Here is a 57,671-nt window from a genome sequence, read left to right as displayed (position 1 = left end):
GGATGACGACTTCGCCCGAAGCCATCAGGTTGACGCTCTCGTCGAAGGACTTCCAGAAGGCACGGAACTGGCCGTCCTGCTTGGCCTTGATCAGGAAGTCGATCGTCTTGTCGATCTCGTCCGTGGTCATGTTGCCCTTGTCGGCATATTTGATGTTGCCGAGCGCCTCCATGATCATCGCGGCGTCCATGATGCCGATCGAAGGAATGTTGAGGATCGCGGTCTTACCCTTGAACGCCGGGTCCATGATGTCGGCCCAGGTCGAGATCTCGCGCCCGACGAGATCGGGGCGAATGCCGAGCGTGTCGGCGTTGTAGATCGTCGGGATCAGCGTCATCCAGTCGGTCGGCGACTTGGCGAAGGTCTTGGAATCTTGCGCCTCGACGAAGCCGACGGTGTGCGGTGCGGTCCCCTGGGCGACCACGCTTTCGGGTTTCAGCTTGCCGTCGATGAACAGCGGCACGATCTTGTCGAAGTACTTGATCTTTTTCACGTCCATCGGCTGCATCACGCCGGCTGGGAAGACCTTCTTGGCAATCCAGTATTCGATGTCGGCGATGTCGTAGGAATCGGGCTGGGTCACCGCACGCTGGGCGGCGGCGTCGGAATCGGTCGCCGTCATTTCCAAGGTGATGCCGAGGTCCTGTTTGCACTTCTCTGCAATCGCATTGATGTTGGAAACGCCGGTGCCGAACTGGCGAAGCGTGATCGGGTTCTGGGCCCAAATGGTCGGGAAGCCGGTAATGGCACCCGATCCGGCGATGGCGCCGACGGCGGCAGCGCCGGTCTTCAACAACGATCGGCGTGTCAGGCCGGCGCCAGGCTTTTCGGTTTTAGTTTCAGTCGTCATGTGCAGTTCCCCTTCTTGTGATGGTTGATTAGCTCATGCGGAAAGGCGGCCGAGGGGGACGACGTCCTCCAGGGTCCAGCTCAGGGACACCGCGTCACCGACCGCGACAGGCTTCCTGAAATAGTCAGCGTCGCTGACGATCAGCGTGAAGTCGTCGCTGCCGGCACCGATGGCGGTGAGCTTCACCGAGGCGCCGCGGTACTCGATGTTGGAAACCACCGCCTGGAAACCGAGGCCCTTCTCGCCCGGCGGGTCGAGCCGCACGCGATCGGTGCGGATGCCGATGTCGATGGGCCGGCCGACCTCCTGGGCGATGTCGCGCACCGCGAAGGTCTGGCCTTCGGCGGTCTCCATTTCGACGACATCGCCGCTGATCGCGCGGACTTTTCCGGAGAGAACGTTGTGGTCGCCCATGAACCGCGCGACGAAGGCAGTGGCCGGGTGCTCGAACACCGTACGAGGTGCGGCCGCCTGCTCGATCCGGCCGCTGTTCATGACGACAATAAGATCGGCGAGCGCCATCGCCTCTTCCTGGCTATGGGTGACATGCACGAAGGTGATGCCGAGCGTCTTCTGCAGCTTCTTCAATTCCGCCCGCATGCGGATCTTCAGGAACGGGTCGAGCGCCGACAGCGGTTCGTCGAGCAGCAGCGCTTCCGGCTCGGTGATGAGCGCACGGGCGAGTGCCACGCGCTGCTGCTGGCCGCCGGAAAGCTGGGCCGGGCGCCTGGAAGCATAGGCCTCCATCTGCATCAACTTCAGCATCTCGAGTGCCTTGGCGCGGCGCGCGTCGCGTTCTACGCCCTTCATCTTCAGGCTGAAGGCAACGTTGTCGACGAGGTCGAGGTGCGGGAACAACGCATAGGACTGGAACATCATCGCTGTGCTGCGCCTGGCCGGCGGAAAATCGGTGACGACGACGTTGCCGAGCCGCAGGTCGCCTGAGGAGATGCTCTCGTGGCCGGCGATCATGCGCAGCGTCGAGGTCTTGCCGCAGCCCGAAGGGCCGAGGAAGCAGCAATAGCTTCCGGCGGGGATTTTCAGGCTGATGGAATGTACGGCGGTGGTCGAGCCGTAAATCTTGGAAACGGATACGATATCGATCTCTGCGGCTTTCGACATGAGCGTTCTCCTTGCACCAGAGAAGAAGCATCAATCGTGCCAATTTCGTTCGCCGAGCCTAAGGCTATGTTTTCGCGCGAGAATGGCCGTTTCGGTTGCCGGCTGCAGTCGTTATCGGTTTAGGGCGACTGCTCACGAATTGAGCTTTTCGTCGTCAATATGCGCAATTATTGTATACAATAGTATGAAATTTTGAGCACACCCACCGCAACGCTTCCATCGGGACGCGCAAGGGTGAACTTCGCGACCGGTTGGCTTTCCTGAAGGTGACGCTTTCATGGAGAAACTGAAAATCAGCTGAGAACGACTGTTACCAAACTGACATGGCAAGCCCCTAAAGACTGCGGCCAACCGCATCGGAGGGGAGAGAAATCCATCCGATGAGGCACGCCTTGAAGCCATCGTCGGAGGCCCGTTCCCATGAAGATCGTCCAGATCAGCGACACCCATCTCAGCCCCTCCAAGAGCCATTTCAACAACAATTGGGAGCCGGTTCGCGCCTGGATCGAGGAAATGGCGCCTGATCTCGTCATCCACACCGGCGACCTCACGATCGACGGCGCCGACCGTGAAGACGACATCACCTTTTCGCTGGGCCTGATCAACCGGCTCTCGATGCCGGTGCTCGTCGTTCCCGGCAATCATGACGTCGGCCATCTGCCGGGCTCGCACCAACCGGTCGACCCGGAGCGTCTTGCCCGCTGGCGCGGACTCGCCGGCCCGGACTACTGGGTCTCCGATCACGGTGATTGGCGACTGGTCGGCTTCAACAGCCTTCTTGTGGGCTTCGAGGACGAGGAAGAGGAGAAGCAATTCGCCTGGCTGGAAGAGCAGTTGCGAGACCGCGACGGGCGCAAGGTGGCGGTCTTTGCCCACAAGCCGCTCTTCGTCGATGGACCGCAGGAAGGCGACACCGGCTACTGGGGCATCCGCCCCCGCCAGCGCCGGCGTCTGTTTGATCTCTTCGCCGCGTCCGGCGTGGCGTTGCATGCAAGCGGCCATCTGCATTGGGCCTGGACGGGGGAACACGCCGGAATGTCGCTCGTCTGGGCGCCGCCGACCTCCTTCATCATCGACACCCTGGAGCGGCCGATGCCGGGCGAACGGCTGGTCGGTGCCGTCGTGCACACGTTCAGCGAAGCCGGCGTCGTGAGCGAGATCGTTGCCGTTCCGGGGCTTGTCAGCCACGTGCTCGATCCGATCGTCGAGGAGGTCTATCCGCTCGCCGCCAAGAAGAAGCTTAAGGTGGAGGCGGCGCAATGAGCGTGCTTTCGCTTGATGGCATCACCAAATCCTATGGCGGCAACGCCATCCTGAAAGGCGTCAGCCTGGAGGCCGAAGTGGGCGAATTCATCGCGCTTGTCGGTCCTTCCGGCTGCGGCAAGAGCACGCTTCTTCGAATCGTGGCCGGGCTTGATCACGGCGATACCGGCGAGATCGTCATCGGTGGCCGCAGCGTCGTGCGCAAGGCTGCGGCCGATCGCAATGTCGCGATGGTGTTTCAGTCCTATGCCCTCTATCCGCACCTGACCGCCGGAGAAAATATCGCTGTGCCGCTCGCCATGCGGCGCTTGACGGCGGCGCAGCGTCTGCCGTTCGTTGGCAATGTCCTGCCGGGGCAGAAACAGATCCGCACCGATATCCAGCGTCAGGTCAAGGAAATGGCTCTGGCGTTGAAGATCGACCACCTGCTTGACCGCAAACCGGGCCAGATGTCGGGCGGCCAGCGCCAGCGCGTGGCGCTCGCCCGCGCCATGGTGCGGCGTCCGGCCGTCTTCCTGATGGACGAGCCGCTCTCCAATCTCGATGCCAACCTGCGCGTCCATGCCCGCGGCGAGATCGTCGATCTCCACCGCCGCGCCGGCGTGCCGACGCTCTATGTCACCCACGACCAGTCGGAAGCGCTGTCGATGGCCGATCGGGTCGCCGTCATGATCGGCGGCAATCTGCTGCAATTGGCGAACCCGAAGGAGATCTACGACAACCCCTCCCATGTCGAAGTCGCGCGCTTCCTCGGCCAGCCGAAGATCAACGTGGTGGAAACCCGCACTGATGCCGCCGGCATCGTCCGCTTCGGTGATCTGGTGCTGATGGCGAACCGGGGGCAGGCACCTGACGCGCCGGTGAAGCTTGCAGTCCGCCCGGAATTCGTTCGCTTTAGTCCGCAAGGTGCCGGCCGGCTGAGCGCGCGGGTCGAGCGGATGGAATTCCTCGGCTCGGAAGTGATCGTCCATGCCCGCCTCGATGCGATCGGCGAGGTGATGACCTCCAAGTCGGCGCCTGCCGAGGCCGCATCGCTTGCGATCGGCCAGCCTGTCGACGTCGAGATCATGCCCGAACGCGCAATGCTCTTCGATCACGAAGGTGCGCGGCTTCCGGCCGAACCGCTTGCTGTTGCGGCGACGCGGGAGAAGATTCATGGCTAGCGTCGCGGCCTTCGAAACCGCACTCGCCGAGCCCGCGACGCGCGAGGCTCGCATCGCCTGGCTGCTCGCGCTTCCGGCGATCCTCCTCCTCTTTCTCTTCATCCTGCTGCCGACGCTTGCGGTGATCGTGCTCGGTTTTACCGATTTCGAGCTCGGCTACGGCAGCTTTCGTTTTGTCGGCTTCGAGAATTACGCCGAACTCTTCGGCGACCGCACCTTCCGCCGGTCGCTCTGGAACACCGCGGTCTACACGGCGATCGTCACGCCGGTCTCGATCGTTCTGGCGCTTGCGATCGCCATGCTGATCGAAGCGGAAACCAAGGGCCGGGCTTTCTTCCGCACGGTCTATTTTCTGCCGGTCGCCTCGCTGCTCGTCGCCATGGCGACCGTTTGGCAGTTCCTCTTCCATCCGACCATCGGCCCGATCAACACCTTCCTTGCCCTCTTCGGCATTGCCGGCCCCAACTGGCTCGGCGCCTCCGGCACGGTGCTCTACGGCCTCTCGATCATCGGCGTCTGGCAGTCGGTCGGCTTCAACATGGTGCTGTTCCTCGCAGGTCTCACCGCCATCCCGCGGGAGCTCTATTCAGCGGCCGAAGTCGACGGTGCGAGATCCTGGTTCGACCGCTTTCGCCTGGTGACCTGGCCAATGCTTGGGCCGACGACGCTGTTTGTCACCACCATCAGTATCATCAATTCGGTGAAGGTCTTCGAGACGGTGAAGACGCTGACCGAGGGCGGGCCAAACAAGGCATCGGAAGTGCTGCTCTTCACCATCTACCAGGAGGGCTTCGTCTACCTGCGCGTCGGCTACGCCTCGGCGATGACCGTCGTCTTCCTCTTGATCCTCGTCGTCCTGATGTTCCTGCAGTACCGCGTGCTCGACCGGAAGGTGCACTACGCATGATCACGAACGCTCTTTCCGTCGCCCGTATCGTCCGCCTCGCGGTCCTGTCGCTTGGCGCGCTGCTCTTCCTCGCGCCCTACATCTTCATGGTCTCGACCGCGGGCAAGGCGCAAAGCGAGATCTTCTCCTCGTCGCTGTCGCTGATCCCGGAGCAGTGGTCCTACATCGAGAACTTCTCCAAGGCTCTGTCGCGCGTCTCGATGACGACCCTGCTTTTCAACGGCGTTGTCGTCTGCGCACTGATCTTCGTCATCCAGATCGTCGTCGCCATTCCGTGCGCCTATGCCATGGCGAAGCTGAAGTTTCGCGCGGCCCGCGCCATGATGGTGCTGGTCATGCTCGGACTGCTGGTACCGATCCATGCGACGGCGCTGCCGATCTATGTCGCTTTCGACAAGCTGTCGGTGCTGAACAGCTACGCAGCACTTGTGGCGCCGTTCTCGATCTCGGTCTTTGCGATCTTCCTGTTCCTGCAGTTCTTCCGCGCCATGCCCGACGACCTGATCCACGCAGCAAGGCTCGACGGCATGTCGGAGGCGGGCATCGTCGCACGGGTCATCGTGCCGAACGCCTGGCCAGCGATCACCGCCTTTGCGATCTTCTCGGTGGTCGCCCACTGGAACGACCTCTTCTGGCCGCTGATCGTCGTCACCAACCAGGACTACGCGACTCCGCCGCTCGGCCTTCTCTTTTTCCGCGCGGCTGAAGCCGGCGACGACTACGGCGCGCTGATGGCGGCGACCCTCATCATTACCCTTCCCCTCGTTTCTGCATTTCTGCTGGCGCAGAAGCGCTTCGTCGAGGGCATCACCATGACCGGTCTCAAAGGCTGAACGGTCCAACCTGGAGCGCACCCCATGAAACATCTGAGACAGCTTTTCACCGCGGCTGCCGCATCGCTGATGCTCGCAGCCCCTGCCTACGCCGAGACCCAGCTTACGGTCCACTATCCGATGCCCGGGTTCTTCAAGGACGTGATGGACACGATCTCGAAGAAGTTCATGGAAGAAAACCCCGACATCAAGATCACCTTCGCCAACCCGTCGGCCACCTATGAGGAAGGCATCCAGACGATCATGCGTCAGGCAGGCACGGCCGAGATGCCCGATCTGACCTTCATCGGCCTCAACCGCCTGCGCATGGTCAACGAGCGCGACATCCCCGTCGATCTCGGCCCGTTCATTGCCAAGGACGGCAATATGGCCGAGCAGGGCTTTTCAGAAAACATCCTGAAGCTCGCCCAGGTGGGCGGCAAGCAGGTGGGCCTTGCCTTCGCCACCTCCAACCCGATCATGTACTACAATGCCGATCTGGTGCGCAAAGCCGGCGGTGACCCGGACAGCCCGCCGAAGACCTGGGACGAGGTCATCGCGCTCGGGGCAAAGATCAAGGCGCTCGGCGACGGCAACGAGGGCATCGACTTCCGCTGGCAGGGCGACGACTGGATGTTCTCCGCACTGCTCTTCGGCGCCGGCGGCGACATGCTGAGTGCAGACGAGAGCAAGGTTGCCTTCAACGGGCCGGAGGGCCAGAAGGCCGTCGACGTGCTCGACCGCATGGTCAAGGAAGGTGGGCTGCCGGTTCTGACCAAGCAGGCTGGCGAGCAGGCCTTCGTTGCCGGCAAGACCGGCTTTGCGTTCCAGACGACCGGGGCGCTGCGCAACACGATCAAGAATGTTGGCGGCAAGTTCGACCTGCGCACCGCGCACATTCCGCTGATCGATCCGGTAAACGGCAAGCTGCCGACCGGCGGCAATGCCGTCGTCATCCTGACGCGCGATGCCGAAAAGCAGGAAGCGGCCTGGAAATTCGCGAAGTTCGCCGCCGGCCCCTATGGCGCCTCGGTCGTCGTTCCCGGTACCGGCTACGTGCCGAACAACGAGCTCGCCGCCAAGTCGCCGGAGTATCTCGCCAACTTCTACAAGGAAAACCCGTTGTTCCGCGCCGGTCTCGAGCAGATGCCGCTGATGCGCCCCTGGTATGCCTTCCCCGGCAGCAACGGCGTGAAGGTCACGCAGACGATCGTCGAGAACCTGTCGCGCATCGTTGAGCAGTCGACGACGCCGAAGGAAGCGCTGGACGAGGCTGCAGCCGAAGTCGAAAGCCTGCTGCCGCGTAGCTGATACTATTTCCTTGATGATTGTCGCCGCCCCGGAGGAAATTCCGCGGGCGGCGTTCCTGTGTCGCTCAGACGAGGTGGCGAACGGTCCCGCCCGCGTAGAGGCGGCAGTCGAGGTTGAGATGGCGGCAGCCGGAGGCGTTCTCGGCCATGTCGAGCAATAGCGCCGCCGCCGCAAGCCCCATGTCTCCGTCGGGCATCGCTATCGTGGTGAGTGTTGGGCTCATCAATCGCCCGAGGGCGATGCCGTCGAAGCCGGCGACCGAGACATCATCCGGTACGGAAAGGCCTTCGCGTCGGAGCGCCGCGATTACGCCGAGGGCGAGAAGGTCGTTGGAGGCGATGATCGCCGTCGGGCGGTGATGCGCGAGGACCGCCGCGAGGTCGAGGTTCTCGTAACCGTCGACGAAGGGGATCTCGACAGCCTCCATCGGCTGGACGCCCGCCTCCTGCATGGCGGCGGAATATCCGTCGTAACGCAGGCGCGCCCGGTCGGAGGAGTGGAAATGGCCGGTGACCACGACAATGCGATGATGCCCATGCGCAAGGATATGCCGGGTCAATTCGTAGCCTGCGCGGTAATTGTCGACCGTGACGGCGGCGGCGAAGCGGGCGACGGGCCGGTTGTTGAGAAGCACGGTCGGCGGCAGCGCCGCCGAAAGCGCCTCGCTGGTGCGGGCGTCGCAGAGCGTCAGGATCAGCCCGGTCGGGCGCTGCTCGAGCAGCGAGCGCACGGCGCGCGCCTCGAGTGCTGGATCATAATTCGATTGCGCGATCAGAACGCCATGGCTTGCTACCTGCATGCGGTGCTGGATGCCGGCAAGCGAGGCGGCGAAGACCGGGTTGGTGACGCTCGGCACCAGCACGCCGACGACCGGTTGGCTGCGGCTGGCGGTGCGCCCCGCGGCCGTCGCCGGCCGATAGCCGAGCTCGGCGGCGGCCCGACGCACGCGCCGTACCATCTCGTCGCTGACGGGGCCTTCGCCGTTGAGCACGCGCGAGACGGTCGCCAGCGAGCAGCCGGCATGAAAGGCGATCTGTTGCAGGGTGGCCATCGCTGCCCTCTAGCCGATCCCCGTGACAGCAGATTGAAGGCCACCCCTCGCTGTTTTTTCACATCGCGCATGAATTATTATTCATGCCATGAATTATATTGACAGACGGTGAGTCCGCGGCTTTAATCGCAATCGTCGGAAGTCGAGGAGGAGTTCCGGCGAACTCACATATTCAGCGGCCGCAAACAGGCGGTCCATCGGTTTTTGGGAGGGGCTTCGGCCCCGAGGAGGAACGCGTGCGCAAATTTTTCAGCACGACCGCTCTGGCGGTCATTGCAACGTCATTCTGGGCCGGTTCGGCAAGCGCCGAAACGACAAACCCGTTTCGCTGCCAGCCCGGCGAAAAATACGTCATGAACGTCATGGTATCCGGCGTCGAATACTGGTTCCCGGTCTATGAGATGTTCAAGCAGGCCGGCCAGCAGTTCGGCTGCGAGACCGAATATACCGGCACGCCGGAGTATGACGTCAACAAGCAGATCGCCACCTTCGACCAGGCGCTCGCCCAGAATCCGGCCGGGATACTGGTGCACCCGATGAACTCCGATCCGTTCATCGAGCCGATCAACCGGGCGATCGACCAGGGCACGGCCGTCGTCACCTTCGCCGCGGACTCGCCGCTGTCGAAGCGTGTTTCCTTCATCACCTCGGACAACAGCCGCGAAGGCACCTACGCCGCCGACGCGATCGCCGAGAAGATGGGCGGCAAGGGCGAGTACGCGGTTCTCGAAAACCCCGGCCAGGACAACCACGACAAGCGCATCACCGCCTTCGTCAATCGCATGGCCGAGAAGTGGCCTGACATGAAGCTCGTCGGCCGCGCCGCCTCGAACCAGGATCCGAACAAGGCCTATCAGGGCCTGATGAGCATCATCCAGGCCAATCCGAACCTCGGCGCAGTCTTCATGCCGGAAGCGAACTCTGCCATCGGTGCGGCCCAGGCCAGCAAGGAAAGCGGCGGCAAGGTGCTCGTCATGTGCGCCGACGTCAACGCCAACATCCTCGATATGATCAAGGCCGGCGAAGTCTTCGGCTCCATCAACCCGAACCAGGGCATGCAGGGCTATATGGGCTTCATGCTGCTGTGGATGGCCAAGCACCCGGAACTGATCGACCCGATGAACGACGCCAAGCGCGCCGGCTTCAACCCGATGAGCATCCCCTTCGTCGACAATGGTCTCTCGATCGTCACAGCCGAGAATGCCGACGACTTCTACTGGGACAAGTACCTGAAGCGTCGTGGTACCAAGGGTATCGACGAGTAAGGGCGAAAAATGGCTGCCCGGTCCGCTCCGGGCAGCCAATGATACGGGTGGAGGACGGCATGACAGCACAACCGGTTCTGGAGGTCCGGCGCGTCACCAAGCATTTCGGTGCGGTGAAGGCGTTGACCGAGGTGAATTTCCAGCTGGAGCGGGGAGAAATCCACGCGCTCTGCGGCGAAAACGGCGCCGGCAAATCCACGCTGATGAACATCATTGCCGGTGTGCTGCAGCCGAACGAGGGCGAGATCCTCGTTGACGGAGCACCTGTCAAAATAGGCTCTCCGGCGATCGCCCAGACGCTCGGGATCGGCCTCGTCCACCAGGAGATCGCGCTCTGCCCGGACGCGACGGTGGCAGAAAACATGTTCATGGCCGCCACCAATCGCCGCCGCTCGCCGCTGATGAATTACGGCGCGCTTGAGCGCGAGGCGCAAGGTGTGATGAACCGGCTGGCACCGATCGACGTCCGCCGGAAGGTCGCCGACCTCGGCATTTCCAGCCAGCAACTCGTCGAGATCGCCAAGGCGCTGACGCTCGACTGCCGCGTGCTGATCCTCGACGAACCGACGGCGGCGCTGACGGAAGCGGAAGCCCAGGCGCTGTTCGGCATCGTCCGCGATCTCAAGGCCGCGGGCATTTCGATCATCTATATCAGCCACCGCATGGCGGAGATCTTTTCGCTCTGCGATCGGGTCACCGTGTTTCGTGATGGTCGCCATGTGGTCACCGAGAAGATTGCGGACGTCACGCCTGATGACGTCGTGCGCCGCATGGTCGGCCGCGAGATCAGCCAGCTCTATCCGCCGAAACAGGCGCCGGAAGCGCGCTCGGGCGAACCCATCCTTTCGGTCCGCAACTTGAGCGACGGCGACCGCATCGACAGTGTTTCCTTCGATCTGAAGCGCGGCGAAATCCTCGGCATCGGCGGCCTGATCGGTTCGGGGCGCACCGAAATCGCCGAAGCGATCTGTGGTCTGCGGGCGAAATCGACGGGCGAGGTCGCTCTGCGCGGAAAGCCGCAGCGCATCGCCAATTACCGCGACGCGGTCAACGCCGGCATCGTCTACCTCTCCGAGGATCGCAAGGGCTCAGGCGTCTTCATCGACCTGTCGATCGCCCAGAATATCTCGGTCCTCGATCTGAAAACGCTGACTGGCCCGCTCGGATTGTTGAATTCCAGGGCCGAGGCCGATCTGGCGCGTGAGTTCGTCCGCCGCCTTGGCGTGCGCATGGGCGGCATCGACATGCCGGTCTCGTCGCTTTCGGGCGGTAACCAGCAGAAGGTGGCGATCGCCAAGCAGCTGGCCGTCCGCCCCCAGGTGATCCTGATGGACGAGCCGACGCGGGGCATCGACGTCGGCGCGAAATCCGAGATCCACCGGTTGCTGCGCGAGCTTGCGGAAACCGGCATCGGCATCGTCGTGATCTCGTCGGAACTGCCGGAGCTGCTCGGGCTCTGTGACCGGGTGCTGGTCATCCGCGAGGGCACGATTGCTGGCGCACTCGATGACACTGAAATGAGCGAGGAGGCGGTGATCCGCCTGGCGTCCGGCGTGACGCCGACGGATCGGATCGCGGCAGGCAGGGCAGCAAATGTCGCCTGAAAGAACGGAAAGAGCCGAGGAGGCGGAAATGGCAGTTGATACGATGGTTGCAACCGAGAGGGCGGTGCCGGCCTGGAAGCGCATTGGCACGATGCGCGAAGCCGGGCTGATCGCGATCATCCTGGCGCTTGGGCTCGTCATGAGCTTCGCATCGCCGCATTTTCTCACCTTCGGCAACATGCGCGCCATGCTGATGAGCTTCTCGGTCGAAGGCATCGTCGTCGTCGGCATGACGATCCTCTTGATCGTCGGCGGCATCGACCTTGCCGTCGGCTCGGTGGTCTGCTTCGCCATGGTGCTTGCCGGTTCGCTGTTTCTTGCCGGCGTCGATCCCTGGACGGCCTCGCTGGTCGGCATCCTCGCCAGCAGCATGATCGGCATGATCATGGGCTTCTTCGTCACCGTCGTCGGGCTCAACCACTTCATCACATCGCTGGCAGCGATGGTCATCGTGCGCGGCCTTTGCCTCGTCATCACCAAGGGCACGCCGCTGTCGCTCTTCACGCTGCCGGCCTCGTTCAAGGCGGTGGGGCAGGGCACCTTCCATGGTGTCCCCTATGTCATCCTGATCTTCGTCGCCGTCGTCATCCTCTTCGATTTCCTGCTCCGTCGGGCAACCGCCTTCCGCAAGGTGTTCTATACCGGTAGCAACGAGAAGGCGGCGCTCTACTCTGGCATCAAGACCAAGCAGGTGAAGTTCTGGGTGACGGTGCTCTGCTCGACGCTCGCCGGTGTCGCCGGCGTCGTCTACATGTCGCGCTTCGGAGCCGCGACGCCGACCTTCGGCGTCGGCATGGAGCTCAACATCATTGCGGCGGCCGTCATCGGCGGCGCCTCGCTCAACGGCGGCTCGGGCACGATCCTCGGCGCCATTCTCGGCATCGCGCTGCTTTCGGTCGTCACCAGTTCGTTGATCCTGCTCGACGTGTCCGTCTATTGGCAGGACATGATCAAAGGCTGCATTCTCTTAGCTGCCGTTTCCATCGACCACTTGCTGCACAAGCGGAAGGCCGTCTGAACATGCCGATTGCCAAATCCACGCTGTCCCCGGTTTCGAATGCGCGCGAAGAACTTGTCGTCGCAAGGCAGATGCACCAGGCGCTCGTCCTGCATTTCCTCGAAGGGCTGACCCAGTCGCAGATCGCCGACCGGCTCGGCATTTCGCAGCCGACCGTCAACCGGCTGATCAAGCGCGGCCGCCAGCTCGGCCTGGTCGAGATCAAGATCAAATCGCCGATCGAGCCGCTGGTCGACATGGAAGAGCAGCTGCTGGCGATCGGCGGCATCCGCCGTGCGATCGTCGTGCCCACTGTCTCCGACAACCAGCAGACCGCCCTTCAGGCGGTCGGCGAGGCGGCGGCGCGTCTGCTGCTCGAAGAGATCGGCGATGGTGACACCATCTGCATCACCGGCGGCAAGGGCGTCAGCGCCGTCGTTGCCGGGCTGCAGGCACCGCGCCGCTTCGATGTCGAGGTCATCCCGGCGACCGGCTGCGTCCAGGGCAAGCACTATACCGACGTCAACCACGTCTCGACGCTGATGGCCGACCGGCTCGGCGGCCGGTCCTTTCAGATCCATGCGCCGCTTTTTGCCGACAGCGCTGCCGAGCGGGCGATGCTGATCAATATGCGCGCGGTGGCCGACGTTTTCGGCAGGGCGCGAGAGGCGAAGGTCGCGGTGGTTGGCATCGGTTCGATCCTGTCAGACGATTCGAGCTACTACGACCTGCATCCGTCATCGAGCACCGACCGGGCGGCGATCGAGCGCTCCGGCGCGAGCTGCGAACTGCTCGCCCATCTGCTCGATGAACAGGGCCGCGTCTGCGACTACAGCCTCAACCGTTCGCTGGTGTCGCTGACGCTTGAGGAGTTTGCCTCGATCCCGACGAAGATCGGAGTGGCAAGCGGCCCGAACAAGGCCGGGCCGATCCTCAGCGTCATGCGCGGGCGGCATCTCGATACACTGGTGACGGACGAGGCGACCGGTGAGCGTGTGCTCGCCATGGCAAGCGAAAAGGGACTTCTGGCATGAGTGGGGAACAGTTGATGCGCGAGAGCGGCCGATCGGGCGTGAAGGCTTCGGCCGTCGGGCTCGGCACCTGGGCGATCGGCGGTTGGATGTGGGGCGGCACCGACGAGCGGGAATCGATCGCCGCGATCCAGGCCTCGCTCGACGCCGGCGTGACGCTGATCGACACGGCGCCCGCCTACGGCCTCGGGCGTTCGGAAGAAATCGTCGGCAAGGCGCTTGCCGGCCGGCGCGACAAGGCCATCATCGCCACCAAATGCGGTCTCGTCTGGCATACGGACAAGGGGCGGCACTTCTTCGACCAGGACGGCAAGCCGGTGCATCGCTACCTCGGCCGCGACGCCATCCGCCATGAGGTCGAGCAGAGCCTGAAGCGGCTCGGCACCGACTATATCGACCTCTACATCACCCACTGGCAGGACCCGACGACGCCGATTGAGGAAACCATGGCCGCCCTCGAAGAGCTGCGCCAGGCGGGCAAGATCAGGGCGATCGGCGCCAGCAATGTCGGCCGCGGCGAACTGGAACAATACATCGCAATCGGCGGGCTTGATGCGATCCAGGAACGCTTCAGCATGATCGATCGCGAGATCGAAGCCGATCTTTTGCCACTGACGAGGCGCAACGGCGTCGCGACGCTCAGCTATTCCTCGCTGGCGCTCGGTCTTCTTTCGGGCGGCATCGGGCCGGAGCGCGTCTTCTCGGGCGACGACCAGCGGCGCGATAATCCACGTTTCTCCGTCGGCAATCGCGAGAAGGTCGCAGCCTTTGCCAAGTCGATCCGGTCGATCGCCGAGAAACATGGCGCGACGATTGCCCAGATCGTGATTGCCTGGACGTTGGCACAGGAGGGCGTGACCTTCGCGCTCTGCGGTGCACGCAATCCGGGCCAGGCGCTCGACAATGCCCGAGCGGGTACGATCCGGCTCGACGAAGAAGACCTTAAGGGAATCGACGCGGCGATCGCGGCGAAGCTCGTCAACATGGACAGGTAACGGGCTGGCATCATGAACCGTGAAGAGATTTTCAACGGGCTCGTAGAGAGCCCGAAGGTGGACGTGTGCGTCCTCGGCGGCGGCATCAACGGCCTCAGCGTCTTTCGCGAGCTGGCGCTGCAAGGGATAAACGTGCTGCTCGTCGAGAAGCACGACTACTGTTCGGGCGCCAGTGCTGCGCTGTCGCGCATGGTGCATGGCGGCCTTCGCTATCTCGAAAACGGCGAGTTCAGCCTGGTGCGGGAATCGCTCGTCGAGCGTGACCGGTTGCTCAAGAACGCGCCGCATTACGTGGCGCCGCTTCCAACGACGGTGCCGATCTTCGATATTTTTTCCGGTCTCGCCAACGGGGCCGTGCGGTTTATGGGGCTGACCCGCCGTCCGAGCCGTCGCGGCGCCGTTGCGGTCAAGCTGGGCCTCGGCATCTATGATTTCCTGACGCGCAAGCGGGCCCTGATGCCGAAGCACGCCTTTCGAGGCCGGCGCGCGACGCTTGCCCGTTGGCCGGCGCTCAATCCCGACATCAAGAGTTCTGCCACCTACTACGACGCCTGGGTCAGCCAGCCGGAGCGTCTCGGTCTCGAGCTCCTGAAGGACGGACTTGCTGCCGGCCCACATGCCCATGCGCTCAACTATGCCGAACTGGTCCTTGCGGCGCCCGGGCGATACGAGCTGAAGGACGGTGTCAGCGGCGCGGTCGTTACGATCGAGCCCACGCTTATCATCAACGCCACTGGCGGCTGGATCGATATCGCCAACGGAGCGCTGTTTCCCTCGACGTCAAAGCCGGCGCCGCTGATGGGCGGCACCAAGGGATCGCATCTCATCATCGACAACCCGGCGCTGATGGAAGCGCTCGACGGCCATATGATCTATTATGAGAACGAGGATGGCCGCATCTGCATCCTCTTTCCCTATCTCGGCAAGGTGCTGGTGGGCTCGACCGATATCCGCGTCGACGACCCGGAAACGGTGCGCTGCGAACCGGACGAGCGTGACTACATCCTGCAGTCGCTCGCCTGGGTTCTGCCTGATATCAAGATCCGGCGGGAGGAGGTGGTCTTCCAGTTCTCGGGCGTGCGGCCGCTGCCGGCAAGCGAGGACAGTTTTACCGGACGCATCCCGCGCGACCATTTCTGCACCTTCGTCGAAGCAGTCGACGATGGCCCGCCGGTGCTGTGCATGATCGGCGGCAAGTGGACGACCTTCCGCTCCTTCGGCGAAATGGCGGCAGATCTCACATTGGAGCGTCTGGGCCGGGCGCGCCGTGTCAGTACCGGCGAACGCGCCATTGGCGGCGGGCGGCAGTATCCGTCCGATCGCGATACATGGATCGACGACGTCGCGGCATCCACCGGACTTTCGCGCGAGCGCATGCGCACGCTGTTTACGCGTTATGGAACGGGCTCGAGGCAGATCGCCGATTTCATCGCTGGCGGTGCCGATCACGCCTTGCCATATCCGGATTACTCCGCGCGGGAGCTGCAGTTCCTGGTCCGCAACGAGGCCGTCGAGCATCTCGACGATCTCCTGCTGCGCCGCACGACGCTGGCGATATCTGGCGAACTCTCGCTCGACATGGCCGACGCCGCACTCGCCTTGCTCGCGAGCGAAAAACACTGGTCGTTGCCCCTCGCCGATCACGAGCGCAAACGCTTTCTCACCCTCCTCGCCGAGCGCCATGGCGTCGACGAGGAAACCCTTTCCGCACGGAATGAACAAAGGAGTGCATTATGCGAAACAACAGCAAGGTCCGGATGAACCGTCTTTTCGGTGGTGGACGTTGCCTCGATGTCGCGATCGATCACGGCGTCTGCAATGAACCGTCCTTCCTCAATGGTCTCGAAGACATGTCCGCCGTGGTGAAGGCTCTGGTTGCGGCGGCACCGGACGCGATCCAGATGAACTATGGCCAGGCTGACCTCTTGCAGGACGTGCCCGGCAAGGACAAGCCGGCGCTCGTCATGCGTCTCGACATGGGCAACCCCTATAACCGCATCCGCCACCGGCACATGTGGGCGGTGCTGCAGAACGAGGCCGAGCCGCTGATCGGCGCGCTGGCGATGGACGCCGCCTGCGTCGTCGTCAACCTGTTCATGCTGCCGGACGAGCCCGATCTCTTCCGCCAATGCGTCGCCAATATCTCGCGGGTGCGGGCCGATTGCGACAAATACGGCATGCCGCTGATGATCGAGCCCCTGGTCATGCAGCCGGTGACCGAACAGGGCGGTTACATGGTCGATGGCGATGCCGAGAAGATCGTGACCCTGACCCGGCTTGCGCGCGAGATGGGAGCCGATATCGTCAAGGCGGACCCGACCACCAACGCGGAAGATTTCCACAGGGTCGTCGAGGCGGCGCGCTGCCCGGTCCTGGTGCGCGGCGGCGGCAAAGAAGATCTGCGCAACGTCTTTGCCAAATCGGCGGCCTTGATGCGCCAGGGCGCAATGGGCATGGTCTATGGCCGCAACATCTACCAGCACGCCAATCCGAGCGCCGTCGTGCGCGGGCTGATGGCGATCATCCATGAGGATGCGGGCGGCGAAGAAGCTTACGCGCTCTATCAGCGCGGCTGAGATTGGCTGGGACGGCATCGCGCCTCAGGGCGCGACGCCTCTTGTGACAGGGTGGAGCGCGTCGCCGTGGAGGACAGCGGCGACGTCTCGGTCGAACGGATTTAGAACCTTGGGAGGGGTTCGCGCATGGGAGAGTATCTGCTCGGGATCGACGCCGGGAACACCGTGATCAAGGCGGTGCTATTTGACCGAGAGGGCAACGAGATCGCGATGGCCGCTGAGGAAGGGCATAGCCAGGTTCCGACGCCCGGCCATGTCGAGCGAGGGCTCGGTGAGCTCTGGAGCCACGCAAAGGTGGTGATCCGCGCCTGTATCGAGCGTGCCGGTATCCGTGCTGATGAGATCGCTGCGATCGGCTGCGCTGGGCATGGCAACGGCCTCTATGCGCTCGATCGTAGCGGCGCGCCTTTGATCGGCATCCAGTCGCTCGATACCCGCGCAGCCGGCCTCGTGGAGGAATGGCAAGCCGAAGGCGTCGGCCAGCGCACCTATCCGATCGCCGGGCAGCGGCCCTGGCCATCGCAGACGCCGACGCTGCTTGCCTGGCTGAAACGCTTTCGCCCGGACCTCTTCGCTAAGATCGGCACGGTGTTTCTTTGCAAGGACTTCGTCGTCAATCGCCTGACCGGTGCCCGCGTCAGCGACGTCTCCGACATGAGTGGAGCGGGGCTGCTCGACGTCGCCGGGCGACGTTATGACGATGGGCTGATGAAGGCCTATGGCCTTCACGACTGCATGGATCTGTTGCCCGATCTCGCCGAAAGCGACGCGATCGTTGGAAGGGTGAGTGAAGAGGCAGCCGTGCAAACGGGACTGGCGGCCGGTACGCCTGTTGTCGGCGGCCTCTTCGACGTCGTCGCCTCGGCGATAGGATCCGGCGTGACAAAGACCGGAGCGGCCTCGATCATTGCCGGTACCTGGAGCATCAACCAGGTCATCATCGAAAAGCCGGACCTCAGCAATCCGATCTTCATGTTCTCGACCTTCGATCGAAACCGCTACATGGCGATCGAGGCGAGCGCGACGTCTGCCGCCAATCTCGAATGGCTGGTACGGGAACTGTTTCCACACGACGGCAAGGACGGCCGCTCACCCTTCGATCTGTGCTGCCAATTGGCGGCCGAGGTCGCGCCTGCGGCGAACGATCCGCTCTACCACCCGTTTCTCTATGGAGCGCAGCAGGATGGCAACGCGCGGGCGGGTTTCTACGGTGTCGCCGGCTGGCACACCAAGGGCCATCTGGTCCGTGCCGTGCTCGAAGGCGTCGCCTTCGGACATCGGCAGCACATCGCGACGATGCGAGCTGCAGGCGCGGGTTTCGACGAGGCGGTGCTCTCAGGCGGCGGATCGCGCAGCCTGATCTGGCCGCAGATCTTTGCGGATGTGCTTGATGTGCCGGTGACGGTCGCGCGTTCGCGCGAGACCGGCGCGCTTGGTGCTGCGATCACCGCGGGTGCCGGCATCGGTCTCTTTGCGGACATTTCCGCCGGAGCTGCGGCGATGGTGCAAACCGACCGCCACTACCGACCGAATGCCGCGCTCGGTGCACACTATGACCGGCGCTTCGCGATCTACGGTGAGATCGCCGCCGCCATGGCGCCGATCTGGCGCCGGCTGGCGACATCAGAGCCGTTGGCGAGGGAAGCGGCGGAGTGATCCGATTTCGGCGTGACGCCCTGCCGTTTGCCGGGCCTGCAACGGCAGGCCCCCTTTCGGGAAGGTCGTCGGCTTAGCAGGGCGCCGCTGCGAACCGGCGGCCCCGTCAGAAGCGCATGTTGATACCGGCCTTGATGACGTGGCTGTTGATGTCCTTTTCACTGGAGCCTGAAACGGTGCTGGTGCGGACATCGGGCGTCATGATGTAGTTGTACTCAAGCTTGGCCGACAGGCCGCCTGCGAAGGCTTGCTCGATGCCGGCGCCAACGAGATAACCGCCCTTGAAGCCGACGTCGTTGCGAACATCGCCGCCTTTCTTGTAGTTGGTCATCGCATAGCCGGCTGTGCCGTAGACGAGCGTCTGGTCGAAGGTGAGGCCGGCCTTCGCCTTGATCGCACCGCGCCATTTTTCCTTGAGCTTGCCACCATTGACCTTGTGCTCCGTGTCGCCGAGGTAGGAGCCCTCGATCTCGGCACCGACGATGCCCGGGCCCGCCTGCATGTTGTAGCCGGCCTGGACGCCGAGCGCGACGCCATTGCGATCGGCGAAGGGATTGGGGCTGCCGCTGAAGCCGAGGCCACCATGCGCACCGACATAGGCGCCGCTCCAGCTGAATGCTGGCGGATCCTGATAATCGGGCACGGAGAAGTCGGTCGCCTGGGACTGCTGGACGCCGAGGAAGGTTAGCAGGGTGAGACTGGACCAGATCGAAAACTTGCTGGATTGCCGCATGATATTGCTCCGTGGATTGGATTAGGGCGCCCTTCGCGGCGCTTTCGCTCTTCCAATTCGCGTCTCGTGCCGGGTAGCGTGGTCGCGAAGCTTGGAAGATGCGCATCCTTTGTCGGCTCCACGGATTGCGCCAACATTGCACAAATTACCTAAGCTGCTGATTTCGTTATTAATTGTCTATTAATCATGTTGGGAGCCGCGCGATCTGTATCATGCCGCGGGCAAGGTGATGCGGAAGCAGGCGCCGCCGGCGGGTTCATCGACAACGGAAATGTGGCCCTTATGCCGACCGACGATTTCGCTGACCAGATGCAGGCCGAGGCCGGCGCCGTGGTCGCGTGGCTGCAGGCGATGGAACGGCTCGAAGATGCGTTCACGCTCGCGTTCGGGAATGCCGGGGCCTTCATCGGTGACCTCGATCACGCCGCCGCGTTCGACGCGGATGGTGATGAGACCACCGGCATGCTCGATGGCATTGCGCACCAGATTGGTGACCGCCCGCTCAATGGCGCCGGCATCGCCGCGCGCAACGACACGCTCGACGTCCGAGGCGAAGGAGAGTTCGCAGCCGGCCGAAAGCGCGAGCGGCGCGAGGTCGGCGGCGACGTCACGGCACAGCGACACTAGGTCGAGCGTGGAAAAGTCCGCGCCATCGCGATCGATCCGCTCAAGGTCCAGCAACTGTTCCGCAAGCCCCGCGATGCGATTGGAATCGATCAACAGGTGGTTTCTGAGCGGCCCGGCGTCCATGCTTTCCAGCCGCGTCTGCAGGATGGCGACCGGAGTCCTCAGTTCATGCGCCGCATCCAGAATGAAGCGCTGTCGCCGTTCGTACCCCTCGTCGAGTCGCTGCAGCGCGCCATTGAATGCCTCGACCAGCGGACGCACTTCGCCGGGAACCCGATGATCGGACAAGCGGGCGCCGCGGCGATCGACGTCGATCTTCTTGGCCTGATCGACCATATCGGCGAGGCCGGCAAAGGCACGCCTGACGATGATCGGGATGGCAAGGGCCGGGATCAGCACGACGATGAGCACGATCGGCAGCAGCACCAGGTTTGCCAGCAGGAAAACCGCGAAGGACGCGCTCCACAACCGGCCGCCGCCGGCGAGCACCGTGTAGGTTCCGCTTTCCGTGGTCACCGAGCGCACGATCGACGAGAGCGTGTAGGGCTCGACGCTGTCTCGGATATCGCCAAAGGCGATCCGATCCAGATGTTCGCCAATGCCGCGATAGGCGTCCGGCACGGGGCCGCTGCGGATCATGTCGCCGCGTTCGTTTCTCGCGACGAACCAGAAATCCGGCGACTCGGCCCGCATGGCGAGCAATTGCGGTGTCTCGACCAGCGTCAGTCCACCCGCGGGCTGCGAGCGGATCGCTCCGGCGGCGACCGAAGCTGCGTCGGCATCGAGGAACTTTCCGCCAAGATCGGCGCGCGTCAGCAATGCCATGAGGCCGGCGATGACCGCCATCAACAGCAGCACCTGAAAGGTGAGGATCTGCCAGATCAGGCGCTTCTTCAACGAGTTGACGGATGACGTGCTCATGGCGAAGGCCTCAACAGATAACCAACGCCGCGGATGCTGTGGATCTCCACGCCGGCGCCGGTGTCGGCAAGCTTCCGGCGTAGTCGCGAGACATGCGCGTCGAGCGAGTTGGATTGGATCTCGTCATCGTAGCCGTAGACAGACTCCTCCAAGGTCGAGCGCTGCACCGTGCGGCCCTGCCGCCGCGCCAGCGTTTCCAGTACCAGCAGTTCGCGACGGGGCAGGTCAAGCAACTGGCCGTTCACCTGCGCCTGCCTGCCGTCGAAATCGAAGACGAGTTTGCCGATGCGCGCCGTCATGGGGGCGATATCCGGCGAACGCCGCATGAGGGCGCGGATCCGCGCCAACAGTTCTTCCACGGCAAAGGGCTTGGCGAGGTAGTCGTCGGCGCCCATGTCGAGGCCACGGACACGCTCGTCGACCGCGCCACGCGCGGTCAGAACGATCACGGGAATTCCGGATTTCAGCGCACGGACGCGCGGGATCAGTGACAGCCCGTCGCCATCGGGCAATTGGCGATCGAGGATGATGCCGTCATGCACGTGATTGGCGAGCGCCGCCAATGCATGGTCGAGCGTTGGCGCATGATCCAGGATCATGTCGTAGCGACCGAGCGCGGCGCTGAGCGCCGCCGCCATTTCCAGCTCGTCCTCGACAAGGAGCAGGCGCATTGAATTCTCCGAATACGATAGATGTTGCCTCACGTCTGGTCGACGAGGATTGCAGCAACGTTGCGGCGCATGGGTGCGCGGGCGTGTGCCGGTTCTAGCGGGACACGCAATGGCACGGCAATGCAGCCTCGTCAGGCTTTACCGTATTCGGTGGTGGGGCGTCGGATGGCCAAAATCGCCAGCGGCGGCTTGTCGCTTGCGGGGAACGCTCAAGGGGTCGGCTTTTGGGCGGCGGCACTGGATACCGTCGCCCTGTGAGGCTTTAGGCGATGGCCATCATCCGCTGAAACGCGTCGTAGGCGGCAAGCACCGTTTCCTTCTGGGCGTCGTGGCCAGCGATGAAGGCATCGCCATAGATGGTCTCGTCCGGATATTCGGTGATCAGCGTCAGCGGCGCCGTGTGGCGGTCGTCGACCGAGATCATGCAGGGAAAGCCGTTGATGATCCGGAAGCCGGTTTCGCCGGCGTGGGTCTCGTAGAGCGCGATCTGCGCGTCGTTATAGGCGCGCAGGCCAGGAACCTTGGCGAGCCGCTCGGTGACTGCCTCGACCAGCCGTTCGGCGCGGTCGGTCCAATCGGCATGATGGCGCATGATCAGGAAGAAGCCCTTGGGCAGCGTCCACATGGCGAAGCCCCGCGGCACGTAGCCCGAAAGCGGCCGGGTCCATTCGTGCGAGGGATAGCCGTGCAGGTTGACGTGCAATTGTGCGCCGGTCAGGCGTTCGGCTTCCTTGCGGATTTCGCGCTCGTTGAGCGCTGCGCCAGTGCGGTATTCGAGGTCATCGCCAAGTGCTGTGTAGCGGGCGGCGTGATGCATGTGCAGCGGATTGTCCACCCGCAGCCGCTGGTGCACGGCGTAGCCGTCGGGGTTTTCGAGCGGCGAGATGGTGAAATGGGTGCCTGAGCGGGCGGCAAGCGCCTGGGCTGCGCGCAGCACCCCGACGATGCCGGTCGTCTCGTTCGGATGCTGGCCGCCGCTGATCATGACCGGCGCATCAGTCCCCTTGTGGTAGCGGGCCTTCACCGGCCGGCCGGCGCGCGACTGTGCCTCGAAGGGCTGGCCATCGATCGCGGCGAGTTCCGTGTGGATCTGCGCCACCGTCAGCGGCGCTTCGGCGGTTTCGAGCGTCTGGGCTTCGCCCTCGGCATCCCCTGCCTGCAAGGGCCGCGCTTCGACGACGACGGTCGGCTTGCCGACGCCAAAGACGATCTCCGGTATGATCTGACCGGGTTTCAGCCCGCGGTCGCCGAGGGGACGACCGGACTTCTTCTGGAAGACTTCGAGCAGCGAGAAATAGAAGTCCTCGTGCAGCGCCTCACGAAGGCTCAAGACCTCTTCGCCGACGGGCAGGCGGAAGTCGGTGATCGGCAGGGTCACGCGGATGTTGAGCTCTTCGAAATAGGGCTCGCTATCGCCCCAGGCATAGTCGGCAATTGCCCGCATAGTGCCCGCGAAGAGCCGCTCATAGTCGGTTTCGAGATGGCATTCGCGACATTTGTCGCAGCCTTCGTCGAGACGAATCCACCCGGTCGGCGACAGCAGAGTTTCACCGACGAAGTCGGTATGGATACGGTTTGGCGCGAAGACGGCGTGGCTTTGCTGGCGCCCATCGCGGAAAGTCAGCGCGACGTCGTAGGTGAAGGCCGGCTTGCTGCCGGCCTCGAAGCGGATATCGGCATCGCCGACCAGAGCGGCAAGCGGATAGGCTTCGAGCAGGAAGCGGTTCTGCGCAGCACCCTCATGCTGGGGATAGCCGACGACGACGCTGGCGAGCGCATTGCGGTCGACCTCTTCGAGGAAGAAATGCAGCAGCGGCTTGTAGGCGCTCCTGAGTGTCGCCTTCACGCCAAAGCTGGCGAGCTTCTGTTCCGCCGCCTTGCGGCTAGCGGCATCGTCGAAGAGCCAGGCTTCGACTTTGGTGCCGCGGGCCGCTTCCTTGCCGTAGGTGGTGAGAAGGGTATCGAGCGTGCGCTCGAAGGCGCCTTCGAAAATCGTCGTCATCGTGAAGTTCTACCGGTTGGGTCGAGGCTGTCGCGCAGCCAGTCGCCGAGAAGATTGAGGCCGAGGACGGTGAGCAGGATCGCCAGGCCCGGGAAGACGCTGACCCACCAGGCGTTCTGCAGGTAGGTGCGGCCGTCGGCGAGCATGCCGCCCCAACTCGGGATCAGCGGATCGACGCCGAGGCCGAGGAAGGTAAGGCTGCTTTCAAGCAGGATGTTGTTGGCGACGTTCAAGGTCATCAGCACGATGACCGGGCCGATCAGGTTGGGCAGCAGGTGCTGGAACAGGATCTTGTAGTCGCGCACGCCGATGGCGCGGGCCGACTGGATGAATTCGCGCTCGCGCAGCGACAGCACCGAACCGCGAACCAGCCGGGCATATTGCACCCACTGCGAAACGATCAGGAGGATGATGGTGTTGGTCAGCCCGCCGCCGACGATGGCGATGAAAGTGATCGCAAGCAGGATGAAGGGGAGCGCGAGTTGAACGTCGGCAAAGCGCATGACGAGCATATCCCAGAAGCCGCGATAGTAGCCCGAAACGAGCCCCATGACCACGCCGACGACGACGGCGCCGGCAACCGAGGTCAGGCCGACGAGCAGCGAGATCTTGCCGCCGGCAACCACGCGGGCGAGCACGTCGCGGCCGAGCGGGTCGGTGCCGAGCGGATGGGCCCAGTTGACGAAGGGCGGCGTCAGCCGCGCCAACAGGTCGATCTTGTCGACGCCACCCGGAAAGAGCACGCCGGAGAAGACGACGGCGAGGCAGATGCCGCCAGTCAGAAGCGCGCCGAGGATGAATTCGAGATTGCGGAAGCGGGCGAAACGGGTGTTTGCAGCCTTGGTGGTCATCGGCTCACTCCGTCCGGATGCGCGGATCGACGAGGCCATAGGCGATGTCGACCAGGAGATTGACGAACACGATCATCAGGGAAAGCACCGTGATGACCGCCTGAAGCACGGGGTAGTCGCGCGAGGCGACCGCATCGAAGGCGAGCGTGCCCATGCCCGGCCAGTTGAAGACGAGTTCGACGACGACGATGCCGCCGAGCAGGCCGCCGAACTGCAGGCCGAAATAGGTGATCAGCGGGATCGCGCAATTGCGCAGCGCATGCTTGTAGAGCACTTTGGTCTCACTGAGGCCCTTGGCGCGGGCAACCATGATGTATTGCGACTGCAGGGTTTCCAGCATCGCGGTGCGCACCAGGCGCACATTCGTCGCCGTCAGGATGATGCCCATGGTCAGCGCCGGCATGATGAAGCTCGCAAAGCCGTCCATGCCGCTCGGTGGCAGCCATTTCAGAACGATCGAGAACAACAGCACGAGCATGATCGCCAGCCAGAAGTTCGGGAAGGACAGGCCGATCAGCGATAGGATGCGGATCGTCTGATCTGCCCACTTGCCGCGCGCAACGGCGGCGCGGATACCGAGCGGGATGGAAATCGCGATAGAGACGATCAGCGAGGCGAAAGCGAGCAGCATGGTCGCCGGCAGGGCAGAGGCAATCAGCTGCGAAACCGGGGTGCCGCCGAGGAAGGAGCGGCCGAAATCGAGCGTGAACATGCCTTTGATGAAGTCGGCATATTGCGAAAGGAAGGGCTGGTTGAGGCCGAGCCCCTCGCGGATGCGCACGAGGTCTTCCTCAGTCACGCTGCCGGCGCCCTGCGCCAGCATCAGGGCCGGGTCGCCGGTGAACCGGATGGCATAGGAAACGGTCAGTGTCACGACGAACACGACGAAGACCGCCTGCAGAAAACGTTTGATCAGAAATCCGGCCAAGTGACCCGCCCTTTAAAGAAAATGGTCCGCCGCCTCACGCGCGGCGGCGGACCGGATTGTTTACTCGACCGTCACGTCCGTGAGCCGTAGGCGGCTGTCCGGCACCGGGGTGAAGTTCTTGACGCGCTTGCTCACGCCGAAGATGGCATTGAGGTTGTAAAGCGGCATCTCGAGCGACCGGTCGGCGGCGTAGTTGGCGATCTGCTTGAGGATCTCCTCGCGCTTGGCCCGATCGGTGATCGAACGCTGGGATTCGAGCAGCTTGTCGAGTTCCGCATCCTGGTCGTAGGGATTCCACTTTTCGCCGGAGTGGTACATGGAGTAGGCGGTGTTGTCGTAGTCGAGTGTCCAGCCACCCCAGGACTGCTGGAACATCGCGCCGGTCTTGCCGGCCGGGATGATGTCGTTCAGCAGAACGTTGGTTTCATAGGGCTTGATCGTCGCGTTGATGCCGATCAGCTGCAGGTAGCTGGCAATCGCCTGTACGACCTCGTTGAAGGTCGCATCGTTGCCGCGAACGTCGATCTGCACGGAGGCGCCCGGCGCAACACCGGCTTCCTTCAGAAGGGCCTTGGCCTGTTCGGGATCGTAGGGAAGCGGCTTCATCGCCGGGTCGAAGCCGAAGGAGAGCTTGCCCTGGAAGCTGGCGATCGGGTCCGCCTGGCCGCCGAGGATCGACTGGATGATGGTGTCGCGGTCGACGCCGAGGATGAGCGCCTTGCGGACCTTCGGATCCTTGGTGATGCCGTCGCGGGTGTTGAAGCGAAGAGCGTAGACCGTCGGGCCGGCGCTGGTGATGATCTCCAGGTTGCTGTCGTCCTGGATGGTCGGGATCATGCCGATCGGAATGGTCGGCGGGATCACGAGATCGACGCGGCCGGCCTGCAGTTCGGCAACGGCGGTCGCCGGCTCCGAGATGAAGCGGTAGTTGAGGTTCGAAAGCTTCGGCGCGCCGCCCCAATGATCGGCAAAGGCTTCGAGCTTGATGCCGACCTTCGGCTCGTAGGAGACGAACTTGAACGGGCCGGTACCAACCGGATGGGCGTTGAAATAGTCCTCGCCCTTCTCCTGGATGTACTTCGGCGGCACGATCATTGCGCCATAGCCGGCAAGCTTGGTGAGCAGCACCGGATCCGGGGTCTTCAGATGCAGATCGACAGTCTTCTCGTCGATGATCTCGACCTTTTCGATCACGGCATAGTTGGACTTCTGCGGGCCCTTCGAGCCTTCCTCGCCGAGCAGGCGGTCGAAGGTGAATTTTACCGCTTCGGCATTGAATGGCTCGCCATTGTGGAACTTGACGCCTTCGCGCAGCGTGAAGCGCAGGCGCTTGCCGCCGTCGAGCTCTTCCCACGCGGTGGCAAGGCCGGGCACGAGTTTGAGATCCGGGCCGCGATAGGTGAGGCCGTCATAGATGTTGGTGGCGACGGACGCCCAGTTGACGAGGAAGGTGTCGACCGGGTCCCAGCTACCCGGATCCTGCGGCGACGACACCGTCAGCGTGCCTGCGGCAAAGGCCGGGGCTGCGGTCATGAAACTGCCGGCCATCGCGAGGGCGATGAAGGCGGCGTGGATCCCCTTTTTGTTGATCATTTACTCACTCCTGTTTCGACAGCCTTCTTCTGAAAAAGAAAGCGGCTCACGCACCCTTGGCCACGAAATGGCCGGGGGCGATTTCTTTGCGGGGCAGAACCGCGGGTTCGTTGCCGACGCGACGTATCGGGCTCGGGATTTCGCCTTCCAGCAAAGCGCGCTCGCGGCCCTTGCCGGGCTCGGCGACCGGGACGGCGGAAAGCAGCCGGCGGGTATAGGGATGGGATGGCGTTTCGAAGACCTGCTGGCGGCTGCCGAATTCCATGATCTGGCCGAGATAGAGCACGGCGACGCGATGGCTCATGCGCTCGACCACCGCCATGTCATGGCTGATGAAGAGATAGGCGAGGCCTTCCTGCTCCTGCAGCTCCATGAAGAGGTTGATGATCTGCGCCTGGATGGAGACGTCGAGGGCGGACAGCGCTTCGTCCGCGATGATCAGCTTCGGGCGCGAGGCGAGCGCTCGGGCGATGCAGACGCGCTGGCGCTGGCCGCCGGAGAACTCGTGCGGATAACGCCGGGCGTGCGCGGCCGTCAGGCCGACACGCTCGAGCAGTTCATGCACGCGCTTTTCGATATCCTTTTCGCCGAGGATCAGCCCATGGGTGCGGATCGGCTCGGCGACCGAGAAGCCCACGGTCTTGCGCGGGTCGAGCGAGGCGAACGGGTCCTGGAAGATGTACTGGATTTCCTGCTTCAGTCTCTGCCGCTCGGCATAGCTCATCGCCGAGACGGGCCGGCCGTCGAAGAGGATCTCGCCCGATGTCGCGTTCTGCAGCTGCTGGATCGTGCGGCCGATCGTCGACTTGCCCGAGCCGCTTTCGCCGACGAGCGCCAGCGTTTCGCCTGGGAAGATGTCGAAGCTGACGTTTTCGATCGCGTGCACGCGGTGCGTCGCCTTGCCGAAAAGGTTCTTGCGCACGTCGAAACGGGTGACGAGATCGCGCACCGAGAGGATTGGTGCGGCCTCATAGCGGGCGGTGCGCTGGATATGGACGTCGCCGACGCGCTTCGGCTCGCCGTCGACCATCATGGTCAGCGGCAGGCGCTTCGGGAATTCTTCGCCCACCATGCTGCCGAGCTTCGGCACGGCGGAAAGCAGCGTCTGGGTATAGGGGTGCTTGGGAGCGGCGAAGATCTCGTCGACCGGACCTTCCTCGACCTTGCGGCCTTTCCACATCACAACGACGTCGTCGGCCATCTCGGCGACGACGCCCATATCATGGGTGATGAAGATCACCGCCATGCCGAGTTCCTTCTGCAGGTCCCGGATGATTGTCAGGATCTGCGCCTGGATAGTGACGTCGAGCGCCGTGGTCGGCTCGTCGGCGATCAGCAGCTTCGGCCGGCAAGCGAGCGCCATGGCGATCATGACGCGTTGGCGCATGCCACCGGAAAGCTGGTGCGGATAGCGGCCGATCAGTTCGGCGCTGTCGGGAAGGCGGACCATGTCGAGCAGCCGACGCGTCTCGGCGAGCGCCTCGGCCTTGGTCATCTTCTCATGCAGCATCAGCACTTCGGCGACCTGGTCGCCGATGGTGAAGACCGGGTTCAGCGAGGTCATCGGCTCCTGGAAGATCATGGCGATCTCCTTGCCGCGGATCGCACGCATGGTCTTCTGCGGCGCGCTCGTCAGGTCGATCTCGCCACCCTTGCCGCGAAACAGAATGCGGCCTGAGGGGAACTGGCCACCCATCATGTCGGATAGCCGCATGATCGACAGGGACGTCACGGATTTGCCGGAACCGGATTCGCCGACGATCGCGAGCGTCCGCCCGGGCGTGACCGTGAAGCTTAGATCTTCGACGACGGGGTTGCCGTTGAAGGCAACGGAAAGCTTCTCGACGGCGAGCAGGGGCGCAGGCATTTCGACAGTCACGCGGTCTTCCTCGTTACAATGTGGTCGCGGCGCGCGCGGACTGTTCATAGGCGCCCGACATGAAACGCAGGACGGCGGCGATCTCGGAGAGTGTCTCTTCGGAGGGGCGGGCTTTCGCGGTCGAGGAAACCAGCAGGCGTTCGCGGATCTGAGCGTAGCGCGTGCAGGCGTCCGACCCCTTGTCGGTGATGAGGATGGTCTTTTCCTTGCCTTCCTTGCCCGTGGTTACCAGGCCGGCGGCTTCGAGCTTGCGGATGGCATAGGTCGCGACATGGGTGTCTTCGATATCGAGGACCAGACAGATGTCGGCGAGCTTCTTGCCGCGGTCGCGGTGGCGGATCGTGTGCAGGATCAGGATTTCGATCGGCGAAAGGCCCGGCACGCCGGCGGCCGCCATGCAGCGCATCATCCAGCGATGAAAGGCGTGCGACGCGAGGATCAGGCCGTATTCCACTTCCGAAAGACCAGGGGAACCGCCTTCCGCCAAGTGCGCGGAGGAAACGATCGGGCCGATGGCCGCGACCGGCTTTAGATGTTCGGGCAGGGCGTTTTCGGCCCATTCCCGACCTTCGAAGCTATCCTCAGGCTTCTTCGTCATTCAGCTCTTCCTCATCTTGACGATTTTATGTCATCATTTTATCGACATTTTGTCAACGAACTGCTTTGATGAATTTCCGGGCTTGCACAGTCATGCGGCTCGCGAACGAGAGGGATGGACAATGAGCGCACGCGAAACCGGCAGTTGGGACTTCTGGGTCGACCGCGGCGGCACCTTCACCGATGTCATCGGCCGCGATCCGCAAGGGGTGCTGCATGCGCGCAAGGTGCTTTCGGAAAATCCGGAAGCCTATCGCGACGCCGCAGTGCAGGGCATTCGCCTGCATCTCGGCCTTGCGACCGGTGCCGCGATCCCGACCGGTCTCATCGGCGAAGTGCGCATGGGCACGACCGTTGCCACCAATGCACTGCTCGAACGCAAGGGCGAGCCGCTGGCGCTCGTGACCACCAAGGGTTTCCGCGACGCTCTGAAGATCGGCTACCAGGAGCGCAAGAAGATCTTCGCAACCGAGATCATCAAGCCGGAAGCGCTCTATCAGGACATCGTCGAGCTCGACGAACGCGTGCTGGCCGACGGAACAGTCGAGACGCCGCTCGATGAGGCGAAGGCGCGCGCGGCACTCGAAGACCTGAAGGGCAAGGGCTACAAGGCCGTCGCCATCGTCTTCATGCACGCCTACAAATATCCCGAGCATGAGGCGGTCGTTGCCCGAATTGCCCGCGAACTCGGCTTCGAGCAGGTCTCGGTCAGCCACGAAGTCTCGCCGCTGATCAAATATGTCGGGCGCGGCGACACCACCGTCATCGACGCCTATCTGTCACCGGTTCTCCGCCGCTACGTCGCCCAGGTCTCGGGCGAACTCGATATCGCCCGCACCGGCGCGCGCGTCATGTTCATGATGTCTTCGGGCGGCCTGACTGCGGCTGAAATGTTCCAGGGCAAGGATGCAATCCTTTCCGGTCCGGCGGGCGGCGTCGTCGGGCTCGCAAAAACCGGCGAAGCTGCCGGTTTTGAGCGCGTCATCGGCTTCGACATGGGTGGCACCTCGACCGACGTCGCCCATTTCGACGGCGAATATGAACGTGCGTTTGAGACCGAGGTCGCCGGCGTGCGCGTGCGTGCGCCGATGATGCTGATCCATACGGTTGCCGCCGGCGGCGGCTCGATCCTGCATTTCGACGGCGAGCGCTTCCGCGTTGGGCCGGATTCGGCCGGCGCCAATCCGGGTCCTGCCTGCTACCGAAACGGCGGCCCGCTCGCGGTTACCGATGCCAATGTGATGCTCGGCAAGCTGCTGCCGGAATTCTTCCCGGCGCTCTTCGGCCCGAACCAGGACGAACGCCTCGATGTCGAGACCGTGCGCGGGCGCTTTTCAACGATGGCCGGCGAGATCGGCGACGGCCGTAGCCCGGAGGATGTAGCCGACGGCTTTATCCGCATCGCGGTTGCCAACATGGTCGAGGCGATCAAAAAGATTTCCGTCCAGCGTGGCTATGACGTGACGCGCTATGCGCTAAGCTGCTTCGGCGGCGCCGGTGGGCAGCATGCTTGCCTCGTTGCCGATCAGCTCGGCATGAAGAGCATTCTCGTGCACCCGATGTCCGGTCTGCTTTCGGCCTATGGCATGGGGCTCGCCGATATTCGTTCGACGCGCCAGAAGGCGCTCGGCGTGGCGCTTGACGACAAGGCGCCGGTAGCGCTCAGCACCCTTGGCGCCGAGCTCGAGGTCGAATGCCTTGCCGAACTCGACGCGCAGGGTATCGCCCGCGACGAGATCCGCACGCATCTGCGCGCCCATATCCGTTACGCCGGCACCGATACGGTGCTCGCGGTCGACGCGACCTTCCCGGATCATGACGACATCGCCCGCCTGCGCGCCGAGTTCGAAGAGTTGCACAAGCGCCGCTTCGGCTTCGTCGCCGAGAACAAGGCGCTGGTCATCGACGCCGTCGAGGTCGAGACGGTCGGTGGCGGTGCTGCCCAGATGGAGCGCGAGGGTGGGGCGGTCACTAAGGGAACGCCGGATATCGTCCGCAGCACGCGCTTCTATTCGCAGGGCCAGTTCCACGACGCGCCCGTCCTGCTGCGCGCCGAGATCGCGCCCGGCCAGCGGCTCGACGGTCCGGCGATCATCATCGAACCGAACCAGACCATCGTCGTTGAGGATGGCTGGCAGGCGGAACTGACGGCCAAGGACCACATCGTGCTTCGCCGCGTGAAGGCGTTGCAGCAGCAGAGCGCGATCGGCACCCATGCCGATCCGGTCATGCTGGAGATCTTCAACAACCTGTTCATGTCGATCGCCGAGCAGATGGGTGTGACGCTGCAGAACACCGCCTATTCCGTGAACATCAAGGAGCGGCTCGATTTCTCCTGCGCCGTTTTCGACAACCGCGGCAATCTCGTTGCCAACGCGCCGCATATGCCGGTGCATCTCGGCTCCATGGATGCCTCGGTCGCGACCGCGATCCGCGAGAATCCGGTGATCCAGCCGGGCGACGTGTTCCTGATCAACGCGCCCTATAACGGCGGCACACACCTGCCTGACCTTACCGTCTGCACGCCGGTCTTCGACGATGCCGGCAAGGAGATCCGTTTCTGGGTCGCCAGCCGCGGCCATCACGCCGATATCGGCGGCATTTCGCCGGGCTCGATGTCGCCGTTGGCCACCAATATCGAGGAGGAAGGCGTCTATATCGACAACTTCAAGCTCATCGATGCCGGCCGCTTCTGCGAGGCAGAACTCGAGACGCTGCTCAATGGCGCGCGCTATCCGGTGCGCAACATCCTGCAGAACGTCAACGATCTGAAGGCGCAGGTCGCGGCCAACGAAAAGGGCGTCGCCGAACTCAAGAAGATGATCGCCCAGTTCGGCGAGGACGTGGTCGAGGCCTATATGGGCCATGTTCAGGACAATGCCGCCGAGAGCGTGCGCCGCGTCCTCGATCAGCTGCCCGATGGTGAATTCTCCTACGAGATGGACCAGGGCTGCAGCATCGTGGTCAAGATCACCGTCGATCGCGACAAGCGCGAGGCGACCGTCGATTTCACGGGGACGTCCGAGCAACGCGGTGACAATTTCAACGCCCCGGCGCCGGTCACCCGCGCCGCAGTGCTTTATGTCTTCCGTGTACTGGTCGAGGCGGACATCCCGATGAATGCCGGGTGCCTGCGTCCGATCCACATCGTCATTCCAGAGGGAACGATGCTAACGCCGCGCTATCCGGCTGCGGTCGTTGCCGGCAACGTCGAGGTCAGCCAGGCCGTGACGAACTGCCTGTTCGGCGCCGTTCAGAGTCAGGCGGGCGCGCAAGGCACGATGAACAATCTGACCTTCGGCAACCAGAACTACCAGTATTACGAGACGATCTGCTCCGGTGCGCCGGCCGGTCCCGGTTACAACGGCGCCGATGCGGTCCATACCCACATGACCAATTCGCGCCTCACCGACCCGGAAATCCTCGAAACCCGCTTCCCGGTGGTGCTCGAAGATTTCCATATTCGTGTCGGCTCGGGCGGCCGTGGCCAATGGAACGCCGGCAACGGTACCAAACGCACGATCCGCGCTCGCGAGAAACTGGATTTCGCCATCCTCTCCGGCCATCGCCGTGTAGCCTCCTTCGGCATCAAGGGCGGCAGCCCCGGCGAGCTTGGCCGCAACCTGGTACGCCGCAACGACGGCCGGACGGAAGAATTGCCGGGCTGCGCCCACACGGTTCTCGAAGCCGGTGAAGCCTTTACCGTGGTAACGCCGACCGGCGGCGGCTACGGCCGGTCGTAGGCTTCGAAACAAGATCTCCCAAGACTGCTGCGGTGGTCTGCGGGCGGGCGAGCGATCGTCCGCCCGTTTTTCGTTTTCGCTCCCGTCTCCATTTTTTGCTGCACTGCGAAAAGCTGCGATCGCTTTTTTAACCCGAATTTAAATGCAAGATTACTATGTACTTATCGGTCAGTGCGCGCTGCAATTCCTCCTAAATAGCGCACGCAAACAGCCGGTCCTCCTCCCGCCGGTATGGCTGACCATGTCCTCCCAACAACGCGATCGCGACATCACAGGAGTCACGGCAGTGACGTTCAAGAACCTATCGATATTGACCAAGGTCGGCCTTGTGGTCGTGGTCATGGGCATATCTTCCATTCTGATCGCGCTTGCCGGTGCGCGCGGTCTTTCCTCTCTCGGCGCGACGATCATCGACGTCGGCGCGCGCGAAGAGGCAGCACGCGAGGCGATGGACCTGCGCGTCGATATCATCGCCATCAGCCGCATGACCTACCAGCTTGCTGCAGCGCCCGAGAAAGCCGCCGATTTCGGCCAGGAAACCGAGAAGCGCGCCGGGGAAATGCTCGGCCGTCTGACGAAGATCGAGGCTGTTGCCGACGATGCGGAAGACAAGCTGCTGAACGACATCCGCATCACGCTCAACAGTTATTTCGACGAGATCCGCGCGATGATCGCCGTTGCCGCCGACACGGGCACAAACACTGGCGCCGTCAAGGCGGCACTCGACAAGGCGCTCGAAGCCCAAAAGACGGTGACGGCGACGGTCAAGACCTACAGCACCTACTCCGGCGACGCGCTCGCCGCCGCCCGCTCCGAAGCGCTCAATTCCTCTTCCGTCGCGATGACCATCCTGGCCGCCGCCGCTGCGGCCTGCGTCCTCTTCGGCGTCGGCGTCAGCCTCTTCGTTGCCCGTCGTGGTATCGTCATGCCGGTGCGCGAACTCACCTCGACCATGAGCGAACTTGCCGACGGCAAGCTTGATGGCAACGGTACCGATGTCTCGCGCCAGGATGAAATCGGCGAGATGGCCCGTGCCGTCGAAGTCTTCCGCAAGAACGGCATTGCCATGCGCGCGATGAAGGCGCAGGAAGCCGCACTGCATGCCCGCAGCAGCGACCTGCAGTCGAACATCAGCGTCGTCGTCGCTTCCGCCGTTGCCGGCGACTTCACCGGCCGCATCACCAAGGACTATGAAAACGACGACCTCAACCGCTTCGCATCGAGCGTCAACGAGCTCGTCTCGAGCGTCGACCAAACGGTCAACGAAGTCCGCCGCGTGATCGCCGCACTCGCCGATGCCGACCTGACGCAGACCATGCGTGGCGAATTCCACGGCGCATTCGCCGAACTGCAGACGAACGTCAACCAGACGATGGTGACGCTGCGCTCGACGATGCAGAACGTACGCACCGCGGCAAGCACCATCAACGACAACTCTGCCGAGCTGAGTTCTGCCGCCAACGATCTGTCGAAGCGCACCGAACAGCAGGCCGCAGCGCTCGAAGAGACGGCCGCCGCTCTCGACGAGATCACTTCGACCGTGCGCACAGCTTCCGAGCGGGCGAATGAGGCGCATGAAATGGTGCGCGCCACCAAAGACAGTGCCGGCCGATCCGGCGCGATCGTGCGCAGCGCGGTCGATGCGATGGGCCGGATCGAGGATTCGTCCAACCGCATCAACCAGATCATCTCGGTGATCGACGAGATCGCCTTCCAGACCAACCTTCTGGCGCTAAACGCCGGCGTCGAAGCGGCCCGCGCCGGCGAGGCGGGTCGTGGTTTCGCCGTCGTCGCCCAGGAAGTGCGCGAACTGGCGCAACGCTCGGCCAACGCCGCAAAGGAGATCAAGACGCTGATCCACAGCTCAGCGTCGGAAGTCGAGAATGGCGTGGCGCTGGTGCGCTCCACCGGTGAGGCTCTGCTGGAGATCGAGACGCTGGTCAACAATGTCAGCGGCCACGTCAACACGATCGCGACGGCCGCCCGCGAACAGGCGACGGCGCTGCAGGAGATCAACACCTCGGTCAACCACATGGACCAGATGACCCAACAGAACGCGGCGATGGTGGAAGAAACGACGGCGGCAAGCGGCACGCTTGCCGAAGAAAGCCGCCAGCTCCGTACGATGCTGGCGAAGTTCAAGCTCGAAGCGCAGAGTGCACGCGACAGCTGGAGCCGGGCGGCCTGATCGAGGGGCGAAAGTTACACGCGCTCAAGTGAAGCCATATCTGCGGCGGCACTGTCCTTCCTGCACTGCATTTGCGGGGCAGGGCGCGGAGGCCGCCGCAGGCTTTTCAGAGGGGCGATAGTCTCCGCATTGCCGCCCCCGGGGATCCGGGCGCTGGTGCGTCTGGCGAAGACGCTCCTTCCCACCCGCCGATAGCGCCGCGTCGGTTCGGCCGGCCCCGTTTGCGAGAACAAACCCGGTCGGCCTGCGGGGCTTGCGCGGGTGGTGGCTCCATCATTCTTCCTGAATTGCTGTGAAGCGCTGTTAGCGGCTATTCTGGAAGGCACACGTGTGAGTCGTTGATTTGCGGGACAACCGAATGACGCAGCAGTTCGACCTCTTTGCTTCGAACGAGGCAGCTACCAAAAAGGCAGGCGGCGGGTCAGCGGTCAAGAGGACCTCGTTGAACGAGGAAGATATGGTCCGTCACCTTCAGGCGACGGGCCGCTACCGCCTGCTGCAGCGGCTTGTGCCGCGCGCCGTGGTGCCTGTTGCTCGTCCCGGCTTTCCGCTGAAAGGCGTCATCCTCGATACCGAGACCACTGGGCTCAACAATCGCAAGGACGAGATTATCGAGATCGGGCTGATCGCTTTTACCTTCGATGAAAAGGGGAACCTCGGCGATGTGACGGGCGTTTATGGCGGTTTGCGGCAACCGGCCAATCCGATCCCTGCGGACATCACGCGCCTGACCGGCATTACCGATGCGATGGTCGCGGGAAAGGCGATCGATCTCGCCGAGATACGGACGCTGATGGAAAGAGCGGACCTTGTCATCGCGCATAATGCCGGCTTCGACCGTCCCTTCTGTGAGGCCTTTTCACCCGTCTTCGAAGGAAAGGCATGGGCCTGTTCCGTCTCTGAGGTCGATTGGTCCTCTCGCGGCTTCGAAGGCACGAAACTTGGTTATCTGATCGGGCAGGCCGGCTATTTCCACGACGGCCACCGGGCGGTCGACGATTGTTTCGCCCTGCTCGAAGTCCTTGCCAAGGATGGCGGCTCCGAAAACACGCCCTTTGCCGAGCTTTATCAGGCAAGCCAGCGAACGCGCATCCGCATTTTCGCGGAGAACAGCCCGTTCGACATGAAGGACCATCTGAAAGCGCGCGGTTATCGCTGGTCTGACGGAAGCGACGGCCGTCCGAAATCCTGGTGGATCGAGATCGCCGATGCTGCGCTTGAGGACGAGCTCCTTTATCTGCGCTCGGAGATCTATCGCTGGAATGAAGCCGATCCGCCGATCAAACGCTTGACCGCTTTCGATCGGTTCCGCGCCTGACAATCAGACGAGCACGCGGGATCGCCAGGGTAGACCTTGCGTGGACGCGGCCCCTGTCAATCAAATTATCCCGTTTTCTGCCGGCCTTTGTATGAAGGCAACCTGCCGATCGTAGCGCCAGCGCTGGCACCGGGCTGCACTGGCGGCGCCTTTCTCCTCGGTCGCGCCCGATGATGCTCAGTGCGGCGCTGTTCGAGATCCGGCAGCCTAACTGCTTCACCGACCCGCCTCTTCTCGATGAGCGGCCTTCAGGTCAATCGTGGCCTTGAGCTCTCTGCCTTCGGTGAGCCGATGGACGGTCTTCGTCTGCTTGGCGGCATTACTTTCATGGATGTCGAGCTGGCAAAGACACAAGGCGGCCTGCACGACGGCAAGAGCGTCACGGGCGTCCCAAAAAAACGGTGATCAGCCTTTACGGCGAATACGATATGCCCTGGGTTTGAGGACCTGACGCTCACGGGTCGCGTCATTTACACCGGCAGCAGCTATTATGATCGGGCGAACACGCAGAAGGTTTCGGACTGGACGCGGGTTAATCTCGGCGCGCGCGCGAGAAAACGGCAATCCGTTGGAATTCCGGGCGACGGTCGAGAACGTTTTCAACGAGAACTACTGGGCATCGTCTGCCTGTGGCTTCCTCTCGGCCGGCGCACCACGCACGTTCATGCTTTCGGCTTCGGTTGATTTCTGAGGCTGCTGCCCAGATTTCAGTTAGCAAAAAGAAACGGCCGGCATATGCCGGCCGCTTCTCGTTTAAACTGCGTATCGATCACGTTTCCGGCGCATAGCCGAAGACGATGGCCGGATTTTCTGCTGTTTCAACCCAGACGCTCTTCGTCTGGGTATAGGCCATCAAGGCATCACGACCGGAGGAACGGCCATAGCCGGAGCGACCAAAGCCGCCGAAGGGCGACATGACGCTGATCGTCTTGTAGCCGTTGATCCAGAAGGTTCCGGCCCGTACCTTGGAAGCAACGCGATGCGCGCGACCGACATCGCGGGTCCAGACCGCACCGGCAAGGCCATAGGGGTTGTCGTTGGCGAGCGTGATTGCCTCTTCTTCATCGTCGAAGACGGTGACACCGACGACAGGGCCGAAGACCTCCTCACGGGCGATCGTCATCTCCGGTTTGACGTTGTCGAGAATGGTCGGGGCGAAATAGAAGCCGCCGGAGGATTGAAGTGCCGTTGGCTTGGCGCCGCCGGTCGCAAGCGTGGCGCCTTCCGCCACGCCCTGCTTGACCATTTCCTCGATCTTCGCCCACTGACGGGCATTGTTGATCGGGCCGATCTGCGTCGTTTCGAGATAGGGATCGCCGACCGGGATGCGCGCGGCGGCCTCGGCATAGCGCTCGACGAACTGCTGATGCACCGAGCGGTGGACGAGCAGGCGCGAGCCGGCAACGCAGCTCTGGCCGGCGCCGGAGAAGATCGCCGACTGAGCGCCGACGATGGCGCGGTCGATATCGGCATCGGCAAAGACGATGTTGCCGGACTTGCCGCCGAGTTCGAGGATGCAGGGCACGACGTTCCTTGCGGCCGCCGCCGCAATTGCCGAACCGGCCAGCGCCGAACCGACGAAGACGACGAGTGCCGTCTTCGGATGCGCGACCATCGCCTGGCCTGCCGTCACGCCCTGGCCGGCGATGACGTTGACGAGACCACGCGGCGCGCCGCCCGCCTCGCAGAGCGCACCGAGCACCAGCGTGCTGAGCGGCGTCAGTTCCGACGGTTTGATGACGACGCCGTTGCCGGTGCAGATCGCCGGTGCGATCTGCCAGCCGCCGGTAAAGAGCGGCGCGTTCCAGGGGGTGATCTGCGCGACGACGCCGAGCGGCTCGTTCCGGGTGTAGTTCAGGTGCGAAGTCGGCACCGGGATGACCTCGCCATGGAGCTTGTCGCACCAGCCGGCATAATATTCGAACATTTCGGCGACGCGGACGGCCTCGCCGCGGATGTCGCGGATCGGTCTTCCGGCCGAACGGCTTTCGAGCTCGGCGATCTCGCCGGCGCGCTCGCGGATATTGCGGGCGATCTCGTTCATCACCCGGCCACGGGCCGAAGCGGTCATCGAAATCCACTCGCGCTGGGCACGCGCTGCGGCCTGCATCGCCGCGTCGACGACGTCCTTGCCGGCATCCTTGAAGGTGGCAAAGACTTCGCCGGTCGCCGGATCCGTCAGCTTCTGCTCATCGCCGGAGCCGGGCACAAGCGCGCCATCCACATAGCTGCCGATTTCCGTGCCAGGAAGGAAACCGTGAAAGAGAGCGCGGATGCGCTCGGCCTTGGCGGGCATGGTCATTTCGTTCATCGTCGTTCCCTTGGGTATCAGTTGTCGTTGGCGGGGCGGAAGGCGCCCATGCGGGTGAAGTCATCTGCATTGTCGAGCGGGCTCTCGGCCCAGAGCCTTGCGACAGCACGCGAAAGCGGCAGCTCGGCGCCGGTGCGCGCTGCAAGTTCGCTCGCAAGCCGCACGTCCTTGCGCATCAGCCCCATGGTGAAGCCGCTGTCGAAGCGGCCGTTCATCACCCAGGTCGGGAAATGCACCTCGCTGATCATCGACTTGCCGGAGGCGGCGTTCAGCACCTTCAGCGCCACTTCCGCGTCAAGCCCGGCCGCAAGCGCCAGCTTCAGGCCTTCGCCCGTCGTAACCATATGGGCGGCGGCGAGCAGGTTGTTGACAAGTTTGGCGACGTTGCCGGCGCCGCTTTCACCCACATGCAGCGCCTTCGCCGACATCGCCTCGATGACGGGGCCGGCAAGGGCGACGTCCGCATCGCTGCCGCCGATCATCATCGTCAGTTTGCCGCTTGCGGCACCGGCCGGCCCGCCGGACACGGGCGCGTCGATGAAGCCGTGGCCGAGGCCGGCAAGGGCTGCGGCGAGATCACGCGAGACATCCGGCTCGGATGTCGAGGTGTCGATGATCACGACCCGCGGGCTGGCCGATTTCAGCGCCTCGAGATTGGCCTCGACGACAGCGGCGACGTCCTTCGCGGTCGGCAGAGAGAAGACGATGAAATCGGTATCGAAGAAGACGTCGGCGAGCGAGGCGACCGGGGAAACGCCACCTTCGGCCGCAAGGGTGCGCCGGGCTTCCGAAAGGTCGAAACCTTTGACCGCGAAACCCTCTCGGGCGAGCGTCGTCGCGATGCCGAGCCCCATGGCGCCCAATCCCACCACGCCCACTGTCGTTCGTTCCGCCGTCATGATCTTCTCTACCCTCGTCTGGTTCTGATGATCGGGCGAAGGTGGCATGCGGGGTGGCGAGCGGGTAGACGGCGCGCCTGGTACAATGCGTTGCTGGCGTGGCAACGTCTGCGGCGTTGTCCAGCGGCGCCGAGAGGGCGCGCTTAGCTGCCGAGAACCGTGGACGGCCGTTCAGAACTAAGGGCGAGGTGGCGCGGAGCCGATGCGTCAGCCGCGGAAGGATTGCATTTCTTCCGCGAGATGTTGGCCGAGTTTTTCGACCGAGAGCGGCAGGCGGCGGTGGGCGCGCACCATGAGGTGGGCACTCGCCTCGCGCAGCAGCGGATCGGCGAGGTCGATCGCCTGCATCGCCCCGCGCGCGATTTCGACGGCAACGGCCGTGCGCGGCAGGAATGTGACGCCGAGGCCGGCGGCAACGAAGCGGCGCAGCACCTCGATCGAATGGGTTTCGAGCAGCGGCGCCAGCGCCAGTCCCGCATCGGCCGCCACCCGCGCCACCAGTTGCGTCACGCCATTGCCCTTGCCGAGCAGCGCACAAGACGAGGTCAGGCAATCGGCGAGCTTCAGGTCGCGGCGTGTTGACAGCGGGTGACCTGTCGGCACGATGACGCAGAGCGGTTGGCGGGCGATTGCCAGCGCCCGGATGCGCGGGTCGGTGAAGGGGGTGTAGGCGATGCCGATATCGGCGTCGCTGTTGGCGATGGCGTCGACCACGTCTTCGGTGCTGCCGAGCTCGACGATGTAGCGCACGTAGGAGTGCGCCCTGGAGAACGAGGAAAGCCCGTTTTCCACCAGATCGGCCATGAAGCCCTCGCCGCAGCGAATACGGATGCGGGTCTGCTGCACGCCGCGGATCTGGTCGAGCTGTTCAGCGAGCAGTCCGTTGTCTTCGAGTACCCGCTTGCCGTGTTCGAGCACCAGTTCGCCGGCATCGGTCAAGACCGTGCCGCGCGCGGTGCGTTCGAAGAGGGAAAGGCCGATGTCGCGTTCGGTGTCGGCGACCTGCCGGCTGACGACCGATGGCGCCAGCCCCATATGCTCCGCAGCACCCCGGATCGAACCGATGCGCGCAACCGCCATAAAGATCCTGAGCGCTTTCGCGTCGAGTACATCCATGGCGGTCATGGATGCGACGGAATCCCCTCGGGGTCAACGACCAAGCGATGTGGAGATGAGGCGTGTCCAGAGGTTTACGCCCTCACCGATGATCGCGTCGTTGAAATCGTAGTGCGGTGAATGCAGGCCGGGATTGGCGCCTTCGCGCCGGGCGCCGAGCCAGAGATAGCAGCCCGGGCGTTCGTCGAGCATGAAGGCAAAATCTTCCGCGGCCATGCTTGGCGGCGCGTCGACGACGGTCAATGTGGTGTCCTCGGCGGCAATGGCACGCACAAGGGCGGCGGCAGCCGGGTCGTTGATCGTGGCGGGATAACGCCGCTGATAGTCGAACTCCGCCTTGCAGTCGAGCCCTTCGGCAAGCGCCGTGACGAGTACGCGCATGCGTGTTTCCAGCGTGTCGCCGACCGATTTGTCGAACCAGCGCGTGGTGCCGCGGATCACGGCTTTTTCCGGGATGACGTTCCAGGCGTCGCCGCCATGAATCTGCGTGACGGAGACGACGGCAGCTTCGAGCGGCGAGACGTTGCGGCTGGCGATAGTCTGCAACGCGGTGACAATCTGGGCGACCGCGACCAGCGGGTCGGCGCCCTCGTGCGGCATGGCGCCGTGGGCGCCGCGGCCGGTGATGGCGATTTCGAAAACGCCGAAGGCGGCCATCATCGCATCGTCGCGCGCGACCACCGAGCCGACGTCGAGCGCCGGCCAATTGTGCAACGCATAGACGGCATCGGCCGGAAAATCGCGGAAGAGCCCGTCGGCGACCATGACCTGCGCGCCGCCTTCGGCCTCTTCGGCCGGCTGGAAGATGAAGTGCACCGTGCCGTCGAAATCCATTTCGCTTGCCTGCCGCGCGGCGGCAAGCAGCATTGCGACATGGCCATCATGGCCGCAGGCATGCATCTTGCCCTGCGTTTTCGAGGCATAGGCAACGCCGCTCGTCTCTATGATCGGCAGCGCGTCCATGTCGGCGCGGATGGCGATGGCGCGGCTCGACGTGCCGCGCGTGAGCGTGCCGACGAGGCCGGTGCCGCCATAGCCGTCCTTCACCGTGATGCCCCATTCGGCCAGCCGGCCAGCGATGAAGGCCGCAGTCTGCCGCTCTTCGAAGGCAAGCTCGGGATAGGCATGCAGGTGATGACGCCAGCGGATCGTTTCCTCGATGCGTTCGGGGCTGATGTCGTGGCGTGTCATGGTTTGCATCCTGTCGATGAAGGGATGGCTGGCCGGCCTGCGCGGGCCGGCCAATCCTTGTGTCAGGGTCTCGGTTATTGCCCGAGGCGCAGGAAGAGGTCGGCAACGACGACGGAACCCATGTAGGTGCCGACCATCACGCAGATCGCGACGATGACGATCTTCCAGCCCGAGCGGCGGGCGATGGTGAATTCGCTGGCGGTGAGCGCGAGGCCGCCATAGGCAAGCGCCGGCGTTGCCAGCGCGAGAAAGTTCAGGTGTTCAACCTGTTCGCTGACCCAGGCCGCACCCGGGACGCCGGGGATGGTGATGAGGATCGCGATCAGCGACACCCAGGCGACACCAGGCAGGTAGAAGGGCACAAAGCGGGCGAGCGCCAGGCCGACGATGCAGGCGACGTAGAGCGTTGCCATGCCCGGGAGCGCCGTCAGCGGCGAGGTGCCGGTGCCGACCCAATTGGCGATAAGCCCGATGGCGCAAGCGATCAGAAGCAGGCCGGCATGGCCGACGACATCGATCTTGCGCTCGTCTTCGGCGTTAAGAGGGAGATCGTCGGCGTAGTTGGCGGAGGTGTTGGTCTGGTTGGCCATGATATCTCTCCCGATCAGGCTTGAGCGCGACGCTCGGACGGCCGAGCCTTGTTGTAGAGCCACTCGGTCAAGGGCAGCGCGACGAACATGCCGACATAGAGCCCGGTGGCATAGGTCAGGATGTTGCTGGCGGCGGCAAGCGCGAGGATGATGTCCTTCTGGTCGGGCACGGCAGCCACGAGGCCGCCGGTGCAGGCCGCCAGCATCGAGCCGGAGCCGACGCCGCAGGACATGGCGAGCGCACGCACGTCGAAGATGCCGAGGCCATGGACGATCGGCGGCATGATGGCGAAGACGAAGGTGCCGATCAGCGTGCCAGTGGCATAGACGCCCATGGCGCCCGCACCTTCCGGCGAGTTGAGACCGTACTTGTCGGCGATCAGCGCGAGGTTCGGTTCACGGTCGATCGAATAGGTCGCGCCGACGGCCTCGCGGCCCATCTTGAGCAGGAATACCGCGACCGGGAAGGCGACGAGAATCGTGCCGAGATTGCCGAGCTCCTGGAGCACCAGCGCCGGGCCGGCCTCGATGATCTTGGAGATCTGCGGGCCGACGGTCGTTCCGAACTTGGCGATGAACGGCATGATGGCGACGGTGATCATCGCGCCGGAAAGCTTGACCGCATCGCGCGACAGGAACTTGGCGCTCGCCTTGAAAATGGCGGGATTGACGAGGATGCCGAGCGCGAAAGCGTAGAGGATCGGCAGGAAGATGACGGTGCCGATGCCGATCGGAAGGCGTTGAATGCCGATCAGCTCGGAGACGATGACGATCGCCAGCACAAGGATGTGCAGATAGAGCGCGCCCGAGGCGGCTCCGGTTTTTCCGGTCATGATGTTCTCCTCTGGTTGGGAGCCAGTTGTTGTTCTTTGCCCAGATTTCACAGTAGGGGGAGAGGGCAAATTGCGGCTAGCCGGCCGGCAAGCAACGAAGTGTTGCGATTTGAGCAACGGGCTGGCCGTCGCTCCGGCGGCAATCGGGATCAGTCCCGCAGCGCCTTCATGTCATGGCTTCATTCCTGCATTTCATTCCAGCTGGCGTCACGACGAATCGTCGTCGCCTCTGCCCCAGCTGTTGCACAGCGGGAAGGGGGTGCCAAGCGCTATTGCCCCCTCCTTTGCACTCCTCCGGAAGTGGCCAGGCGTCTGCGCGTTGCCGCATTCCATTGCTCCGGGGGTCAGGTGAGTGGCCGAAATAGAATCCTCTGTAAAAATCCCTGGAAAACCCCCATTGAAATCGATTACATTTTCTGGCTTCATAGGTTTCGCAAGATTTGGGAGGATCTTATGAAGAGATTTATCGCCGCAGCGCTTGGCGCTGTCGCTACCATTGCCATTTCCGCTTCTTTCGCCAATGCCGAGACCTTCAAGATCGGCCTGTCCAACGGCTGGGTCGGCAGCGAATGGCGCACGCAGATGATCGACGAGGCCAAGGAGGCCGCGGCGAAGTGGAAGGAAAAAGGCGTCGACGTCGAAGTCTCGGTCCAGAGTGCCAATGTCGACGTGCCCGGGCAGATTGCGCAGGTGCGCAACTTCATTGCCGAGGGCGTGAACGCCATCATCATCAACCCCAACAGCCCGACCGCCTTCGATCCGATCTTCGCTCAGGCGAAGGAAGCCGGCATTCTGGTGATCGCGACGGACGCCGAAGTGTCGTCGCCGGATGCGATCTATGTCGGCATCGATCAGACGGCCTGGGGTGCGGCCGGCGCCAAGTGGCTGGCCGATACGCTCGGCGGCAAGGGCAAGGTCGTTGCCATCAACGGCGTCGCCGGTCATCCGGCAAACGAGATGCGCGTTGCCGGCTACAAGAGCGTCTTCAAGGATTATCCGGATATCCAGGTGGTCAACGAAGTCAACGCCAACTGGGATCAGGCGCAAGGCCAGCAGGCGATGCAGAACATCCTTGCGACCTATCCTGACATCAACGGCGTCGTCGTGCAGGACGGCATGGCCGCCGGGGCCTGGAAGTCGATCATGGATGCCGGCAAGACCGGCCAGATCGCCGCCACCGGCGAAATCCGCAAGGACTTCATCGACCTCTGGGTGAAGGACAAGCTGAATTCCGGCGCGACCGTCAACCCGCCCGGCGTCATGGCGAGCGCGCTCAACGTCGCGGTGCTGATGCTGCAGGGCAAGGAACTGAAGGAGCCGGCAACGGCGGGGCAGTACAAGAACGCCATGTATCTGCCGATCCCGTTCATCGATTCCAAGAACCTCGCGGACGCGGCCAAGCAGCTCGACGGCAAGCCGGGTTATTACTCCTACACCAACGCGCTTTCGATCGACGACGCGACGGCGTTGTTCAAGTAAGCGCTGATCCACCGGGCAGCTCGCATCTGAGTTGCCCGGCGGCCAATGCCGCCGACGGCTCCCAGGGCAGGATCGTATCGGGCATGAAATCAGCTGCAGCGGAGCTCGCCAAGGCGCGACTTGAGGTGGTGCAGCAAGCAACCAAAATGGTGGACAGCCGATGTCGAAACTGAGACTGAACGGCGTGAGCAAGGCTTACGGCGCGACGCTGGCGTTACGCCGCGGCGATCTCGACGTCGCCGCCGGCGAGGTGCATGTGCTGATGGGCTCCAACGGCTCCGGCAAGAGCACGCTCTGCAAGGTCATCGCCGGCAGCGTGCGCCCCGACGGCGGCCAGATCCTGATCAATGACAAGCCCGTGACGATTTCCGGGCCGCAAGCCGCGCGCGTTGCCGGCATCGGCATCTTCTATCAGGAACTTAGCCTGGCCAGCCATCGTTCGGTCGAAGAGAACATCTGCCTCTCCGCCCTGCCGGTGAAGGCCGGCTTCTTCATCGACCGGCGGGCGCTGAAGGCGCGGGCGGCGCGTTACATCGCGCTGTTCGCCGAGGTCGCCGGCGAAGGCTTCCATGCGGAGGCGCTCGTTGGCAATCTTAGGGCCGACCAGCGGCAACTGGTCGAAATCATGAAGGCGCTCGCCAGTGAAGCACCGATCCTGATCTTCGACGAGCCGACCTCGGCGCTCGATCGCGCCCAGGTCGATCGCTTCTTCGAAATCCTGCGTGGCCTCAAGGCGCAAGGGCGCGGCGTCATCTTCATCTCGCACCGAATGGACGAAATCACCGCGATCGGCGATCGCGTGACGATCATCCGCGACGGCGAGACCATCGAGACGCTCAAGCTCTCCGATACCGATCCAGCAACGGTGATCCGGCTGATGGTCGGCGGTGCCAGCGACATGCCGGCGGCCCGGTCCTCGGCGCCAGCGGTGGTGGAAACCCGGGCGAAGGCGGCGATCTCGGTCCGAAATCTAACCGGCAAGGGCTTTCGCGATGTCAGTTTCGAGGTGGCACGGGGAGAGATCCTCGGCCTTGGTGGTCTGCACGGCCAAGGGCAGTCGGCGCTGCTGAGAGCGATCTTTGGCACAAGCGCCGTGACGTCAGGTGAGGTGACGATCGGCGGCGAACGCTATAACGCCAAGAGCCCGCGCGATGCGATCCGGCGCGGCTGCGCCTATGTCTCCGGCGACCGCGGCCGTGACGGGGTCATCAGCGGCCGCCCAATCATCGAGAATGTCACGCCGATCCACTATCTCCGCGACCGGCTGATGATTGCGCGGCCCTCAAGCCTGAAAAACAAGGCGATGCCGGCGCTCGCGGCGATGCACACGAAGTTTGCCAGCCTCTTCCATCCGATCAATTCGCTTTCCGGCGGCAACCAGCAGAAGGTGATCATCGCCCGCTGGCTGATCGACCGGCCCGACGTGCTGCTGCTCGACGATCCGACCAAGGGCATCGACCTCTCGGCCAAGGCCGATCTCTTCGCGCTGATCCGGCAGCTTGCGGCCGACGGCCTCGGTATTCTGCTCTATTCGTCTGAAGACGCCGAGCTGCTTGGCAATGCCAACCGCATCCTCGTCTTCAACGGCGGCTCGGTGACGCGTGAACTGACCGGCGACGATCGCACCCGCTACAATCTCTACCAGGCTGCATACGAGGCCGCGTGATGACATCGACAACGACCGACATGCGAACTTCCGGGGCGGGCGGCCTCCGTTCCTGGCTGGAGCGCTACCCCTTCCTGCCGGCGCTTGTGATCGTTGTTGCACTACTGGCGCTCAACGGCCTCTTCTCTCCGAATAGCCTGAGTTTTCGATCGCTGACTGGACTTCTCAGCACCTATATGGCGCTGATCATGCTGGCGATCGCCCAAACCTATGTGGTGTCCGCCGGAGACATCGACCTCTCGGCCGGCGCGACGCTGTCGCTGGTCAACGTGGCGATCGTCGTCTTGATGGAGCGCTGGGGCGGCGGTGCCGGTGCGGTGCTGCTCGCGCTTGCGCTCGGCGTCTTGATCGGCCTTGCCTGCGGCCTGGTCAACGGCCTCGTCGTCGCAGCCCTTCGCCTGCAGGCGATCGTCGCCACCTTCGCCACCAGCATCTTCTTCATCGGCCTGGCGCTCTACGTCATGCCGGTCGCCGGTACGCCGGCGCCGGCGCTCTTCTGGCACACCTATGGCGGACGCCTGCTCGGCCTGCCTTTCGTCTTCTACGTGCTCGCGGCTCTCGCCGTGCTGCTCTATCTCCTGTCGCGCACCCGTATCGTGACCGAACTGCTGGCCGTCGGCGATGACCAGCAGGCCGCCTATCAGACGGGGCTGCCGGTCGTGGCTGTCCGCATTAGGGGCTACCTGCTCAGCGGCCTCTTCTCGGCGCTCGCGGCCTTCTGCCTGACCGGCGATACGGCCAGCGGCGATCCGCTCGTCGGCGGCAAGATGACGCTCTACAGCGTCGCGGCGGTCGTGCTCGGCGGCAGTGCGCTCGCCGGCGGCTGGACGACGGTGGTTGGTTCGCTGCTCGGCGCTCTGACGATCGGCCTCGTCAACTCGCTGGTCTTCTTCATGGGCACGCCTTCGGAATGGCAGAACTTCGTCCAGGGCCTTGCCATTCTCCTGGTGTTGATGGCCGGCGTGCTTGCCGGCCGGAGGGCACGCGTATGACTGCGGTTACCACCTTCTTCAAACAGCCATTGGTCGTTGCGCTGATCCTCATCGTCGCGCTGCTTTATCTCGGTCAAAGCCTTTCGCCCGGCTTCGCCTCGGCCGACCAGATCCTGCGTCTCCTGATCGTCGCCTCGCTGCTCGGCATCGTCGCCGCCGGCCAGAACGTCGTCATTCTCGGTGGCCGCGAGGGCATCGACCTCTCCGTCGGCGGTATCGTCTCCTTGTCGGCGATCATCGCCGGCAACGTCATGAACGGCGCCGATGGCGGTATCCTGCCGGCGGTGCTGGCCTGCCTGGCGGCCGGCGCGTTCTTCGGCTTCTTGAACGGTCTCGGCGTGACGCTTTTGCGCATACCGCCGCTGGTCATGACGCTTGGCATGCTCGGCGTGCTGCAGGGCCTGCTCGTCGTCATCCGCCAGGGTATCCCTTCGGGTCGGGCCGCGCCGGGGCTTTCGGCCTTCGTCACGCAACCCTTCGCGCTCGGCATTCCCGGCATCATCTGGCTCTGGATCGCGATCGGCCTGTTGATGGCCTTCATGTTGAACCGCACCGTCTTCGGCCACCGCATCTATGCGATCGGCTCGAACGAACATGCGGCCTATATGACCGGCGTCCCGGTCCGCCTCATGCGCGTCGGTCTGTTCATGATTTCGGGCATGTTCGCTGCGATCGCCGGGCTCTGCCTGCTCGGCTATTCCGGCTCGTCCTTCGCCAATGTCGGAGAGCAATACATGCTCTCCTCGATCATCGCGGTCGTCTTCGGCGGCACCTCGCTTGCCGGCGGCAAGGGCGGCTACACCGGCACCATGGCGGGCGCCCTGCTGCTCGTCATCCTCCAGGGCATCCTGACGACGGTCAATATCGACGAATCCGGCCGCCAGATGGTGTTTGGCGCGACGCTGCTGCTCCTGATGTTGTTCTACGGCCGTGGGCGGGCGATGCGGGCATGAGCGAGCGGCCGAAAATCAAGGACATTGCGGAGAGGGCCGGAGTCTCGGTCGCGACCGTTTCCCGCGCGCTCAGCGGCTCCAGCCTGGTGACCGACGAGACGCGCAAGCGCATCCACGAGCTTGCGCGCGAGTTGAACTACCGGCCGAACGTCAGCGCAAGAAACCTGAGGACACGCCGGTCGATGTCGGTGCTGCTCGTCGTGCGAGATGTTGGCAACCCCTTCTATCTCGAGATCCTCAAGGGCGTGGAGGCGACGGCCCGGGCGGCCGGGTACGCCGTTCTCATGGGCAATACCGAGAATGATCCGGATCGCGAGGTCGAATACTTCAACATGCTGCGCGATGGCCATGCCGACGGCATGATCCTGATGACCGGCAAGCTGCCGGAGCCGCAGCCGGGCGAAAGCGCTGCGGTTTCTCACCTTCCCATCGTCGTGGCGCTCGAAATGATCGAAACTGCAGGCTTTCCGCATGTGCAGATCGACAACTCTGCCGCGGCGCGTTCGGCGGTTGAGCATTTGATTGCACTCGGGCATCGCCGCATCGCCCATGTCGCCGGCCCATTGCCGGAGGTGATGGCGATGCACCGGCGTGACGGTTACCGGGCCGCGATGGCAGCCGCCGGTCTGCCGATCCCTGAGGGTTACGAGGTGCGCGGCGACTACCTGCTCGAAAGCGGAGAGGCCTGCGTCGCCGAACTCTTCGCCCTGCCGGAGCCACCGACGGCGATCTTTGCCGCCAACGACGAGATGGCCTATGGCGCGATCCACGCCTTGCGACGGCTCGGCTGCGATGTTCCGGGCGACGTCTCGGTCGTCGGCTTCGACGATCTCTATCTGAGCAAGGCCTTCTATCCGCCGCTGACGACGGTCAGCCAGCCGCGCGCCGATATCGGCCGCACGGCGATGTCGCTGCTTCTCGATATCCTGTCCGGCGACGATGTTGCCGCTGCACCGGCCGTCGTGCTGCCGACCGCCCTCAACATTCGCGGCAGCACCGCGCCGCCGAAGAAATGACCAGAGCGGGATGAGGAAAGTGAGGGCGGTATTCCGCCCGCATCCCGCGCCGACTTCAGAAAAACGACAACCCGGGAGAACAGAATGACACAGCTACCGAAGCAGACGCTGCGTGTGGGTTTCGTCGGATCGGGCTTCATCGCCCATTTCCATCTGAAATCGATGATCGGTGTGCGCAATGTCGAGGTGACCGGCGTCTTCAGCCGCAAGCCCGAAAACCGGGAGAAATTTGCCAAGGAGGTCGCCGCACTTGGTCTTGGCACCTGCCGCACCCATGGGAGCCTGGAGGCGCTGCTGACCGCCGATGATGTCGACGCGATCTGGATTCTCTCGCCCAATTACACCCGCCTCGACGTCATGCGTACTCTCCACAAGGCGGTCAAGGATGGCCGCAGCACGGTGTTTGCCGTCGCCTGCGAGAAGCCGCTTGCCCGCACCATTGCCGAGGCGCGAGAGATGCTATCGCTTGCCGAGGACGCCGGCCTCAATCACGGCTATCTTGAAAACCAGGTGTTCTGCACGCCGGTGCTGCGCGGCAAGGAGATCATCTGGCGGCGCGCCGTCTCGACCACTGGTCGCCCCTATCTGGCGCGCGCCGCGGAGGAACATTCCGGCCCGCACGAGCCCTGGTTCTGGCAGGGCGACAAGCAGGGCGGCGGCGTGCTCTCCGACATGATGTGCCACAGCGTCGAGGTGGCGCGCTACTTGCTCACGGCGCCCGGCGCACCGCGCAACTCACTGAAAATCAAGGCTGTCAACGGCACCGTCGCCAACCTCAAATGGACGCGACCCAATTATGCCGAACAATTGCGCAAGCGCTTCGGCAACGAAGTGGACTACCGCAACCGGCCGTCGGAAGATTTTGCCCGCGCCACGGTGACGCTCGAAGACCAGGACGGTAACGAACTGATGATCGAGGCGACCACCTCCTGGGCCTATGTCGGCGCCGGGCTGCGCATCCAGCTTGAACTGCTCGGGCCGGAATATGCGCTCGAATACAATTCGCTGAGCACGGGCCTGAAGATCTTCATGTCGCGCGAGGTGAAGGGCTCCGAAGGCGAGGATCTTGTCGAGAAGCAGAACGCCGAGCAGGGTCTGATGCCGGTGCTTGAGGACGAAGCCGGTGTCTATGGCTATACCGATGAGAACCGCCACATGGTCGAGTGCTTCCGCAAGGGCGAGAAGCCGCTCGAAACCTTCGAGGACGGGCTCGCCGTCGTCGAGATGCTGATGGGCCTCTACCGCTCGGCGGAAATCAACGCGACGCTCAAGTTCCCGGCACCGGAGCTCGAGCACTACGTGCCGGTCGTCGCGCGCCGAAGTGCCTGACGACCGCCTTTCCTCCCCGAACTCCATCACCAAACGTAGAGGTGTCGAGACGACGGGGCCACGTTCTGGGTCGTGCAGTTCATCGGCGGCGCTATGCGCCCATCCCACCTGTTCTCGCCGCCGCGAAAGACTGCGGCTGCGTGAGGGCAAAACTCTTTCGGAATTATACGCCCATGTCCGCGATCTTTGTTGACGGGGATCAATGCCGCCGCACGGGCTTCTACCTACGCTGATGCTGACCCCAAATCTGGTCGCCAGGAGAAAACCCGATGACATACAAGACCATTCTCGCCGTCGTTGGTGTCGATCATTCCGTGGAGCATCTGCGTTCGGCAGCACAGGTCTGTGCTTCCGCAAACGCCCACCTCTCCCTGTTGATCGTCAAGCTCGCCGCCTCACCGCCGATCGGCGATTATGCCGCCGCCATCTCCATTGATTGGCTGAACGAGCGGCAGCGTGACGTCGACAAACTCGAATCCTGTGCGGAAAAAGCTGTTGATGTTCTCACCAAGGAAGGCATCTCGTTCGGCGTCGAGACGAAATATACCGAGGTCGCCTGGGCCGATGACGAGATCGGCGAGCGTGCGCGTTACGCCGACCTGACGCTGGTCGGTGATGGCCTGATGCTGGACCCGGAACTGCGCTCCCGCACCATCGACGGGACGTTGTTCAGCTCAGCGCGCCCAGTCCTCATCATGCCCAGGGGCAAGGCCGTGCGGCTTGATCCGAAGACCGTGGTACTCGCCTGGAACTCCAGGCTGGAAGCCGCGCGCGCGGTGCGTGAAGCGCTCGATCTGCTGATCGGAGCCGAGACCGTCTACGTCACGATGGTCGACCCCCGTTCCGCCTATGGCAAGAACGGTGAGGAACCGGGCGCCGATATCGCCGGCTATCTCGCGCGGCACGGCGTTTCCGTCTCCGTCGAGAGACTGCCGAGCGGCGGACATCCGGTTGACGACGTGATCAATCGGTTTGCGTCGGATGTTGCGGCCGACCTGATCGTCATGGGTGCCTATGGGCACTCCAGGATGCGTGAACGCGTCTTTGGCGGCGTTACCCGTTCGATGCTCGAAAACGCCGTGGTCCCCGTGCTCATGGCGCATTGACCGGCAGCGCCCGGAACGGCGCGCAGCATTTGCCTGCGCGCCGACAATCGTTAGCCGGCAGAGGCGGCACGTCCGGTCACATCGTCGATCTCGATTTCGAAAAAGAGATGCGGCGATGCGCCTGCAACCGGCTGTTCACCGGGCTTCAGGCCACCCGGTTCCCACCAGTTGATGCGCTGTTCGAGAAGCGACCAGGCATTCATGCGCTCGCGGTGCCATTGCTTGGTGTCCGGCAGTTCCTGGTAGCGGCCGTGGATGACGACGCTTCGCCAATTCTGCCGATCCGTTGCCGTGTCGACCTGTACGCAGACACGCGGATTGGCGCGCATCCAGTCTATCTTCTGCCCGGGCATCGAAAAGCTGTAGAGCCGGTTGGCGGCCAAAGCATATTGGATGGGAACGATATAGGGCTGGCCATCTCGGGTACAGCCCAGGCGGGCGATATGGTTCTCAGCGACAAGGTCGAGACATTCCTGTCGCGTCATTTCTCTGATCAACATGAGGCTCTCCTCTTCTAAAGAGATCGTCCAACCGCCAGTCTCCGCCGACCAGGTATCCTGGCATTGATCTCGCTCAAGTCTCGTCGATTTCGGCTGCGTCCGTCGCCAGGCCCGAAGGCGGAGACGGATATGCGCCCGCCTCGTCGCTCGAAACCGTCGACGCCTTTCTGACATCGATCGGCGCCGGCCAGCCGCTAGATGCGGAAGCGGAGAAAAAGGCGCTCACGGGCTCGAAATAGGGGGGTGGAACAACGCCATTCGAACGGCGACTGTTAGTGGCACCACTCTAAATCGGCACCGACAGGCCGACCTTGACCGGGTCCATCGTCACGAAGGTGCGGAACCGCCTGATATTGGCATTGCCGAAGAACATTCGCCGCGTAAAGGCCTCGTAGTCGGCCATCGTCGGCACGATGACGACGAGCATGAAATCGACATCGCCGGTCACGTAGTAGCATTGCTGCACCTCGGGCGCGGCGGTGAATGCCACCTTCGCCGCGTCGAGCAGGGCGATCTGCTCGCTCTCGACCTCCACCTCTACCAGGATCGTCAGCGCCTGGTTGACGCTGACCGGATCGATCAGCGCGACATTGGCGCGGATGACGCCGGTTTCCTCCATGCGCTTGATCCGCCGCTGAACGGCCGGAGCGGATAGATTGACCGCTTCGCCGATCTGGCGCTGCGGCGTCGTGTTGTCCTTCTGCAGAATGGCGAGGATCGCGAGGTCGAAACGATCCAGTTCGACCTGGGGTTTTTTCGAAGGGGCCATCCGGTGCCTATCGGTTCATGCGTTCAGAGCGGTTGTGAGCGGAATGCCATGCGTCGGCATACCTGATCTGCTTTACAAACTTGCATCAGCGGTGATCATTTAGAGCGCATTTCTCGCCCGCGATGAAATAGATTTTCGCTGGTCTACGGAGATTGCACCATGTTCCTTGCCAACACCCATGCCGATTTCGGCCATCACCTGCTGCCCGAGGATGAGGACATGCTGTCGCTCGCGGCCGCAGCAAATGTCGAGCGGCAGCTTGCCCGGCGCCCCGATCATCGGCCGACACCGCTTCATGCCTTGCCTGCCTTGGCCAGCGAGATCGGTGTTGCGTGCATCTTCGTCAAGGACGAAGGCCATCGCCTGGGCCTTGGAAGTTTCAAGGCGCTCGGCGGCTCCTATGCTGTGATCCGTCTGGTGATCGAAGAGGCGGAACGGCGTCTCGGGCGCAGCCTCGATCTCGATGACCTCGATCAGCCCGAGGTCCGGGCGATTGCCGGGGCGATGACCTTCGGCTGCGCCACCGATGGCAATCATGGCCGGTCCGTCGCAATGGGCGCCCGGCTCGTTGGTGCGAGATCGGTGATCTTCGTGCATGCGGGCGTCAGCGAGAAACGCATCGAGGCGATCGCTCACTATGGCGCCGAGATCGTTCGGGTGGCCGGCACCTATGACGATTCTGTCCGCGAGGCGGCGCGGGTCTGCGACGAGAATGGCTGGACGGTGGTTTCCGACACATCCTGGCCCGGCTACGAATACATTCCCGGCCTGGTGATGCAGGGCTACACGGCGCTGCTCAGCGAGGCGTTGCGGCAGATGGAAGAGCCGCCGACCCATGTCTTCGTGCAGGCAGGCGTCGGTGGCATTGCCGCCGCCACCGCGGGACATCTGGCGTTGCGCTATGGAGCGGAGAGACCGCGTTTCGTCGTCGTCGATCCCGCACGGGCCGCCTGCCTCTACGAAAGCGCCAAGGCGGGGCAAACCGTCAAGGTACCACATGGCGAGCCGACCATCATGGCGATGCTCGAATGCTACGAGCCGTCGCTCGTCGCCTGGCGTATCCTGTCCCGCGTGGCCGATGCCTTCATGACCGTCGATGATGAGGACGCCGTTTCGGTCATGAACCGGCTCGCGCGCCCGAAGGGGGCTGACCCGGCGATCGTCGCCGGTGAGAGCGGTGGCGTCGGGCTGGCCGGGCTTCTGGCGGTTGCCCGAGATCCGGCGTTGCGGGAAGCGCTCGGATTGACCGCACAGTCGCGCGTCTTCGTCATGAATACCGAGGGGGCCACGGATCCCGAGCGTTATGCTGCCTTGGTGGGTCTGTCGCCCGAGACTGTCGCGAACACACCGAACGAAAGAGGGTGACTCATGGTGGGAATCGACTTTGATCGGCTTGTCGAGGATATGACCGCCTGGCGCCGTGATCTGCACGCGCATCCGGAATTCGGTTTTGAGGAGCAGCGCACCGCATCCTTCGTCGCGGCGAAGCTTCGAGAATTCGGGCTCGACGAGGTCGTGGAAGGCGTCGGCGGCACCGGTGTCGTCGGCCGGCTGAAACGCGGCAGTGGCAATCGCGCCATCGCCCTTCGCGCCGACATGGACGCGCTCCGGATACCGGAGCAGGGAGAGCAGTCCTATCGCTCGACCCGGCCCGGCACTATGCATGCCTGCGGCCATGACGGCCACACCGCAATGCTGCTCGGGGCAGCGAAAATGCTGGCAGAAGGCGGAGGCTTCGACGGCACCGTTTGTTTCATCTTTCAGCCGGCCGAAGAGTGGGGCAAGGGCGCGCTGGCGATGCTCGACGACGGCCTGATGGAGCGCTTCCCCTTCGACGAGATCTACGGCCTGCACAACATGCCGGGGCTGCCGGTCGGCCGCTTCGAGACCCGTGTCGGCGCGATCATGTCGGCGGAGGACAATTTCGAAATCGTGCTGAAGGGTGTTGGCGGGCATGCGGCGCGGCCGCATTGGGGCAATGAGACGCTTGTCGCGGCTTGCGCTACCGTCGTCAATCTGCAGACGATCGTCTCGCGGCGCCTTTCGCCGACGGATATCGGCGTCGTTTCGGTGACCGAACTCTTGACCGACGGCACGCGCAATGCCTTGCCCGGCCTCTCCCGGATCCTCGGGGACGCCCGCAGCTTCCGCCCCGAGGTCAGCGCCAAGATCGAGGCGGAGATGCGCGTGATCGCCAAGGGCACGGCGGATGCCTATGGCTGCGAGGTCGAGGTCAGCTACACACGCGAGTTCGTGCCGCTCATCAACGACCCGGCCTTGACCGGCCACGCCTTTGCTGCGGCGCAAGCGGTGTTCGGGCCTGAGAATGTCGCGACGGCCGCTGAGCCTATGACCGGTTCGGAGGATTTCGCGCGCTTCCTCGAGCACGTGCCGGGCTGCTTCGTCTTCATCGGCAACGGCGAGACGTCGGCGCCGCTGCACAATCCGCGTTACGATTTCAACGATGATGCCCTGATCTTCGGCGCGCGCTACCACGCGGAAATCACCCGGCAGAGACTGGCGCCGACTGAGCCCCGGCCATGAACAGAAATCCGCATGAAAGCAGGACAGCCAAGCCAATGCAGACCATCGATGCCGCGCGCCTCCTCGGGCGTATTCACGATCTTGGCGAGATCGGCCGCGATCCCCACGGGCAATTGACGCGACTGGCCGGTTCCGACAACGACAAGGCTGGCCGCGATCGCCTCGTCGCCTGGATCGAGGCGGCGGGTCTCGAAGTCGCCATCGACCGCATCGGCAATATCTTCGGCACCTGGCGCGACGAGGGTAATGCCGGCGAGGCGCCCATCATGCTCGGCTCGCACGTCGACACGGTCATCAATGCCGGCATCTATGACGGCTGTTACGGCGTGATTGCCGCGCTCGAAGTGATCGAAACTTTGAGAGAGCGCGGTCTGACGCCGGCCCGGCCGATCGTCGTTGCCGCCTTCACCAACAAGGAGGGCGTGCGTTTTGCGCCCGACATGCTCGGCTCGCTCGTCTATGCCGGCGGGCTGCCGGTGGAGAAGGCGCTTGCGACCGTCGGCACAGATGGCGCGGTGCTGGGAGAGGAACTCGCGCGGATCGGCTATGCGGGCAATGTCGAACCGGGGTTCCTCATCCCCCACGCCTATGTCGAGCTCCATATCGAGCAGGGACCGGTGCTGGAGCGCGAGGGCATGGCAATCGGCGCGGTCGAAAACCTGCAGGGCATTTCCTGGCAGCGGGTGACGATCGACGGTGTCGCCAATCACGCCGGCACGACGCCGATGGCGATGCGCTGTGACGCCGGGCTTGCGGCCGCCCGCATCGGCCTTTTCCTGCGCGATCATATAACCCGCTCGAACGCTCCGAGCGTCGCGACCATTGGCACCATGCGTTTCGAGCCGGACGCAATCAACGTCATTCCGTCGCGGGCGGTCTTCACCGTAGACCTGCGCGACCCGGACGAGGATCGGCTGCAGGCGCTGGAGGCGGCGCTTGCGGATTTCCTCCTGCGTGTCGCCGCTGAAGAGGGTGTCGAGATATCGGTCGAGCGCCTGGCGCGTTTCCAGCCGGTCGCCTTCGATCTGGGCATTGTCGCCACGATCGAGGCTTCGGCGAAGGCGCGGGGCCTGAAGAGCCGGCGCATGACTTCGGGCGCCGGCCACGATGCGCAGATGATCGCACGCATCGCGCCGACGGCGATGATCTTCGTGCCGAGCCGCGACGGCATCAGCCACAATCCGCGCGAACACACGGAGGCGGATGATCTGGTTGCCGGGGCGAATGTGCTGCTCGATGTCGTCGAGCGGATTGCTTGCAGCGGCTGGAAAGGCAGTTAGGAATACTCGCGGCGAGAAAGACGATGGTCTGTATCCGTAACTCCGCCGCCACACTCCGGCAGGTCGTGATCGGGATAGACATATCTCGAATGTAAAGCTCTGACGCCGGCTGATCTGTTCTCGCGCGTCAGAACCCGTTCCTACCGCACATCCGGAGTCCGGTTTCGAGAAATAGCGCAGGTCCCCCTCCGTTGCGACGAAGTTGACCTGTCTTCAAGGCTCTCATTTCGTGTCAACGGTCTTCTGCCGGGCAGACGATTCAGGCTGGCTCCGTTCGAAGCGCCTTTCCGGCGTCTGGCGGAAAAGGTTAAGGAAATTGCTGCCGCCGTGCCAGACCTTGCCGCTTGGTCCGTAATCCCGTGAGTCGCGCATCGATGAGTGGGGCTCGCTGTGGCTATCGCTGTCGATGACGGCAGCACCTCCGCCGCCTGCGCCGGTGCCGC

At 63.6% G+C, this 57,671-nt stretch carries 48 protein-coding genes (2 of these 48 only partly in view); 27 read left to right on the top strand and 21 right to left on the bottom strand.

Annotation, left to right across the window (positions count from 1 at the left end; translation table 11 throughout):
- Both ASE60_RS17460 and ASE60_RS17455 read right to left on the bottom strand, forming a co-directional pair.
- A protein-coding gene (locus ASE60_RS17460) for a PotD/PotF family extracellular solute-binding protein (protein WP_057251808.1) crosses the window boundary here: on the bottom strand, window positions 1-850 show its 5' portion. 449 nt of this gene lie to the left of the window's left edge; only the first 850 of its 1,299 coding nucleotides appear in the window; it begins with the start codon at window positions 848-850; the stop codon falls past the left edge of the window.
- A 33-nt stretch (window positions 851-883) separates the two neighbouring features.
- On the bottom strand, window positions 884-1,972 hold the full coding sequence (locus ASE60_RS17455) for an ABC transporter ATP-binding protein (RefSeq protein ID WP_057251807.1): 1,089 nt from the start codon (window positions 1,970-1,972) through the stop codon (window positions 884-886).
- A gap of 420 nt (window positions 1,973-2,392) precedes the next feature.
- On the opposite strand from ASE60_RS17455, the gene ASE60_RS17450 reads away from it, so the two are divergent.
- From ASE60_RS17450 to ASE60_RS17430, 5 genes are read left to right on the top strand one after another with little or no spacing between them, the layout of a single operon-like run.
- Complete coding sequence (locus ASE60_RS17450) at window positions 2,393-3,235, top strand: metallophosphoesterase (protein ID WP_057251806.1); 843 nt, start codon at window positions 2,393-2,395, stop codon at window positions 3,233-3,235.
- On the top strand, window positions 3,232-4,398 hold the full coding sequence (locus ASE60_RS17445; RefSeq protein WP_057251805.1) for an ABC transporter ATP-binding protein: 1,167 nt from the start codon (window positions 3,232-3,234) through the stop codon (window positions 4,396-4,398). Before ASE60_RS17450 ends, ASE60_RS17445 begins: the two co-directional genes overlap by 4 nt.
- Window positions 4,391-5,305 carry a sugar ABC transporter permease gene (locus tag ASE60_RS17440; protein ID WP_057251804.1) on the top strand — a complete coding sequence of 305 codons (915 nt, stop codon included), beginning with the start codon at window positions 4,391-4,393 and terminating at the stop codon, window positions 5,303-5,305. Before ASE60_RS17445 ends, ASE60_RS17440 begins: the two co-directional genes overlap by 8 nt.
- Complete coding sequence (locus tag ASE60_RS17435) at window positions 5,302-6,138, top strand: carbohydrate ABC transporter permease (protein ID WP_057251803.1); 837 nt, start codon at window positions 5,302-5,304, stop codon at window positions 6,136-6,138. The genes ASE60_RS17440 and ASE60_RS17435 overlap by 4 nt, the downstream gene beginning before the upstream one ends.
- A gap of 24 nt (window positions 6,139-6,162) precedes the next feature.
- On the top strand, window positions 6,163-7,428 hold the full coding sequence (locus ASE60_RS17430; protein WP_057251802.1) for an ABC transporter substrate-binding protein: 1,266 nt from the start codon (window positions 6,163-6,165) through the stop codon (window positions 7,426-7,428).
- A gap of 64 nt (window positions 7,429-7,492) precedes the next feature.
- On the opposite strand, the gene ASE60_RS17425 is transcribed toward ASE60_RS17430, so the two are convergent.
- The gene (locus ASE60_RS17425; protein ID WP_057251801.1) at window positions 7,493-8,479 is read right to left on the bottom strand and encodes a substrate-binding domain-containing protein; all 987 of its coding nucleotides are present in this window, start codon (window positions 8,477-8,479) and stop codon (window positions 7,493-7,495) included.
- Between the two features lie 236 nt (window positions 8,480-8,715).
- On the opposite strand from ASE60_RS17425, the gene ASE60_RS17420 reads away from it, so the two are divergent.
- From ASE60_RS17420 to ASE60_RS17385, 8 genes are all read left to right on the top strand, one after another.
- Window positions 8,716-9,744 (top strand): substrate-binding domain-containing protein, encoded by a 1,029-nt coding sequence (locus ASE60_RS17420; RefSeq protein ID WP_057251800.1) that lies wholly within the window; start codon window positions 8,716-8,718, stop codon window positions 9,742-9,744.
- 59 nt (window positions 9,745-9,803) lie between these two features.
- Window positions 9,804-11,348: a sugar ABC transporter ATP-binding protein gene (locus ASE60_RS17415; protein WP_057251799.1), complete on the top strand. Its 1,545-nt coding sequence runs from the start codon at window positions 9,804-9,806 to the stop codon at window positions 11,346-11,348.
- A gap of 28 nt (window positions 11,349-11,376) precedes the next feature.
- A complete protein-coding gene (locus ASE60_RS17410; RefSeq protein ID WP_057251798.1) occupies window positions 11,377-12,366 on the top strand; it encodes an ABC transporter permease in 990 nt (329 codons plus the stop codon).
- 2 nt (window positions 12,367-12,368) lie between these two features.
- Window positions 12,369-13,379, top strand: a complete 1,011-nt coding sequence (locus ASE60_RS17405; protein ID WP_057251797.1) for a sugar-binding transcriptional regulator — start codon at window positions 12,369-12,371, stop codon at window positions 13,377-13,379.
- Window positions 13,376-14,371: an aldo/keto reductase gene (locus ASE60_RS17400; protein WP_057251796.1), complete on the top strand. Its 996-nt coding sequence runs from the start codon at window positions 13,376-13,378 to the stop codon at window positions 14,369-14,371. Before ASE60_RS17405 ends, ASE60_RS17400 begins: the two co-directional genes overlap by 4 nt.
- Window positions 14,372-14,383: 12 nt before the next feature.
- Entirely contained in the window at window positions 14,384-16,132 is a 1,749-nt protein-coding gene (locus ASE60_RS17395) for a glycerol-3-phosphate dehydrogenase/oxidase (protein ID WP_057251795.1), read from the top strand.
- Window positions 16,129-16,947, top strand: a complete 819-nt coding sequence (locus ASE60_RS17390; RefSeq protein ID WP_192494951.1) for an aldolase — start codon at window positions 16,129-16,131, stop codon at window positions 16,945-16,947. The genes ASE60_RS17395 and ASE60_RS17390 overlap by 4 nt, the downstream gene beginning before the upstream one ends.
- A 126-nt stretch (window positions 16,948-17,073) precedes the next feature.
- Window positions 17,074-18,603 carry an FGGY-family carbohydrate kinase gene (locus tag ASE60_RS17385; protein ID WP_057251793.1) on the top strand — a complete coding sequence of 510 codons (1,530 nt, stop codon included), beginning with the start codon at window positions 17,074-17,076 and terminating at the stop codon, window positions 18,601-18,603.
- 106 nt (window positions 18,604-18,709) lie between these two features.
- Here the strand turns inward: ASE60_RS17385 and ASE60_RS17380 are convergent, their stop codons facing one another.
- The 9 genes from ASE60_RS17380 to ASE60_RS17340 all read right to left on the bottom strand — a co-directional run bounded on the left by ASE60_RS17380 (window position 18,710) and on the right by ASE60_RS17340 (window position 29,406).
- Window positions 18,710-19,336: an outer membrane protein gene (locus tag ASE60_RS17380; protein WP_057251792.1), complete on the bottom strand. Its 627-nt coding sequence runs from the start codon at window positions 19,334-19,336 to the stop codon at window positions 18,710-18,712.
- 210 nt (window positions 19,337-19,546) lie between these two features.
- Window positions 19,547-20,884, bottom strand: a complete 1,338-nt coding sequence (locus ASE60_RS17375) for a HAMP domain-containing sensor histidine kinase (RefSeq protein WP_057251791.1) — start codon at window positions 20,882-20,884, stop codon at window positions 19,547-19,549.
- Window positions 20,881-21,555 (bottom strand): response regulator transcription factor, encoded by a 675-nt coding sequence (locus ASE60_RS17370; protein WP_057251790.1) that lies wholly within the window; start codon window positions 21,553-21,555, stop codon window positions 20,881-20,883. Before ASE60_RS17370 ends, ASE60_RS17375 begins: the two co-directional genes overlap by 4 nt.
- A gap of 262 nt (window positions 21,556-21,817) precedes the next feature.
- A complete protein-coding gene (locus tag ASE60_RS17365; RefSeq protein WP_057251789.1) occupies window positions 21,818-23,557 on the bottom strand; it encodes a M14 family metallopeptidase in 1,740 nt (579 codons plus the stop codon).
- Complete coding sequence (locus tag ASE60_RS17360) at window positions 23,554-24,408, bottom strand: ABC transporter permease (RefSeq protein WP_057251788.1); 855 nt, start codon at window positions 24,406-24,408, stop codon at window positions 23,554-23,556. Before ASE60_RS17360 ends, ASE60_RS17365 begins: the two co-directional genes overlap by 4 nt.
- 4 nt (window positions 24,409-24,412) lie before the next feature.
- Window positions 24,413-25,336, bottom strand: a complete 924-nt coding sequence (locus ASE60_RS17355; protein WP_057251787.1) for an ABC transporter permease — start codon at window positions 25,334-25,336, stop codon at window positions 24,413-24,415.
- A gap of 60 nt (window positions 25,337-25,396) precedes the next feature.
- Window positions 25,397-26,929, bottom strand: coding sequence for an ABC transporter substrate-binding protein (locus ASE60_RS17350; RefSeq protein ID WP_057251786.1), 1,533 nt, complete (start codon window positions 26,927-26,929; stop codon window positions 25,397-25,399).
- A 46-nt stretch (window positions 26,930-26,975) separates the two neighbouring features.
- Window positions 26,976-28,796 (bottom strand): ABC transporter ATP-binding protein, encoded by a 1,821-nt coding sequence (locus ASE60_RS17345; RefSeq protein WP_057251785.1) that lies wholly within the window; start codon window positions 28,794-28,796, stop codon window positions 26,976-26,978.
- Window positions 28,797-28,821: 25 nt separating this feature from the next.
- Complete coding sequence (locus ASE60_RS17340; RefSeq protein ID WP_057251784.1) at window positions 28,822-29,406, bottom strand: winged helix DNA-binding protein; 585 nt, start codon at window positions 29,404-29,406, stop codon at window positions 28,822-28,824.
- Between the two features lie 121 nt (window positions 29,407-29,527).
- On the opposite strand from ASE60_RS17340, the gene ASE60_RS17335 reads away from it, so the two are divergent.
- The 4 genes from ASE60_RS17335 (at window position 29,528) to ASE60_RS35735 (ending at window position 37,059) form a co-directional block, all read left to right on the top strand.
- Window positions 29,528-33,148 (top strand): hydantoinase B/oxoprolinase family protein, encoded by a 3,621-nt coding sequence (locus tag ASE60_RS17335; protein ID WP_057251783.1) that lies wholly within the window; start codon window positions 29,528-29,530, stop codon window positions 33,146-33,148.
- A gap of 286 nt (window positions 33,149-33,434) precedes the next feature.
- The gene (locus tag ASE60_RS17330; RefSeq protein ID WP_057252100.1) at window positions 33,435-35,336 is read left to right on the top strand and encodes a methyl-accepting chemotaxis protein; all 1,902 of its coding nucleotides are present in this window, start codon (window positions 33,435-33,437) and stop codon (window positions 35,334-35,336) included.
- A 358-nt stretch (window positions 35,337-35,694) separates the two neighbouring features.
- Window positions 35,695-36,654, top strand: coding sequence for a 3'-5' exonuclease (locus tag ASE60_RS17325; protein WP_057251782.1), 960 nt, complete (start codon window positions 35,695-35,697; stop codon window positions 36,652-36,654).
- A gap of 237 nt (window positions 36,655-36,891) precedes the next feature.
- On the top strand, window positions 36,892-37,059 hold the full coding sequence (locus ASE60_RS35735; protein ID WP_244495652.1) for a hypothetical protein: 168 nt from the start codon (window positions 36,892-36,894) through the stop codon (window positions 37,057-37,059).
- Between the two features lie 364 nt (window positions 37,060-37,423).
- Here the strand turns inward: ASE60_RS35735 and ASE60_RS17320 are convergent, their stop codons facing one another.
- From ASE60_RS17320 to ASE60_RS17295, 6 genes are all read right to left on the bottom strand, one after another.
- Window positions 37,424-38,950: an aldehyde dehydrogenase family protein gene (locus ASE60_RS17320; protein ID WP_244495658.1), complete on the bottom strand. Its 1,527-nt coding sequence runs from the start codon at window positions 38,948-38,950 to the stop codon at window positions 37,424-37,426.
- A gap of 32 nt (window positions 38,951-38,982) precedes the next feature.
- Entirely contained in the window at window positions 38,983-39,864 is an 882-nt protein-coding gene (locus tag ASE60_RS17315) for an NAD(P)-dependent oxidoreductase (RefSeq protein WP_057251780.1), read from the bottom strand.
- Window positions 39,865-40,071: 207 nt separating this feature from the next.
- Window positions 40,072-40,989, bottom strand: a complete 918-nt coding sequence (locus tag ASE60_RS17310) for a LysR family transcriptional regulator (RefSeq protein ID WP_244495651.1) — start codon at window positions 40,987-40,989, stop codon at window positions 40,072-40,074.
- A 24-nt stretch (window positions 40,990-41,013) separates the two neighbouring features.
- Entirely contained in the window at window positions 41,014-42,171 is a 1,158-nt protein-coding gene (locus tag ASE60_RS17305; protein WP_057252098.1) for a M20 aminoacylase family protein, read from the bottom strand.
- A gap of 74 nt (window positions 42,172-42,245) precedes the next feature.
- Window positions 42,246-42,761: a hypothetical protein gene (locus ASE60_RS17300; protein ID WP_057251779.1), complete on the bottom strand. Its 516-nt coding sequence runs from the start codon at window positions 42,759-42,761 to the stop codon at window positions 42,246-42,248.
- A 14-nt stretch (window positions 42,762-42,775) separates the two neighbouring features.
- A complete protein-coding gene (locus ASE60_RS17295) occupies window positions 42,776-43,594 on the bottom strand; it encodes a DUF3100 domain-containing protein (RefSeq protein ID WP_057251778.1) in 819 nt (272 codons plus the stop codon).
- 453 nt (window positions 43,595-44,047) lie between these two features.
- Here ASE60_RS17295 and ASE60_RS17290 point away from each other — a divergent pair, with 453 nt between their 5' ends.
- The 7 genes from ASE60_RS17290 (at window position 44,048) to ASE60_RS17260 (ending at window position 52,135) form a co-directional block, all read left to right on the top strand.
- Window positions 44,048-45,073: an ABC transporter substrate-binding protein gene (locus ASE60_RS17290; RefSeq protein WP_057251777.1), complete on the top strand. Its 1,026-nt coding sequence runs from the start codon at window positions 44,048-44,050 to the stop codon at window positions 45,071-45,073.
- Between the two features lie 160 nt (window positions 45,074-45,233).
- Window positions 45,234-46,739: a sugar ABC transporter ATP-binding protein gene (locus ASE60_RS17285; RefSeq protein ID WP_057251776.1), complete on the top strand. Its 1,506-nt coding sequence runs from the start codon at window positions 45,234-45,236 to the stop codon at window positions 46,737-46,739.
- Window positions 46,739-47,731 (top strand): ABC transporter permease, encoded by a 993-nt coding sequence (locus ASE60_RS17280; protein ID WP_057251775.1) that lies wholly within the window; start codon window positions 46,739-46,741, stop codon window positions 47,729-47,731. Before ASE60_RS17285 ends, ASE60_RS17280 begins: the two co-directional genes overlap by 1 nt.
- Entirely contained in the window at window positions 47,728-48,684 is a 957-nt protein-coding gene (locus ASE60_RS17275) for an ABC transporter permease (protein WP_057251774.1), read from the top strand. Before ASE60_RS17280 ends, ASE60_RS17275 begins: the two co-directional genes overlap by 4 nt.
- Window positions 48,681-49,700, top strand: coding sequence for a LacI family DNA-binding transcriptional regulator (locus tag ASE60_RS17270; RefSeq protein ID WP_057251773.1), 1,020 nt, complete (start codon window positions 48,681-48,683; stop codon window positions 49,698-49,700). The genes ASE60_RS17275 and ASE60_RS17270 overlap by 4 nt, the downstream gene beginning before the upstream one ends.
- Window positions 49,701-49,784: 84 nt before the next feature.
- Window positions 49,785-51,029 carry a Gfo/Idh/MocA family oxidoreductase gene (locus ASE60_RS17265; RefSeq protein WP_057251772.1) on the top strand — a complete coding sequence of 415 codons (1,245 nt, stop codon included), beginning with the start codon at window positions 49,785-49,787 and terminating at the stop codon, window positions 51,027-51,029.
- Window positions 51,030-51,298: 269 nt separating this feature from the next.
- The gene (locus tag ASE60_RS17260; RefSeq protein ID WP_057251771.1) at window positions 51,299-52,135 is read left to right on the top strand and encodes a universal stress protein; all 837 of its coding nucleotides are present in this window, start codon (window positions 51,299-51,301) and stop codon (window positions 52,133-52,135) included.
- A 50-nt stretch (window positions 52,136-52,185) separates the two neighbouring features.
- On the opposite strand, the gene ASE60_RS17255 is transcribed toward ASE60_RS17260, so the two are convergent.
- Both ASE60_RS17255 and ASE60_RS17250 read right to left on the bottom strand, forming a co-directional pair.
- Entirely contained in the window at window positions 52,186-52,635 is a 450-nt protein-coding gene (locus ASE60_RS17255) for a pyridoxamine 5'-phosphate oxidase family protein (protein ID WP_057251770.1), read from the bottom strand.
- Window positions 52,636-52,921: 286 nt separating this feature from the next.
- Window positions 52,922-53,404 (bottom strand): Lrp/AsnC family transcriptional regulator, encoded by a 483-nt coding sequence (locus ASE60_RS17250; protein WP_057251769.1) that lies wholly within the window; start codon window positions 53,402-53,404, stop codon window positions 52,922-52,924.
- 159 nt (window positions 53,405-53,563) lie between these two features.
- On the opposite strand from ASE60_RS17250, the gene ASE60_RS17245 reads away from it, so the two are divergent.
- Genes ASE60_RS17245 through ASE60_RS17235 form a run of 3 tightly spaced genes read left to right on the top strand, consistent with a single transcriptional unit; the run spans window position 53,564 to window position 57,228 of the window.
- Window positions 53,564-54,769: a diaminopropionate ammonia-lyase gene (locus tag ASE60_RS17245; RefSeq protein ID WP_057251768.1), complete on the top strand. Its 1,206-nt coding sequence runs from the start codon at window positions 53,564-53,566 to the stop codon at window positions 54,767-54,769.
- A gap of 3 nt (window positions 54,770-54,772) precedes the next feature.
- Window positions 54,773-55,948, top strand: coding sequence for a M20 aminoacylase family protein (locus ASE60_RS17240; protein WP_113479707.1), 1,176 nt, complete (start codon window positions 54,773-54,775; stop codon window positions 55,946-55,948).
- Window positions 55,949-55,983: 35 nt separating this feature from the next.
- Entirely contained in the window at window positions 55,984-57,228 is a 1,245-nt protein-coding gene (locus ASE60_RS17235) for a Zn-dependent hydrolase (protein WP_057251767.1), read from the top strand.
- Between the two features lie 222 nt (window positions 57,229-57,450).
- Here ASE60_RS17235 and ASE60_RS17230 read toward each other — a convergent pair whose 3' ends face one another.
- Window positions 57,451-57,671 carry the 3' end of a hypothetical protein gene (locus ASE60_RS17230; protein ID WP_156414670.1) on the bottom strand. Its footprint extends 295 nt past the window's final position, so 221 of the gene's 516 nt are visible here — the last part of the coding sequence; its start codon lies off the right edge, out of view — the gene reads right to left on this strand; its stop codon occupies window positions 57,451-57,453.

It is taken from the genome of Ensifer sp. Root278, assembly GCF_001429285.1.
Lineage (GTDB): Bacteria > Pseudomonadota > Alphaproteobacteria > Rhizobiales > Rhizobiaceae > Ensifer.
The sequence above is the reverse complement of the archived record's forward strand: the minus strand, read 5'-3'. Positions and strand labels throughout refer to the sequence as shown.

Excerpts from the sequence above, each read along its gene's own strand:
- ASE60_RS17365 (WP_057251789.1), bottom strand. The coding sequence starts at position 23,557 with ATGACGACGATTTTCGAAGGCGCCTTCGAGCGCACGCTCGATACCCTT.
- ASE60_RS17350 (WP_057251786.1), bottom strand. The coding sequence starts at position 26,929 with ATGATCAACAAAAAGGGGATCCACGCCGCCTTCATCGCCCTCGCGATG.
- ASE60_RS17270 (WP_057251773.1), top strand. The coding sequence starts at position 48,681 with ATGAGCGAGCGGCCGAAAATCAAGGACATTGCGGAGAGGGCCGGAGTC.
- ASE60_RS17235 (WP_057251767.1), top strand. The coding sequence starts at position 55,984 with ATGCAGACCATCGATGCCGCGCGCCTCCTCGGGCGTATTCACGATCTT.
- ASE60_RS17340 (WP_057251784.1), bottom strand. The coding sequence starts at position 29,406 with ATGACGAAGAAGCCTGAGGATAGCTTCGAAGGTCGGGAATGGGCCGAA.
- ASE60_RS35735 (WP_244495652.1), top strand. The coding sequence starts at position 36,892 with ATGAGCGGCCTTCAGGTCAATCGTGGCCTTGAGCTCTCTGCCTTCGGT.
- ASE60_RS17415 (WP_057251799.1), top strand. The coding sequence starts at position 9,804 with ATGACAGCACAACCGGTTCTGGAGGTCCGGCGCGTCACCAAGCATTTC.
- ASE60_RS17375 (WP_057251791.1), bottom strand. The coding sequence starts at position 20,884 with ATGAGCACGTCATCCGTCAACTCGTTGAAGAAGCGCCTGATCTGGCAG.
- ASE60_RS17275 (WP_057251774.1), top strand. The coding sequence starts at position 47,728 with ATGACTGCGGTTACCACCTTCTTCAAACAGCCATTGGTCGTTGCGCTG.
- ASE60_RS17315 (WP_057251780.1), bottom strand. The coding sequence starts at position 39,864 with ATGACGGCGGAACGAACGACAGTGGGCGTGGTGGGATTGGGCGCCATG.
- ASE60_RS17265 (WP_057251772.1), top strand. The coding sequence starts at position 49,785 with ATGACACAGCTACCGAAGCAGACGCTGCGTGTGGGTTTCGTCGGATCG.
- ASE60_RS17320 (WP_244495658.1), bottom strand. The coding sequence starts at position 38,950 with ATGCCCGCCAAGGCCGAGCGCATCCGCGCTCTCTTTCACGGTTTCCTT.
- ASE60_RS17335 (WP_057251783.1), top strand. The coding sequence starts at position 29,528 with ATGAGCGCACGCGAAACCGGCAGTTGGGACTTCTGGGTCGACCGCGGC.
- ASE60_RS17295 (WP_057251778.1), bottom strand. The coding sequence starts at position 43,594 with ATGACCGGAAAAACCGGAGCCGCCTCGGGCGCGCTCTATCTGCACATC.
- ASE60_RS17305 (WP_057252098.1), bottom strand. The coding sequence starts at position 42,171 with ATGACACGCCACGACATCAGCCCCGAACGCATCGAGGAAACGATCCGC.
- ASE60_RS17310 (WP_244495651.1), bottom strand. The coding sequence starts at position 40,989 with ATGACCGCCATGGATGTACTCGACGCGAAAGCGCTCAGGATCTTTATG.
- ASE60_RS17240 (WP_113479707.1), top strand. The coding sequence starts at position 54,773 with ATGGTGGGAATCGACTTTGATCGGCTTGTCGAGGATATGACCGCCTGG.
- ASE60_RS17385 (WP_057251793.1), top strand. The coding sequence starts at position 17,074 with ATGGGAGAGTATCTGCTCGGGATCGACGCCGGGAACACCGTGATCAAG.
- ASE60_RS17445 (WP_057251805.1), top strand. The coding sequence starts at position 3,232 with ATGAGCGTGCTTTCGCTTGATGGCATCACCAAATCCTATGGCGGCAAC.
- ASE60_RS17260 (WP_057251771.1), top strand. The coding sequence starts at position 51,299 with ATGACATACAAGACCATTCTCGCCGTCGTTGGTGTCGATCATTCCGTG.
- ASE60_RS17430 (WP_057251802.1), top strand. The coding sequence starts at position 6,163 with ATGAAACATCTGAGACAGCTTTTCACCGCGGCTGCCGCATCGCTGATG.
- ASE60_RS17435 (WP_057251803.1), top strand. The coding sequence starts at position 5,302 with ATGATCACGAACGCTCTTTCCGTCGCCCGTATCGTCCGCCTCGCGGTC.
- ASE60_RS17440 (WP_057251804.1), top strand. The coding sequence starts at position 4,391 with ATGGCTAGCGTCGCGGCCTTCGAAACCGCACTCGCCGAGCCCGCGACG.
- ASE60_RS17325 (WP_057251782.1), top strand. The coding sequence starts at position 35,695 with ATGACGCAGCAGTTCGACCTCTTTGCTTCGAACGAGGCAGCTACCAAA.
- ASE60_RS17255 (WP_057251770.1), bottom strand. The coding sequence starts at position 52,635 with ATGTTGATCAGAGAAATGACGCGACAGGAATGTCTCGACCTTGTCGCT.
- ASE60_RS17425 (WP_057251801.1), bottom strand. The coding sequence starts at position 8,479 with ATGGCCACCCTGCAACAGATCGCCTTTCATGCCGGCTGCTCGCTGGCG.
- ASE60_RS17300 (WP_057251779.1), bottom strand. The coding sequence starts at position 42,761 with ATGGCCAACCAGACCAACACCTCCGCCAACTACGCCGACGATCTCCCT.
- ASE60_RS17250 (WP_057251769.1), bottom strand. The coding sequence starts at position 53,404 with ATGGCCCCTTCGAAAAAACCCCAGGTCGAACTGGATCGTTTCGACCTC.
- ASE60_RS17280 (WP_057251775.1), top strand. The coding sequence starts at position 46,739 with ATGACATCGACAACGACCGACATGCGAACTTCCGGGGCGGGCGGCCTC.
- ASE60_RS17245 (WP_057251768.1), top strand. The coding sequence starts at position 53,564 with ATGTTCCTTGCCAACACCCATGCCGATTTCGGCCATCACCTGCTGCCC.
- ASE60_RS17450 (WP_057251806.1), top strand. The coding sequence starts at position 2,393 with ATGAAGATCGTCCAGATCAGCGACACCCATCTCAGCCCCTCCAAGAGC.
- ASE60_RS17345 (WP_057251785.1), bottom strand. The coding sequence starts at position 28,796 with ATGCCTGCGCCCCTGCTCGCCGTCGAGAAGCTTTCCGTTGCCTTCAAC.
- ASE60_RS17390 (WP_192494951.1), top strand. The coding sequence starts at position 16,129 with ATGAACCGTCTTTTCGGTGGTGGACGTTGCCTCGATGTCGCGATCGAT.
- ASE60_RS17370 (WP_057251790.1), bottom strand. The coding sequence starts at position 21,555 with ATGCGCCTGCTCCTTGTCGAGGACGAGCTGGAAATGGCGGCGGCGCTC.
- ASE60_RS17290 (WP_057251777.1), top strand. The coding sequence starts at position 44,048 with ATGAAGAGATTTATCGCCGCAGCGCTTGGCGCTGTCGCTACCATTGCC.
- ASE60_RS17285 (WP_057251776.1), top strand. The coding sequence starts at position 45,234 with ATGTCGAAACTGAGACTGAACGGCGTGAGCAAGGCTTACGGCGCGACG.
- ASE60_RS17405 (WP_057251797.1), top strand. The coding sequence starts at position 12,369 with ATGCCGATTGCCAAATCCACGCTGTCCCCGGTTTCGAATGCGCGCGAA.
- ASE60_RS17400 (WP_057251796.1), top strand. The coding sequence starts at position 13,376 with ATGAGTGGGGAACAGTTGATGCGCGAGAGCGGCCGATCGGGCGTGAAG.
- ASE60_RS17380 (WP_057251792.1), bottom strand. The coding sequence starts at position 19,336 with ATGCGGCAATCCAGCAAGTTTTCGATCTGGTCCAGTCTCACCCTGCTA.
- ASE60_RS17395 (WP_057251795.1), top strand. The coding sequence starts at position 14,384 with ATGAACCGTGAAGAGATTTTCAACGGGCTCGTAGAGAGCCCGAAGGTG.
- ASE60_RS17455 (WP_057251807.1), bottom strand. The coding sequence starts at position 1,972 with ATGTCGAAAGCCGCAGAGATCGATATCGTATCCGTTTCCAAGATTTAC.
- ASE60_RS17410 (WP_057251798.1), top strand. The coding sequence starts at position 11,377 with ATGGCAGTTGATACGATGGTTGCAACCGAGAGGGCGGTGCCGGCCTGG.
- ASE60_RS17360 (WP_057251788.1), bottom strand. The coding sequence starts at position 24,408 with ATGACCACCAAGGCTGCAAACACCCGTTTCGCCCGCTTCCGCAATCTC.